Origin of the sequence: Sediminicola luteus, from assembly GCF_040566555.1 — a bacterium.
Classification (GTDB): domain Bacteria; phylum Bacteroidota; class Bacteroidia; order Flavobacteriales; family Flavobacteriaceae; genus Sediminicola.
In genome coordinates, this window is sequence record NZ_JBEWYP010000002.1 from 519,043 (window position 1) to 576,713 (window position 57,671).

The 57,671-nt window shown below is 39.4% G+C and carries 53 protein-coding genes (2 of these 53 only partly in view); 25 read left to right on the plus strand and 28 right to left on the minus strand.

Annotated elements, in window-relative coordinates:
• The 4 genes in view from ABXZ32_RS05935 to ABXZ32_RS05950 are tightly spaced (at most 24 nt apart) and all read left to right on the plus strand, a layout consistent with a single transcriptional unit that may run on beyond the window.
• Window positions 1-467, plus strand: the final stretch of a protein-coding gene (locus ABXZ32_RS05935; RefSeq protein WP_354617750.1) for a sugar phosphate isomerase/epimerase family protein. Its footprint begins 535 nt before the window's first position; the window shows 467 of its 1,002 coding nt (coding positions 536-1,002); its start codon lies off the left edge, out of view; the stop codon is at window positions 465-467.
• A 14-nt stretch (window positions 468-481) separates the two neighbouring features.
• Window positions 482-925, plus strand: coding sequence for a DinB family protein (locus ABXZ32_RS05940; protein WP_354617751.1), 444 nt, complete (start codon window positions 482-484; stop codon window positions 923-925).
• Between the two features lie 16 nt (window positions 926-941).
• Window positions 942-2,171 (plus strand): nucleoside permease, encoded by a 1,230-nt coding sequence (locus ABXZ32_RS05945; protein WP_354617752.1) that lies wholly within the window; start codon window positions 942-944, stop codon window positions 2,169-2,171.
• Between the two features lie 24 nt (window positions 2,172-2,195).
• Complete coding sequence (locus tag ABXZ32_RS05950) at window positions 2,196-3,332, plus strand: Gfo/Idh/MocA family protein (protein ID WP_354617753.1); 1,137 nt, start codon at window positions 2,196-2,198, stop codon at window positions 3,330-3,332.
• A 58-nt stretch (window positions 3,333-3,390) separates the two neighbouring features.
• Here the strand turns inward: ABXZ32_RS05950 and ABXZ32_RS05955 are convergent, their stop codons facing one another.
• On the minus strand, window positions 3,391-3,849 hold the full coding sequence (locus ABXZ32_RS05955) for an ASCH domain-containing protein (RefSeq protein WP_354617754.1): 459 nt from the start codon (window positions 3,847-3,849) through the stop codon (window positions 3,391-3,393).
• 366 nt (window positions 3,850-4,215) lie between these two features.
• On the opposite strand from ABXZ32_RS05955, the gene ABXZ32_RS05960 reads away from it, so the two are divergent.
• Genes ABXZ32_RS05960 through nadD form a run of 7 tightly spaced genes read left to right on the plus strand, consistent with a single transcriptional unit; the run spans window position 4,216 to window position 9,304 of the window.
• Window positions 4,216-5,268, plus strand: coding sequence for a sugar phosphate isomerase/epimerase family protein (locus tag ABXZ32_RS05960; RefSeq protein WP_354617755.1), 1,053 nt, complete (start codon window positions 4,216-4,218; stop codon window positions 5,266-5,268).
• Window positions 5,269-5,282: 14 nt separating this feature from the next.
• Window positions 5,283-6,041, plus strand: a complete 759-nt coding sequence (locus tag ABXZ32_RS05965) for a 3-keto-disaccharide hydrolase (protein ID WP_354617756.1) — start codon at window positions 5,283-5,285, stop codon at window positions 6,039-6,041.
• Window position 6,042: 1 nt separating this feature from the next.
• Window positions 6,043-6,855: a 3-keto-disaccharide hydrolase gene (locus ABXZ32_RS05970; protein WP_354617757.1), complete on the plus strand. Its 813-nt coding sequence runs from the start codon at window positions 6,043-6,045 to the stop codon at window positions 6,853-6,855.
• Window positions 6,856-6,905: 50 nt separating this feature from the next.
• Window positions 6,906-7,211, plus strand: coding sequence for an SdpI family protein (locus ABXZ32_RS05975; RefSeq protein WP_354617758.1), 306 nt, complete (start codon window positions 6,906-6,908; stop codon window positions 7,209-7,211).
• 45 nt (window positions 7,212-7,256) lie between these two features.
• On the plus strand, window positions 7,257-8,114 hold the full coding sequence (locus tag ABXZ32_RS05980) for a YicC/YloC family endoribonuclease (RefSeq protein WP_354617759.1): 858 nt from the start codon (window positions 7,257-7,259) through the stop codon (window positions 8,112-8,114).
• Entirely contained in the window at window positions 8,114-8,698 is a 585-nt protein-coding gene (gene gmk, locus ABXZ32_RS05985; RefSeq protein ID WP_354617760.1) for a guanylate kinase, read from the plus strand. Before ABXZ32_RS05980 ends, gmk begins: the two co-directional genes overlap by 1 nt.
• 21 nt (window positions 8,699-8,719) lie before the next feature.
• Window positions 8,720-9,304, plus strand: coding sequence for a nicotinate (nicotinamide) nucleotide adenylyltransferase (gene nadD / locus ABXZ32_RS05990; protein ID WP_354617761.1), 585 nt, complete (start codon window positions 8,720-8,722; stop codon window positions 9,302-9,304).
• On the opposite strand, the gene ABXZ32_RS05995 is transcribed toward nadD, so the two are convergent.
• Entirely contained in the window at window positions 9,295-9,801 is a 507-nt protein-coding gene (locus ABXZ32_RS05995; protein WP_354617762.1) for a nicotinate-nucleotide adenylyltransferase, read from the minus strand. The genes nadD and ABXZ32_RS05995 overlap by 10 nt on opposite strands.
• An 82-nt stretch (window positions 9,802-9,883) precedes the next feature.
• Window positions 9,884-10,594, minus strand: coding sequence for a DUF6503 family protein (locus ABXZ32_RS06000; protein ID WP_354617763.1), 711 nt, complete (start codon window positions 10,592-10,594; stop codon window positions 9,884-9,886).
• Between the two features lie 180 nt (window positions 10,595-10,774).
• Here ABXZ32_RS06000 and ABXZ32_RS06005 point away from each other — a divergent pair, with 180 nt between their 5' ends.
• Window positions 10,775-13,273, plus strand: coding sequence for a zinc-dependent metalloprotease (locus tag ABXZ32_RS06005; protein ID WP_354617764.1), 2,499 nt, complete (start codon window positions 10,775-10,777; stop codon window positions 13,271-13,273).
• 72 nt (window positions 13,274-13,345) lie between these two features.
• On the opposite strand, the gene ABXZ32_RS06010 is transcribed toward ABXZ32_RS06005, so the two are convergent.
• The 8 genes from ABXZ32_RS06010 to ABXZ32_RS06045 form a co-directional block, all read right to left on the minus strand.
• Window positions 13,346-13,852 carry a nicotinate-nucleotide adenylyltransferase gene (locus ABXZ32_RS06010; protein ID WP_354617765.1) on the minus strand — a complete coding sequence of 169 codons (507 nt, stop codon included), beginning with the start codon at window positions 13,850-13,852 and terminating at the stop codon, window positions 13,346-13,348.
• A gap of 192 nt (window positions 13,853-14,044) precedes the next feature.
• Window positions 14,045-16,318, minus strand: a complete 2,274-nt coding sequence (locus tag ABXZ32_RS06015; RefSeq protein WP_354617766.1) for an inorganic phosphate transporter — start codon at window positions 16,316-16,318, stop codon at window positions 14,045-14,047.
• Between the two features lie 127 nt (window positions 16,319-16,445).
• Window positions 16,446-17,108, minus strand: coding sequence for a phosphate signaling complex protein PhoU (phoU, locus tag ABXZ32_RS06020; RefSeq protein WP_354617767.1), 663 nt, complete (start codon window positions 17,106-17,108; stop codon window positions 16,446-16,448).
• A gap of 11 nt (window positions 17,109-17,119) precedes the next feature.
• Window positions 17,120-17,911 (minus strand): phosphate ABC transporter ATP-binding protein PstB, encoded by a 792-nt coding sequence (gene pstB, locus ABXZ32_RS06025; RefSeq protein WP_354617817.1) that lies wholly within the window; start codon window positions 17,909-17,911, stop codon window positions 17,120-17,122.
• Between the two features lie 26 nt (window positions 17,912-17,937).
• A complete protein-coding gene (gene pstA, locus ABXZ32_RS06030) occupies window positions 17,938-18,792 on the minus strand; it encodes a phosphate ABC transporter permease PstA (protein WP_354617768.1) in 855 nt (284 codons plus the stop codon).
• Window positions 18,785-19,663, minus strand: coding sequence for a phosphate ABC transporter permease subunit PstC (gene pstC / locus ABXZ32_RS06035; RefSeq protein WP_354617769.1), 879 nt, complete (start codon window positions 19,661-19,663; stop codon window positions 18,785-18,787). The genes pstA and pstC overlap by 8 nt, the downstream gene beginning before the upstream one ends.
• Window positions 19,664-19,733: 70 nt before the next feature.
• A complete protein-coding gene (locus ABXZ32_RS06040) occupies window positions 19,734-20,678 on the minus strand; it encodes a PstS family phosphate ABC transporter substrate-binding protein (protein ID WP_354617770.1) in 945 nt (314 codons plus the stop codon).
• A 111-nt stretch (window positions 20,679-20,789) separates the two neighbouring features.
• Window positions 20,790-21,995: a porin gene (locus ABXZ32_RS06045; RefSeq protein WP_354617771.1), complete on the minus strand. Its 1,206-nt coding sequence runs from the start codon at window positions 21,993-21,995 to the stop codon at window positions 20,790-20,792.
• A 372-nt stretch (window positions 21,996-22,367) separates the two neighbouring features.
• Here ABXZ32_RS06045 and dgt point away from each other — a divergent pair, with 372 nt between their 5' ends.
• Complete coding sequence (gene dgt / locus ABXZ32_RS06050; protein ID WP_354617772.1) at window positions 22,368-23,714, plus strand: dGTP triphosphohydrolase; 1,347 nt, start codon at window positions 22,368-22,370, stop codon at window positions 23,712-23,714.
• Here dgt and ABXZ32_RS06055 read toward each other — a convergent pair.
• Both ABXZ32_RS06055 and ABXZ32_RS06060 read right to left on the minus strand, forming a co-directional pair.
• Window positions 23,711-24,850, minus strand: coding sequence for a DUF3078 domain-containing protein (locus ABXZ32_RS06055; protein WP_354617773.1), 1,140 nt, complete (start codon window positions 24,848-24,850; stop codon window positions 23,711-23,713). The two genes, dgt and ABXZ32_RS06055, sit on opposite strands and share 4 nt — an antisense overlap.
• Window positions 24,837-26,600, minus strand: coding sequence for a 1-deoxy-D-xylulose-5-phosphate synthase (locus ABXZ32_RS06060; RefSeq protein WP_354617774.1), 1,764 nt, complete (start codon window positions 26,598-26,600; stop codon window positions 24,837-24,839). Before ABXZ32_RS06060 ends, ABXZ32_RS06055 begins: the two co-directional genes overlap by 14 nt.
• Window positions 26,601-26,675: 75 nt before the next feature.
• On the opposite strand from ABXZ32_RS06060, the gene ABXZ32_RS06065 reads away from it, so the two are divergent.
• The gene (locus ABXZ32_RS06065) at window positions 26,676-27,125 is read left to right on the plus strand and encodes a nucleoside deaminase (RefSeq protein ID WP_354617775.1); all 450 of its coding nucleotides are present in this window, start codon (window positions 26,676-26,678) and stop codon (window positions 27,123-27,125) included.
• A gap of 81 nt (window positions 27,126-27,206) precedes the next feature.
• Here the strand turns inward: ABXZ32_RS06065 and ABXZ32_RS06070 are convergent, their stop codons facing one another.
• The 4 genes from ABXZ32_RS06070 to aspS form a co-directional block, all read right to left on the minus strand.
• On the minus strand, window positions 27,207-27,401 hold the full coding sequence (locus ABXZ32_RS06070; RefSeq protein WP_354617776.1) for a cold-shock protein: 195 nt from the start codon (window positions 27,399-27,401) through the stop codon (window positions 27,207-27,209).
• An 84-nt stretch (window positions 27,402-27,485) separates the two neighbouring features.
• On the minus strand, window positions 27,486-27,743 hold the full coding sequence (locus ABXZ32_RS06075) for a hypothetical protein (RefSeq protein WP_354617777.1): 258 nt from the start codon (window positions 27,741-27,743) through the stop codon (window positions 27,486-27,488).
• Between the two features lie 8 nt (window positions 27,744-27,751).
• Entirely contained in the window at window positions 27,752-29,536 is a 1,785-nt protein-coding gene (locus ABXZ32_RS06080) for a chloride channel protein (RefSeq protein WP_354617778.1), read from the minus strand.
• Window positions 29,537-29,595: 59 nt separating this feature from the next.
• Window positions 29,596-31,350, minus strand: coding sequence for an aspartate--tRNA ligase (gene aspS, locus ABXZ32_RS06085; RefSeq protein ID WP_354617779.1), 1,755 nt, complete (start codon window positions 31,348-31,350; stop codon window positions 29,596-29,598).
• A 174-nt stretch (window positions 31,351-31,524) separates the two neighbouring features.
• Here aspS and ABXZ32_RS06090 point away from each other — a divergent pair, with 174 nt between their 5' ends.
• Complete coding sequence (locus ABXZ32_RS06090) at window positions 31,525-34,209, plus strand: TonB-dependent receptor (protein WP_354617780.1); 2,685 nt, start codon at window positions 31,525-31,527, stop codon at window positions 34,207-34,209.
• Window positions 34,210-34,674: 465 nt separating this feature from the next.
• Here ABXZ32_RS06090 and ABXZ32_RS06095 read toward each other — a convergent pair whose 3' ends face one another.
• From ABXZ32_RS06095 to ABXZ32_RS06110, 4 genes are read right to left on the minus strand one after another with little or no spacing between them, the layout of a single operon-like run.
• The gene (locus ABXZ32_RS06095) at window positions 34,675-38,148 is read right to left on the minus strand and encodes an efflux RND transporter permease subunit (protein WP_354617781.1); all 3,474 of its coding nucleotides are present in this window, start codon (window positions 38,146-38,148) and stop codon (window positions 34,675-34,677) included.
• A 6-nt stretch (window positions 38,149-38,154) separates the two neighbouring features.
• On the minus strand, window positions 38,155-39,324 hold the full coding sequence (locus ABXZ32_RS06100) for an efflux RND transporter periplasmic adaptor subunit (RefSeq protein ID WP_354617782.1): 1,170 nt from the start codon (window positions 39,322-39,324) through the stop codon (window positions 38,155-38,157).
• A 40-nt stretch (window positions 39,325-39,364) separates the two neighbouring features.
• Window positions 39,365-40,702: a TolC family protein gene (locus ABXZ32_RS06105; RefSeq protein ID WP_354617783.1), complete on the minus strand. Its 1,338-nt coding sequence runs from the start codon at window positions 40,700-40,702 to the stop codon at window positions 39,365-39,367.
• Entirely contained in the window at window positions 40,703-41,308 is a 606-nt protein-coding gene (locus ABXZ32_RS06110; protein WP_354617784.1) for a TetR/AcrR family transcriptional regulator, read from the minus strand.
• Window positions 41,309-41,467: 159 nt separating this feature from the next.
• Here ABXZ32_RS06110 and ABXZ32_RS06115 point away from each other — a divergent pair, with 159 nt between their 5' ends.
• On the plus strand, window positions 41,468-42,442 hold the full coding sequence (locus ABXZ32_RS06115; RefSeq protein ID WP_354617785.1) for a polyprenyl synthetase family protein: 975 nt from the start codon (window positions 41,468-41,470) through the stop codon (window positions 42,440-42,442).
• 22 nt (window positions 42,443-42,464) lie between these two features.
• On the opposite strand, the gene ABXZ32_RS06120 is transcribed toward ABXZ32_RS06115, so the two are convergent.
• The 4 genes from ABXZ32_RS06120 to ABXZ32_RS06135 form a co-directional block, all read right to left on the minus strand.
• On the minus strand, window positions 42,465-43,037 hold the full coding sequence (locus ABXZ32_RS06120) for a GNAT family acetyltransferase (protein ID WP_354617786.1): 573 nt from the start codon (window positions 43,035-43,037) through the stop codon (window positions 42,465-42,467).
• A gap of 23 nt (window positions 43,038-43,060) precedes the next feature.
• Window positions 43,061-44,224 (minus strand): lycopene cyclase family protein, encoded by a 1,164-nt coding sequence (locus ABXZ32_RS06125; protein ID WP_354617787.1) that lies wholly within the window; start codon window positions 44,222-44,224, stop codon window positions 43,061-43,063.
• A 118-nt stretch (window positions 44,225-44,342) separates the two neighbouring features.
• On the minus strand, window positions 44,343-44,825 hold the full coding sequence (locus tag ABXZ32_RS06130) for a thioredoxin family protein (RefSeq protein WP_354617788.1): 483 nt from the start codon (window positions 44,823-44,825) through the stop codon (window positions 44,343-44,345).
• Window positions 44,826-44,830: 5 nt separating this feature from the next.
• Window positions 44,831-47,134, minus strand: a complete 2,304-nt coding sequence (locus tag ABXZ32_RS06135; protein WP_354617789.1) for a TonB-dependent receptor — start codon at window positions 47,132-47,134, stop codon at window positions 44,831-44,833.
• Between the two features lie 80 nt (window positions 47,135-47,214).
• On the opposite strand from ABXZ32_RS06135, the gene ABXZ32_RS06140 reads away from it, so the two are divergent.
• From ABXZ32_RS06140 to ABXZ32_RS06180, 9 genes are all read left to right on the plus strand, one after another.
• Complete coding sequence (locus ABXZ32_RS06140) at window positions 47,215-47,868, plus strand: metal-dependent transcriptional regulator (protein WP_354617790.1); 654 nt, start codon at window positions 47,215-47,217, stop codon at window positions 47,866-47,868.
• A 5-nt stretch (window positions 47,869-47,873) separates the two neighbouring features.
• Window positions 47,874-48,677, plus strand: a complete 804-nt coding sequence (locus tag ABXZ32_RS06145) for a transporter (RefSeq protein ID WP_354617791.1) — start codon at window positions 47,874-47,876, stop codon at window positions 48,675-48,677.
• Window positions 48,678-48,687: 10 nt separating this feature from the next.
• The gene (locus ABXZ32_RS06150; RefSeq protein ID WP_354617792.1) at window positions 48,688-49,602 is read left to right on the plus strand and encodes a metal ABC transporter solute-binding protein, Zn/Mn family; all 915 of its coding nucleotides are present in this window, start codon (window positions 48,688-48,690) and stop codon (window positions 49,600-49,602) included.
• A gap of 16 nt (window positions 49,603-49,618) precedes the next feature.
• The gene (locus tag ABXZ32_RS06155) at window positions 49,619-50,362 is read left to right on the plus strand and encodes a metal ABC transporter ATP-binding protein (protein WP_062056550.1); all 744 of its coding nucleotides are present in this window, start codon (window positions 49,619-49,621) and stop codon (window positions 50,360-50,362) included.
• A gap of 15 nt (window positions 50,363-50,377) precedes the next feature.
• Window positions 50,378-51,505, plus strand: a complete 1,128-nt coding sequence (locus ABXZ32_RS06160) for a metal ABC transporter permease (RefSeq protein WP_354617793.1) — start codon at window positions 50,378-50,380, stop codon at window positions 51,503-51,505.
• Window positions 51,498-52,658, plus strand: coding sequence for a metal ABC transporter permease (locus tag ABXZ32_RS06165; RefSeq protein WP_354617794.1), 1,161 nt, complete (start codon window positions 51,498-51,500; stop codon window positions 52,656-52,658). The genes ABXZ32_RS06160 and ABXZ32_RS06165 overlap by 8 nt, the downstream gene beginning before the upstream one ends.
• A 376-nt stretch (window positions 52,659-53,034) precedes the next feature.
• Window positions 53,035-53,463: a hypothetical protein gene (locus ABXZ32_RS06170; protein WP_354617795.1), complete on the plus strand. Its 429-nt coding sequence runs from the start codon at window positions 53,035-53,037 to the stop codon at window positions 53,461-53,463.
• A 60-nt stretch (window positions 53,464-53,523) separates the two neighbouring features.
• Window positions 53,524-53,931, plus strand: coding sequence for a DUF2141 domain-containing protein (locus ABXZ32_RS06175; RefSeq protein ID WP_354617796.1), 408 nt, complete (start codon window positions 53,524-53,526; stop codon window positions 53,929-53,931).
• 113 nt (window positions 53,932-54,044) lie between these two features.
• Window positions 54,045-54,431, plus strand: a complete 387-nt coding sequence (locus tag ABXZ32_RS06180) for a DUF423 domain-containing protein (RefSeq protein WP_354617797.1) — start codon at window positions 54,045-54,047, stop codon at window positions 54,429-54,431.
• Here the strand turns inward: ABXZ32_RS06180 and ABXZ32_RS06185 are convergent.
• The 3 genes from ABXZ32_RS06185 to feoB all read right to left on the minus strand — a co-directional run.
• Window positions 54,428-55,969 carry a carboxypeptidase-like regulatory domain-containing protein gene (locus tag ABXZ32_RS06185; RefSeq protein WP_354617798.1) on the minus strand — a complete coding sequence of 514 codons (1,542 nt, stop codon included), beginning with the start codon at window positions 55,967-55,969 and terminating at the stop codon, window positions 54,428-54,430. The two genes, ABXZ32_RS06180 and ABXZ32_RS06185, sit on opposite strands and share 4 nt — an antisense overlap.
• Before the next feature lie 164 nt (window positions 55,970-56,133).
• A complete protein-coding gene (locus tag ABXZ32_RS06190) occupies window positions 56,134-56,283 on the minus strand; it encodes a hypothetical protein (RefSeq protein ID WP_354617799.1) in 150 nt (49 codons plus the stop codon).
• 1 nt (window position 56,284) lies between these two features.
• Window positions 56,285-57,671, minus strand: the 3' portion of a protein-coding gene (gene feoB, locus ABXZ32_RS06195; RefSeq protein WP_354617800.1) for a ferrous iron transport protein B. It continues 833 nt past the right edge of the window; 1,387 of the gene's 2,220 nt are visible here — the last part of the coding sequence; the start codon falls outside the window, past its right edge — the gene reads right to left on this strand; it ends in the stop codon at window positions 56,285-56,287.

Sequence of the window (57,671 nt, forward strand, 5' to 3'; positions counted from 1 at the left end):
CCAACTCTGTTGACGGATTAAAGCAATTGGCAACTTATGCCAAGGATAAAAATGTGAATATCATTGTAGAGAACCACGGAGGACTTTCTTCTAATGCCGCTAAATTGGCAGAGGTTATGAAAGCGGTAAACATGGAAAACTGTGGAACACTTCCCGATTTTGGAAACTTTTGTATAAAAAGAAAGGACGGATCCTATTACAATGGCGAATGTGAAGAGGAGTACGATATGTATCAGGGCGTAATGGAACTAATGCCTTATGCCAAAGGGGTAAGTGCAAAATCCTATAATTTTGACGAAGAAGGAAACGAAACAAAAATAGACTACTCCAAAATGCTGAAGATTGTAAAAAACTCAGGTTATACAGGTTTTATTGGGGTGGAATATGAAGGGAATGAATTAGGCGAGGAAGCCGGTATTTTGGCCACCAAGGAATTATTATTGAATGCATCCAATAATCTGGAATAATCCAATACCAAAACATGCAAAGTTTATTTAATCAATTTTTTGATTATAATTTTTATTGCAACAAGAAAATAATAGAGGAGTGCAATAAGATGGAAAAAATTCCCCAAAGGAGTTTGGAGCTGTTTAGCCATATTCTAGATGCCCATCATATATGGAACCATAGAATATTGAAAAAACCACCGGAATATGGGGTTATGCAATTGCATCCCTTAAAGGATTGGGCAGATATCCACTACGAGAACCAAAGGAGCTCTTTTGAAATTATTACCAATACTGATGATTTTGAATTGCGATTGGATTATTTAAATTCGGAAGGCCGACTTTTCACCAATAACATAAAGGATATGCTGTTTCATATCATCAACCATTCTACGCATCACCGGGCACAGATTTCTGTAGATTTTAGAACAAATGAGATTGATCCTCTCAAATTGGATTATATATTTTATAAACGATAAACACACCAAACTACTTATGAACACAAAAATTAAAATACAATTATCCGTAATGATGTTCCTGGAATTTTTTATCTGGGGCGGATGGTTTGTAACCCTTGGAACGTATTTAGGGAATAATTTAAATGCCACGGGTGCTGAATCTGCAATGGCCTTTTCTACCCAGTCATGGGGTGCAATTATAGCGCCCTTTATCATCGGGCTAATAGCCGATAGATATTTCAATGCTGAAAAGATATTGGGGATTTTGCACCTGGCCGGGGCGGTGCTAATGTATCAGATGTATTTGTCAACCGATTTTGATGGATTTTATCCATATGTTCTTGGATATATGATCCTTTACATGCCTACCTTGGCTTTGGTCAACTCCATTTCCTTTAACCAGATGAAAAATCCAGCAAAGGAATTTTCATTTGTACGCGTTTTTGGGACCATTGGGTGGATTGTTGCCGGCTTAATCATTAGTTACGTGTTCTTATGGGATTCCGTGGAAGGAAGACAGGAAGGTTTGTTGAAGAATACCTTTTTAATGGTATCCATCGCTTCAGCGTGTTTGGGTGTTTTTAGTTTTATGTTGCCCAAAACACCGCCTAAGGTTGGGAAAGATGAAAAAATTAGTATCTCCGCAATTTTGGGATTGGACGCTTTAAAATTATTGAAGGACAGGAATTTCTTGATCTTCTTTATTTCGTCCATATTAATTTGTATTCCTTTGGCATTTTACTACCAAAACGCCAATCCATTTTTATCTGAAATAGGAATGGATAACCCCACTGGAAAAATGACCATTGGGCAGGCATCGGAAGTATTGTTCATGTTGTTGCTCCCTTATTTCTTTAAGAAGTTTGGGTTTAAGAAAACACTTATTGCAGGGATGTTGGCCTGGACCGTGAGATATCTCTTGTTCGCTTACGGGAACGCGGGTGATCTTGCCTTTATGCTTATCATTGGAATTGCCCTTCATGGGATTTGCTATGATTTCTTTTTCGTATCAGGACAGATCTATACAGATAGTAAGGCAGGGATAAAATATAAAAGTGCCGCACAAGGCTTGATCACTTTGGCCACCTACGGGGTAGGGATGTTGATAGGATTTAAAATAGCAGGTGTTATAACAGATACCTATAAGGCTGCCGATGGATTTCACGCATGGGACAACATTTGGACATTCCCCGCGATATTTGCATTTGTGGTAATGATATTGTTCGTGATATTTTTTAAAAACGAAGAAGTAGAATACAAGGAATAGTTATAAATAAGTAGAAGATTGATTATGAGTAAGAAAATAAAACTTGGTATTTTAGGTGGTGGCGGAGATTCACTAATAGGTGTGTTGCACAGGATTGCCTCCTTTATGAATGATAATTATGAAATTGTTGGTGCGGTCTTTAACCCGGACCACAATGATAGTTTAACGTTTGCTAAGGAGATAGGTGTTCCTACCAATAGGATTTATAAGGACTTTGATACCTTGGTTGAAGAGGAGTTAAAACTTCCTGAAGGGGAACGCATTCAAGTATGTTCCATATTGACGCCCAATTTTTTACATTTCCCAATGGCCAAAAAACTGTTGGAAAATGGATTCAATGTCATTTGTGAAAAACCCATGACTACTACCTATGAAGAGGCCAAGATTTTACAGGCAGCCTTGGAAAAGGCAAAAACCGTGTTTGCGGTAACACATACCTATACGGGGTATCCCATGGTACGTCAAATGCGGGAAATGGTAAAGGCCGGTGACCTGGGGAAAGTTCAAAAGGTAGATGTTCAATATTATCAAGGTTGGATTAATCCTATTATACACGATAAGGAAAAACGATCCACAACATGGCGTTTGAACCCGGAAAAAGCGGGGATCAGTTGTTGTATGGGTGATATTGGAGTGCACGCTTTCAATATGGTGGAATATACAACCGGACTTCAGGTAGATACCATTTTGGCCGATCTGAATTACCTGTATGAAGACAATAAGATGGATATTGACGGTACCGTTCTGATACGTTTAAAAGGTGGTGTAAAGGGTGTCATTCGTGCCAGCCAAATTGCAACGGGAGAAGAAAATAGGTTGACAGTTGCTATTTATGGCGATAAAGGCGGACTTAGATGGGAGCAGGAAAATCCTAATCTCTTGTATGTTCTTTCTGATGATAAGCCATTGCAGGTCTTTAAACCGGGCCATGCCTACAATTCTAAATTATCATTGGACGGCACCAAGCTGCCTCCTGGGCATCCAGAAGGAATATTTGATGCCATGGCCAATATTTATTTGGGGGTCGCAAAGGCCATTCGTGGAGAAGCTTATAATTCAGGGGAATTCCCAACCATGATGGATGGGGTTAGAGGACTTAATTTTATTGAGAGCACTGTTGCTTCGCATCAACAGGGGAATACTTGGATAACTTTGAAATAGGAATCCTTTGCATTTTGAATATATCTAAAAAGAGCCGCTATTAGCGGCTCTTTTTACATTAAAAAACTTTTTCAAAATATTCACAGACCACAATCATGCTATCATTTGGTTTGCGGTCAAATACTGCCAATTCCCTTTGGAACAATTCCCAGTATTCCTTTTTCCAAGCTGTCAAACTACCATCGCCCAAACCTTCCAATTTAGCGTGTTCGGCCGTAATACTAAAGTAGGGCATCATTCTTACGGAAGTGGTTCTCACAATACATTTGCCCTTGCCGTTCCAATCTGTCAAAACAGTAAAATCACCTCTTTTTGGCAATTCCTTTTTCTGTAGTTGAAGTCCCAATAGGGAATGTGATGCTGCCTTTTTTACTCCCGCAAGAACAAGATCTACATTATGGTTGGCATCTCTTTCATTGTCGGAAAAATGATAAACCTTAGGCGTGTGTTCAAAAGCAAATTCTAGATGGGCGCTTAAAAAATCGCCCCACATATTTTCAGCAGAATGGTTCTTCATTGTCGATTTTCATTATTTAGCCTTAGACTCGAGAGCTTATTGTTGACTAATAAAAACTCCCGTCAAGGATTTCTGGTGGCATTTAGTCTATTTTTTCCATTCAATTGGCATAGGGGCATGTTAATACGCCAATGTTTTGGGCAATTAAGTGACACAAATATTAAATTCTGTGTCTATAACGTTTGCGACCCTAACCACAGTATGATTCACTATCAAATTTTCTTTTATTTCTATTGTAATCCCTATATTTATAATCTGCCTTGGAATTATAAAGCAGGATGATTTCAACACTAAATATAGGCTTTAATTCTCAAAATTTCCAAGGTCAGATAAAATAGGGATGGTAACACACATTAGATCATTAAAATGAAGACAATTAAAGGACCGGCAGTATTTCTTGCCCAGTTTGTAGATAGTAAAGCCCCATTCAATACCTTGGATGGAATGTGTAAGTGGGCAGCTGATTTGGGCTATAAAGGCATTCAGATCCCTACTTGGGAGCACTTTTTGATAGATTTGGACAAGGCGGCTGAAAGCCAGACCTATTGTGATGAACTAAAGGGAAAAATAAATTCTTATGGATTGGAAATAACCGAGTTGTCCACCCATTTACAGGGACAGCTTGTGGCCGTTAATCCTGCGTACGACCTAATGTTCGATAATTTCGCACCCGATAAGGTAAAGAATAATCCAAAAGCTAGGACTGAATGGGCCATTGACACCGTTAAAAAAGCTGCAACCGCCAGTCGAAGATTGGGCCTTAACGCGCACGCTACATTTTCAGGTGCCCTATTATGGCATACCATGCATCCTTGGCCCCAAAGACCGGCCGGCCTAGTTGAAATGGGTTTTGAGGAGCTTGCAAAAAGATGGCTGCCCATCTTAAACCATTTTGATAAGGAAGGGGTAGATGTATGTTATGAAATACATCCTGGGGAAGATTTGCACGATGGTGATACCTTTGAGCGTTTTCTCGCAGCTACAGGGAATCATAAAAGAGTGAACATCCTATACGATCCAAGTCATTTCGTTTTACAACAATTAGACTATATCACCTATATAGATCATTACCATGAATTCATAAAATCCTTTCATGTTAAGGATTCCGAATTTAATCCAACAGGAAAGAAGGGAGCCTTCGGCGGCTATAACGATTGGGGCGATAGGGCCGGTAGGTACCGATCTTTGGGCGATGGTCAAATTGATTTTAAAACAATCTTCTCCAAATTGACCCAATACGGATGTGATGTATGGGCGGTAATGGAGTGGGAGTGCTGTATCAAAAGTCCGGAACAAGGGGCTAGAGAAGGCGCAAAATTTATACAGGACCACATTATTGAGGCTACTGAGAAAACCTTTGATGATTTTGCCGGGGCAGAAATAGATAAGGGGACGCTCAAAAAAATACTGGGAATCTAACTAAAACATATACCATGAAACAACTACTTTTTACAGGCCTAATGGCCCTAATGATATTTGGCTGCAAGGAGAAAGCCAAAGAATCCAATGAAGAAATGAACGCAGATACTATGGCAGAGACACAAATGGAAGCCAATGATCAAGATGAATGGATGGTGCTTTTTGACGGCACTTCTTTTGAAGGTTGGCATGGCTATCTAAAAGAAGATATGCCCCAAGAATGGAAATTGGAGGAAGGTGCCATGGTGTTTTACCCGCCAAAAGACCGTGCGAAAGGAGCGAGTTACAATCTGGTTACCGACAAGGAATTCACAGATTTTGTGCTCTCAGTAGACTGGAAAATTTCAGAAGGCGGGAATAGTGGCATTTTCTGGGGGGTTAAAGAAGATCCAAGTTTGCCAGAAGCTTATCAATCCGGACCAGAGATCCAAGTTTTGGATAATGAGAGGCATCCTGATGCAAAAGCAGGAACTACGCATCAAGCAGGTGCCCTATATGATATGGTGGCGCCCAATCACGAAATGGCTAAACCTGCCGGGGAGTGGAATACCTGTGTGTTGACAGTGAACCATAAAACCAATGAAGGGAGCGTGGAGCTAAACGGAATGACAATAGTCACCTTTCCAGTAAATGATCCTGAATGGAGCGCCATGGTCGCTAAATCCAAATTTGCGGATTGGGAGCATTTTGGAAAATATAAAACCGGAAAAATTGGTTTACAGGATCATGGGGACATGGTTTCCTATAAGAACATAAAAATTAAACAACTATAAAATGAAATACCTTCTTACCGCAGTTTTGGCCCTAACCCTATTTTCTTGTAAGGAAAAAGTAGAAGTGGCCCCATTGGAAGAAACGGACAGTTCACCCCAAGAAATAATATATGAAGAGTATACTGGAGTAGAGCCCACAAAACCAGAGGAAACTGAAATTTATGAACCTGTGCCCCCTACGGTGAAGCCTTTTGGTCAGAACGGAGCTCCGAGTGACGCTGTTGTCCTATTTGATGGGAGCAACCTGGACCAATGGGTGAGTGCGAAGGATAGTACTGCGGCGGCATGGATTTTGAACAAAGATGGAAGCATGACGGTAAAGGATCAAACGGGCGATATACAAACGAAGCAGAACTTTGGGAGTGTACAATTACATCTTGAATGGAAATCTCCAGCAGAAGTGCAAAGGGAAGGTCAAAATAGGGCCAATAGTGGCGTTTTCCTTCAAGGGATTTATGAAGTTCAAATATTGGACAACAACGATAATGATACATACGTCAACGGCCAAGTAGGATCCATATACAAACAACATGTGCCCTTGGCGAAAGCTTCGGTTCCTTCAGGGGAGTGGAACACCTATGATATTATCTATCATGAACCTGTCTTTAATGAAAAGGGTAAGAAAATTCAATCGGGCACCATTACGGTCATGCACAATGGTGTTTTAATACAAGATCACGTAGAAATAAAAGGAACTACCCCATACATAGGTTGGCCTAAGAACGAAGCCCACGGAAAGGGACCTATAAAGCTTCAAGATCACGGAGACAACAGTAGGGTTAGTTTTAGAAACATATGGGTTAGGGAGCTTTAGTTTTGCTCTGGGAGGACTTAATATCCATTTGCATCTCTCCAATTTTACTGGTGGCATTTGGTTATTATTGGCAGTTGCGACCACCCAAGAAAATAAATTGGTTTTACGGGTATCGGACCAGGCGGAGCATGGCCAACCAACAGATTTGGGATTTTGCGAACAAGATAGGGGCGCAGATGTTTAAAAGGGTTGGATTAATTTCCCTGGCGCTGAGTGTCCTATGTTATTTTGTGTTGCCTGAATCCACAGGAATTGTTGCCTCTTTTATTATTTTCATTATTGGAATTGGAGTGGGGATGTACTGGTGCGAGACCAAGATCAATAGGTATTTCGATAAAAATTGCAACCCAAAATAGAAAAACTGAATTTTAATTACCTTTGCAAAAATTTAAAATCATTTTATGATCCAATCCATGACAGGGTTTGGGAAGTACGTAGTTCAACTTCCTTCAAAGAAAATTACCATTGAAATAAAATCATTGAACAGTAAAAGTCTCGATTTAAATGCCCGTATCCCTTCAACTTATAGGGAGAAGGAATTGGATCTGAGAAAAATAATTGCCAGTTCTTTGGAAAGAGGGAAGGTAGATTTCGGATTGTATATGGAGTCCACTGGTGATGAAACGTCTTCTGTTATAAATGAAGTGGTTGTGAAAAGCTATATGAATCAGCTTAGGGCAATTGCGGAAGGTGATGATGTTAAATTATTGGAAATGGCGGTACGCCTACCTGATGCTTTAAAGACAGAGAGGGATGATATAGATGAAATGGAATATGAGGCCATCTTAGAGGCACTTAAAAATGCGTTGAAGGAGATCAACATCTTTAGATCAGAGGAAGGCCATGTTTTAGAAAAGGACTTCTTGGAAAGAATTGCTACCCTGAACCGTTTATTGGACGAGGTTACGGCCATGGACACAGACCGACTCTCTATGGTCAGGGACCGTTTGGAAAAGGCTGTTGCCGATCTGAAAACTGATTTGGATTCAAACAGATTTGAACAGGAATTGATCTATTATCTAGAGAAATACGATATTACCGAAGAGAAAGTACGCTTGGCCAATCACTTGGATTACTTTGCAACAGCACTTAAATCTGATGATTCCAATGGTAAAAAACTTGGCTTTATTAGTCAGGAAATTGGTAGGGAAATAAACACTATTGGCTCTAAGGCCAATTATGCCCCAATGCAACAACTAGTAGTGCAAATGAAGGATGAGTTGGAAAAAATTAAAGAGCAAATGTTAAACGTACTGTAATGGAGGGAGGAAAACTTATTATTTTTTCGGCACCGTCCGGAAGTGGAAAAACTACAATTACCAAATATCTATTAGAGCAACCAGAATTAAACTTGGCCTTTTCTGTTTCAGCTACCTCAAGACCACGTAGGGGAAAGGAAAAGCATGGGGAACATTATTATTTTATGTCCATATCCGATTTTAAAAACCATATCAAGAACGATGAATTTTTAGAATGGGAAGAGGTTTACAGGGATAATTTTTACGGCACCCTTAAAAGTGAAGTAGAAAGATTATGGGCCTTGGGTAAAAATGTCATATTTGATATTGATGTTGTAGGTGGACTAAGAATAAAGAAAAAATTTCCAGAAAATACATTGGCTGTATTTGTAAAGCCACCTAGTGTCGACGAATTAAAAATAAGACTTAAAAAGCGCAGTACTGAAAGTGATGATAAGATCAACATGCGTATAGCCAAAGCTTCTGTTGAACTCGCTACTGCTCCACAATTTGACAAGATCATCAAGAATTACGAATTGGATATTGCTCTAAAAGAAGCCTATGACCTTGTTGCCGACTTTGTTGGGGTAAAACAAGAAAAGTAGGGGCAAGACTAATTATTACAAATGAAAAAGGTAGGTCTTTATTTTGGTACGTTTAATCCAATTCATATTGGCCACTTGGTGATTGCCAACCACATGGCAGAATTTTCGGATCTGGATGAGGTTTGGTTGGTGATCACGCCCCATAGCCCTTTTAAGAAAAAGAAGACCCTATTGGATAACAATCACAGGTACGAAATGGTCTATGAGGCCACAAAAGATTATCCAAAATTACGCCCAAGTAAAATAGAATTTGAGCTTCCCCAACCAAATTATACGGTAAATACGTTGTTTCATTTGACCGAAAAGTATGGGGCAGATTATGAGTTTTCTTTAATGATGGGAGAAGACAATCTTAAGGGACTGCATAAATGGAAAAACTACGAGGCTATCTTGGAACATCATAAAATTTATGTATATCCCAGAATTTCCGAAGGGGAAACGGACCATAGTTTTAAAGGGCATCCCAAAATTATCCATATCGATGCACCAATAATGGAAATTTCATCCACTTTCATTCGAAAACAACATAAAGCAGGTAAAAATATCAGACCTCTATTGCCTGAAAATGTTTGGAAGTATTTGGACGAAATGAATTTTTATAGATAGTTACCTTTTTCGTCCAATTTAACCTTAAGGGTCTTTTTTCTTTTTTGTAATTTAATTTTAAAGGTTCTATTTACCCCTTTCTGATGGTTATAGTCTATCAGGTATACATCGTCAACGATTTTCCAACCAGGATATTTTTTCTCAAGGGATTGCAATACAACTTCTGGAAGATCCAGGTTTTTAAACCTTTCTATAGTCCTTAGAATTTTGCCTTCTTCGTCATAAACGGCTACAATCTTACCCTCGGGAATGTAAAAGGAAACAGTGTAAAATGGATATTCATCTTCAAAGATATCCTCCTTTTTTATCTCATAACTCGCAACTTTGCGCTCTAGTAATTTAACCGGGGTAGGTGTCACTTTAGAATCAATACTACTTAAATATTTATAGTTGACAGCAGTTACAACAACCTCCGATAGTTCCTCGGTTTTAGGATCTTGTGCCCATAAATTGCTTGTCAGGATAATGGCAATAAGCAAGGTGATTGCAGTTTTCATGTGCATTTTTTAGTGTTTAAAAGTAACCTTATACCGTGACAAAAGTTATGAGAAATATCAGTTTATAGACAAGGATAATCCTTTAATTCTTGGATAGAATATCTGTTCCAAGGTAGGTATTGTCCTTGTTGTAATACCAGGCCCTTGTTTTTGGCATCTTAATATTTTGTATGGTTTCTTCCCCCGTTAAAAGAATGTATTCGCCATCATTTTTAGATTCATCATGAAAAAATTGATAGATCTCCATGGCATAGGTTGTCGGGTCAAAATAGAAATACCATGTATCTCCTCCAACGTCTTCTGTATAGTTGACTTTAAGAACCAAATACTCTTTGTTTTTAAATATTTTGCGATTTACCTCGGGATCTATGATTGTTCCCGGATCTTTTAATTTCATGGGGAGGCCATATAGATAAGTGTAATAATTTTTCATCATCACTGCTCTCTCACAATTGAGATTAAATGTTTTTTGTTGCGCCTCCGAAAATTCTGTATTGCCATTTAAACGTAATTTACAGTCATGGTCTTTTAAGATGTATTCAAGTGAAATTGCTTCTTGATTTACAGTTAAACTAAAGAGTTGTTCTGGGAGGTTGATCTTTACCTTGCTTTTTCTTTCGCTTTTCTTTGGGGTTTCCATGGTCACCATAAACTCCCCGTTAAAGGTTGGCCAATTATTATTTGGATCATGATAGGCAATGGCATTTCGTAACAGCTGATTCCCAGTTAAACCTTGTGATAGGCCCAAGAAAGGAAAGGAAGATATTAAAAGAAAGAAAATTATTCTCAACATAGTCGCGGTGTTTTAGAGATGTAAAAGGTAAGAATTTTTTACCTCAGACTATATTTTTGATTTATGTGGGACTGAATTATAGCCGTAATGTTTGACTTTTTTTGTTAATATTCCTTAAAAAGTCGGGAATAGCTTTTGAATAGTTTTAAATTAGGAGAAAGATAATACAATTACCCCCGCATGAAAAGATTATTACCGTTTCTAATGTTGACTTTGTTTCTTCTGTCATTAACAGCGAATGGACAAAGACCATCAAAAAATGAAGACTCATCAATTCCCACAAATTTTAATGATGCCACAAAATCAAAAGATAAAAATGGTATCAAAAATTATAGTGAAATCATCACAAAAGATGCAATTACGGACACTGGTCTTTTTTCGGTGCATAAAATTAAGGAGGAGTATTTCTATGAAATACCCTTCAATAAGTTGAAAAAAGAAATGTTATGGGTGAGTAGGATCTCCCAACTGCCCCAAGGATTGGGAGGAGGTTACTTTAATGCGGGTTCCAAGACCAACGAACAAGTGGTACAATGGACGCGCTTTCAAAATAAAATACTGCTCAAAGTCAAGTCCTATGCTAACGTCGCTGACAGCACCAAAGCTATTCATAATTCAGTGGTGGTCAATAATTACGAGCCCACTCTTTTCGCTTTTGATATAAAAGCCTTTAATACAGATTCCACCGCCGTTGTTATTAATGTGACTCCTTTGTTTAATACAGATGTGATGGCTATAAGTGGTCTTTCGGCAAGATTGCGAAAGGAGTACAAAGTAAAGAAACTGGAATCTTCCCTTAGTTTTATCAATGGGATCAAAAGTTTTCCCGAGAACATAGAGGTAAAGCAGGATCTCACCTATAGTGCCTCGGAACCACCATCATTTTCTGATATGGAATCTATCAGCTTGCAGATGAACCAATCTATGATATTGCTACCCAAAGAACCTATGAGGCCTAGAACCTATGATTCAAGAGTAGGCTTCTTTACCGTTAGTCAATACGATTATGGAAGCAAGGAATTGAAGGCCGACCAAAAAACGTACATAAGAAGATGGCGCTTGGAGCCGAAAGATTCAGTAGCATATGCCAATGGAGAATTGGTAGAGCCCATTAAGCCTATTGTTTATTATTTGGATCCAGGAACGCCCGAAAACTTGCGGGAGTATATTAAACAAGGAATAGAGGAGTGGCAAAAACCCTTTGAAACAGCAGGCTTTAAAAATGCAATTTTGGCCAAGGACGCCCCTACTGCAGAGGAAGACCCAGAATTCAGTCCAGAGGATGTGCGCTATTCTGTTGTAAGGTATGTGGCCAGTACTACAAGAAATGCAACCGGTCCCAGCGTTTCCGATCCTAGGAGTGGAGAGATTATTGAAAGCGATATCATTTGGTACCATAATCATTTGAGGAGTTATAGAAACAGGTATTTGTTGGAAACAGGTGCGGCAAATCCTTCAGCTAGGACATTAAATACCCCAGAAAGTGAAATAGGGGAGATGATGCGTATGGTAATTGCCCATGAAGTGGGACATGCTCTTGGTTTTCCTCACAATATGGCAGCAAGTTATGCGTATCCAGTTGATTCTTTGCGAAACGGGGCGTTTACACAGGAAAATGGTATTGCCGCTAGTATAATGGACTATGCGCGGTATAATTATGTGGCACAACCGGAGGATGAGAATATTAGGTTCATTCGTCAAATTGGTCCTTACGATCATTATGCCACCAATTGGGGTTACAGGGTAATTCCCAGTGCCGCGACCAAGGAAATGGAAAAAGACACCTTGAATCACTGGATTCGCAAGCACGAATTGGATCCAAAATACAAGTTTGGAAGACAATCAAGTCGATTTGATCCACAATCACAGACAGAAAGTATCGGGAATGATCCCATTATAGCAGGGGATTACGGGTTGAGCAACTTAAAGTTCGTTGCACAGAACCTTAAAAGTTGGACGTCGGATCAGACCAATGATTATGGAGATCTAGAAGAGCTATATGAAGAGTTGTTGAGTGTTTATAGTAGATACGTTGGACATGTGGTCACCAATATTGGAGGGGTTTATGAAAATCTAAAAACCCCAGATCAGGAAGGGTATGTTTTTACGCATGTATCACCAGAAGTGCAGAAGTCATCCATGGTCTGGTTACAACTAAACATATTTGCTACCCCAACTTGGCTGATTGATAAGGATATATTATTGAACATAGACCATGCTGGATATTTCGAAGGACTCAGAAAAGTTCAAGAAAGACATATTAACGGCCTACTGAGTTTTGATAGGATTGGGAGAATGTTGGATGCCGAAACTACCGAAGTGAGTTATTACAGTGCTTTGGACATGCTAAAAGATCTAAGGACGGGATTGTGGAGTGAAATGGGAAGAGGCTCTAATGTGGATATTTTCCGCAGAAACCTGCAACGCACCTATTTGGATAGGATGGCCTTTTTGATGATGGATAATGGACCAGAGAAAAGATATAATGGCTCTGACTTCGAAAGTACCTTTGTTTTTGATGTAAGTACTTCAGACGTACATACGTTGGTAAGGGGGGAGCTCAAAACCTTGAGGAGCAGATTACAGGCTGCAAAAAACAGTTCTGTCAATACAATTACCAGATATCATTATGAAGATGCCATTGCAAGAATAGATCAACTGCTGGAACCGGGAAAATAATCGAGTTTAGGGGATAAAAGCTAGGGCCCAACTTTAAAAGCTGGGCCCTATTCTATTTAATTATTGTGCTATTTATAGGAAGGTCCCAGTTTCATCAATTTTCACCCTCATACGTTCGTCTCCATTCTTTAATTTCAACTTATAGGTTTTTTTGGCTCCTTTGTCGTCCTTGTAGCTCACTAAGTATACATCGGATTCAACCGTCCATTTGGGAAATCTGTCCATTACAGATTTGGCTACGGTTTCGGGAAGTTTCACATTTTTGAACTTCTCAATGGTCCTGGTGATCTGTCCGTCTGAATTATATACAGCAACTATTTTCCCGTCCGGAATAAAAAAGGAAACGGTATAATAGTCATATTCATCACTATATAGATCAGATTCCTTTATGTTGTAGGCCGCAGCCTTGCGTTCCAACATTTTTACTGGGAGAGCTTCTTCCTCATTGGTGGTGGCATTTAGATATTTATAATTCACTGCGGTAACCACCACTTCTGATAGCTGCTCAGTTTTTATGATTTGTGAAAAACCTTGACTGGTGAGGCCAAAAACAAATAAACCAAATAATATTTTTTTCATAATAAGTGTTTTAATAGATTTTTGTTAAAATTTATTATGTCCCAAAAATATCTTTTATGAACCTGTTTTACTATGACCTGAGTCATGTACAAAGACTTGGCCGTTTGATGCTTGAATAAAGTGAAGAGGTCTAAATAATAAAGGTCTGGTGAAACACTGTTTCACCAGACCTTTATTGAAATTGAATTAATTCTATTGTTTGGTATCCAATTTAGCGGGTATCACCGAACTGTCATGCTCTTTATAATACAACTCCAATAAGTTAGTGGTAGCTGTAATAATGTCTTTTGTTTCCAAAAGTAAGGTAAAGTATAAAGTGGTGTTCTTAGGGCTGGATTCCTCCGTACGCGTCCTCTCTACTTGCTTTTCAATCTTTTGGGATACCATATCCAACAATTCTTGTTTGCTTGATAGGAGCTCTCCTATTTGCTCAAAAGAACGAGAATCAAAAACTTGCTTGGTGGTGCTAAAAAGCTCATCGAGTTTAATGTCAATTTCTTTTAGCTCCTTTAACTGATTGTATTTTAATTTCTTGTGGTTATTATGAATATGCTTATGGCTAATTTTGGTCAGGTATTCCAAGGATTGCGCTAAATCCTGTAAATAACCCAAAATGTTTATATAGAAGTTACTTGCGCCAACACTTGCCTCATCAAGGTTTTTAATGAAGTAAAAGATATGATCCCTTAATTCATCAACTTCCGCAGACAGCTTATTCACCCCTTTTTTGTTCTTTTTAAGGAGCTCCAGGTCTTGTTTTGCAAGTCCGTTGATCGTATTGGTGTAAATTTTGTTTCCTCTTTTAACCACATTGGCAATATTATTGGCACTTTCCTCAATAACGCCCTGTATAGAACTGCTCTCTGCTTTTCTAAGACTGTCCTCAGCCCTTATTTCCTTGGATTTCTGGCTATGGGAAATATAGTTCCGTACCAAAAGGAAGATAGCGATCAACAGAAGAATTGCTACCATTGAAGGCACGTGGATATTGATAAGATATACAATAACCGCAGCAGATATAAATGCGATAAAAGCGGTAAAGAACCATCCTCCAATAACATTCAAAACCCCAGCTACTCTATATACGGCACTTTCCGCTCCCCAAGCCCTATCAGCCAAAGAAGAACCCATGGCTACCATAAAGGTAACATAGGTAGTTGATAATGGTAATTTGTAGGATGTGGCGATGGAGATCAAGACCCCTGCAACCATAAGGTTTACAGCGGCACGGACCATATCAAATGCCGGCATTTCGAAAGTTTTGTCCTTGGAAAGGGCAATGACCGGTTTTTCAAAATTAGCGTCTATCCTTTTCTGAAGGGATTTAGGTAATAATGAATTTGAAAATTGAGAAGTCAACATAGCGGCCCTAACAATTCCTCTTGAAAGAAAGTTGGGCTGAAAACGTTCCTTGGATTCCCCTTCACGGGAAAGGTTGATTTCAGTTTGGGTCACGTAACGAGCCTTTTTCGAAAACCAAAGGGTCAAGACCATAACCATTCCTGCACCAAAGAGCAAGAAGGTAGGGGTAGGAACTTTTTCTGCAAGAACCTCCATGCTAAATTCCGTGGCAGGTACTCCCGAGGCTTGCCAAGCTTCAAAAGACTGCCATGCAGCAATAGGGACTCCAATGAAATTCACTAGATCATTCCCGGCAAATGCTAGGGCAAGGGCAAACGTACCTACGATTATGATTAGTTTATAGACATCAAATTTTAAAATTACCGTAATTAAATAGGAGACCATGGTCCAAAGTACAAGGCTTCCCAAAATGATAAGTATGGTATTGTTCTTAATAAATGTTAAAAGATCTTCACTCACAAAAGTGGCTCCTTTTAGACCTTTTATCAATATAAAATAGATAATTGCCGTTAAAGCGATACCCCCAAAAAGGGCAACGGTCCATTTTGCTTTTTTTCTAAAATCAAAGGACAGCAACAATCTGGATAAATACTGTACTATGGCACCTATGGAAAAAGCAATGACAACAGATAACAATATCCCTACGATAATTTCCGTTGCTTTAGAGGTGTTGATATGGGTGTACACGTCCATATAGTTCCCTGTATCCGCGGCTACCTTTATAAATGCCATGGCAACTGCAGCACCCAAAAGCTCAAATACAATGGAAACGGTCGTGGAGGTGGGCATGCCCACGGTATTAAAGAAATCCAGCAAGAGAATGTCGGTGATCATCACGGCCATAAAGATGATCATGATCTCACTGAACATAAATTCACTTGGATTAAATATACCCTTTCTCGCAACTTCCATCATCCCACTGGAGAAGATTGCTCCGATGGCAATTCCCAAACTGGCAACGATCATGATGGTCCTAAAGGATATGGCTTTTGATCCTATAGCAGAATTCAAGAAATTCACTGCATCGTTACTGACACCTACCACCAAATCGGCAACAGCCAAAAAGGCAAGTGCGATGATCATTAACAAGTAAATATTATCCATAATTAATGTGTTATAAGCGAACCTTGCAAACCTACTTAAAACTTAACAATGTATAATATTAAAACATTAAATATTTACCCAAAATCCCTAGTCCATTGGTGGTTGGAGTAGGGATTGAGTTAAAAATTTATTTTTTTCTTTTGTGTTTTAGTACTTCGGCGTCGATATAAAAAATCACTTCTTCTGCAATATTTTTCATCAAATCACCTACACGTTCCAGTTTTTTGACTACTGAGAACAAAATCAAGGACTGCCTGATCACTTTGCTGTCCTTCCTGATCTCTTCTTCAATAATAGAAAAGGACTCCCTATTAATTTGATCCAAAATCTTGTCTTTTTTAAAGACTTTTCTAGCCGCTTTTACGTCTTTCTCCTCATAGGCGGCGGTAATATGATCGAACATGGTGGAAATGGTGGTATACATTTTTTCAAACTGTAATTTTTCGAAAAGATGGGGCTCAATAGGCTCATCAAGGTCTACCACATACTTGGAGATACTATAGGCGTGATCAGCGATTCTTTCCAAATCAAAATTGATTTTTCTCACGGCCATAATGAACCTCAAGTCGATGGCCACCGGATTGTACAGGGCCAAGAATTTTTCACAATCCTCTTCTATTTTTAGATCTAGGGCATTCACCCTGTTCTCTGTATTGATGACCTCTTCGGCCAAATCACTGTCGTGCTCCCTAAATGCAACCTTGGCTTTTTCAAGTTGACTTCTACACAGCGATAGCATTTTGGAGCCTGACTGGTTTATGATTTCCCTTTGGTAAATAGCATTTGCCATATTACTATGTTTTATCCGAACCTACCTGTAATGTAGTTTTCGGTTTGTTGTTTTTCTGGGTTAGTAAAAATGTTCTTTGTCTTATTGTACTCAATAAGTTCACCAAGATAGAAAAAAGCAGTGTAATCACTGATCCTACCAGCTTGTTGCATGTTATGGGTTACAATGATAATCGTGTATTTTTCCTTTAACTGAAAAATTAGCTCTTCAATTTTTGCTGTCGAAATTGGATCAAGGGCAGAGGTAGGCTCATCCATTAAAATGATGGATGGCTCTACTGCCAATGTTCGTGCAATACAAAGTCTTTGTTGCTGTCCACCGGAAAGCGCCAGACCGGATTTTTTTAAATCATCCTTGACCTCTTCCCAAAGTCCAACTTGCTGCAAAGAGGAAACAACGCGCTCTTGTATAAATTTCTTGTCGGTGATGCCCTGTATCCTTAAACCATAGGCTACGTTGTCGAAAATAGATTTTGGGAAGGGGTTCGGTTTTTGAAATACCATGCCCACTTCCTTTCGCAGCTCCTCCACATTTACATTTTTCTTGTAAATGTTACTGCCGTTGATCTTAATTTTACCTTCCATGCTAAAACCATCCACATAATCGTTCATTCTATTGAACAAACGAAGAAATGTTGATTTTCCACAGCCCGATGGGCCAATAAATGCGGTAACCGTATTTGGCTTGATGGTCATGTCAATGCCTTTGATAGCATTGAATTCATCATACCACACTTTAATTCCCTTGGCTTCTATCTTAGGTATCTTTTTTAAAGACGGGTCTATAACGCTATCTAGTACCATATTCTCTTTTATAGGATTGTCCATTCTTATTTCCATTTCTTCTGCCATTTATTTCTAAAGTACACCGCAATACCGTTCATGATAAATGTGATGCCCAATAATATGATGATAGCCGCAGCGGCATTTTCTATAAATCCGGATTGAGGTCTTGATATCCAGTTGAATATTTGAATTGGCATTACAGAAAACTCATCCATCGGACTACTGGGGGCAAAGGGCACATATGCCAAGGCCCCAACCACGATGAGTGGTGCTGTTTCCCCGACAGCTCTGGATAGTGCCAGGATCACCCCTGTGAGGATACCACCTCCCGAAGCTGGTAAGATCTGGTGCCATATAGTTTGCCATTTGGAAGCTCCCAATGCATAGGAAGCGTCTTTAATGGATTTTGGGACCGCCTTAATGGCTTCTCTGGTAGCTACGATTACAATGGGTAGTATTAAGAGGGATAGTGTTAAACTTCCTGCCAATACACTGGCTCCTAGGTTCATGATTCGCACAAATACCTCTAGGCCCAAAAGACCATATATTATGGAAGGTACACCGGCCAAGTTGGAAATATTAATTTCTAAAAGACCTGCTAGCTTGTTGTTTTTGGCATATTCTTCCAGATATATCCCGGCAGCCACCCCAATTGGAAAGGCTATGATAGTAGTTAAAACTAAGATCCAAATACTCCCCATTAGGGCAGTATAGATACCAGAATTCTCTGCCTTTCTGGAAGGAAGGTCTGTGATAAAGCCCCAATCGATCCTAAGTATGCCATCAATAAGGATATCCCCTATAAAAATCACCAGCAATACCAATCCGATTATCGTACAGAAGATACCCCAATACTTGAAAGCCTGGTCTTTCCACCTATTTTTCTGAATATTATTCATATTTCTCCTGATATTTTTTTCTAATTCTATAGCTCAGTGTATTTAACAAAAAGGTAAATACAAACAGGGTGATACCTGCAGCAAAAATGGTTCTGTACTCCAAAGAACCATGTTGAACATCTCCAAGGCTGACCTGAACAATATAGGCCGTAATGGTTTCAACAGGAACAGTTGGATCAAAGGTCAATCTAGGTTGCTGACCTGCGGCGATGGCAACAATCATAGTTTCCCCAATGGCCCTTGAAACGGCCAGGATTATAGAAACGATTATACCAGATGATGCTGCAGGAACGATTACCTTAAATGCCGTTTGTAATTTTGTTGCCCCCATGCCGTATGATGCTTCTCTCAAGGAAGCCGGTACTGCATGTAATGCATCTTCACTGATTGAGGAGATATAGGGGATGATCATTATTCCCATAACAATTCCAGCCGAAAGAGAGTTGAAACCCGCAAGATTGGGAATGAATCCCTGTAAAAACGGGGTCACCACAATTAAGGCAAAAAATCCATAAACCACCGTTGGTATGGAGGCCAAAAGTTCCAATAAGGGCTTTACTGTTTTTCTGAAACTCCTAGGGGCATATTCACTAAGGTAGATGCTTATGGTCAGACCAATGGGCAATGCCACTGCAATGGCTATAAATGAGGTAAGCATGGTTCCAGAGAGAAGGGGGAGGATCCCAAAGTGCTTTTCAGTAAACAAAGGGGTCCATTGTGTATCCGTGAAAAAATCAAAGATAGACACCTCGCTAAAGAACTGTACTGCTTCAATGGAAAGAACCAAAATGATACCAACTGTAACGGCAATCGTAATCAAGGCGCTTGTTAGAAGCGATTTCTCAATTATAAGTTCTTTAATCTTACGCATGTATGATAAATTTAAATAGGAAAAATCAGGCACCTAAAAGGGCCTGATTTTTCGGAACCAACTTAATGGTTTATTTGTTGCCTTCTACAAAGGTTTTGAAACTTTCTTTCTGTTTTGCATAAAGGTCTGCCGGTAATGGAATATAACCAACATCAGTTGCCAGAGCACCTGCATTATCCAAATAGTAGTTCACAAATTCCACTACTTCAGGAGATTTAACAGAAGTACTGTTTACATAGATGAACAAAGGTCTTGACAATGGGGAGTAAGTTCCATTTTTTACTGTTTCCAATGTTGGTTTAACAACTTCTGTTCCGTTGTTTACACCAATAAGGGTTAACTTATCTTTATTTTCCTCATAATAGGCCAATCCAAAAAATCCTAAAGAGAATTTGTCACCGGCGATTCCTTGAACCAAAACATGGTCGTCTTCACTGGCAGTAAAATCACCTCTACTGGATCCACTCTTTCCTACAACAGCTTCGGTAAAGTAGTCATAAGTACCAGAAGCAACTCCAGGACCATATAAATGAATTTCTTCGTTTGGCCATTCTGGTCGGATCTGATTCCACTTCATAATTGTGCCTTGTGCAGCAGGCTCCCAGATTTTCTTCAACTCTTCTACGGTAAAACTATCTACCCAGGTATTTTCTGGGTGAACTAAAACAGCTAAACCATCATATGCAACTTCCAACTCAATGTAGTTGATATTGTTTTCTTCACAAATGGCTTTTTCTTTGTCTTTGATTGGTCGGGATGCATTTGAAATGTTTGTTTCACCTTTTGAAAATTTGTTGAAACCCCCACCAGTTCCTGAAACACCAATAGTAACCTTTACATCTGGTTGTTCACTTCTGAATTCTTCAGCAACAGCTTCCGTAATAGGAAATACCGTACTGGACCCATCTATTTTAATAGTTCCGGACAATAATGCGGCACCGTCTTTTTTTTCCTTTTTATCACCGCAGGCAGCCAATGTTAAGGCCAAGGATAGTAAGCATACAAGTTTTTTCATTTGAAATATACTTTTAAAAGTTGCTAAATTTATTAATTTAAAAAATACAAGAGGTTAATTCAATGTAAAGAATTATTTTGGTCAAATAACTGAAAGTCAATTTGCTGGGTACTAAAAGTGAACATCCAATTGTAAACGGTACATAACTTCATCCGTTCCTCCGTCAACATTCAGGTAACTAATATCAGTTTGTACTTTTAATTTATGGCCTACAATATATTTGGATAATCCTAAGGTGTATTGATCCTCTGGAGATTTACCTGTGATGTTTTCATCCAATTTGATGGTAGTGTAACGACCGGATACTTCCCAGTCGTTTTTTAGAAGGTATCCCATTTGCAAGTTCAGGCCGTCACCTACCTGTACTTCGTCACCTGTTAGGGTTCCATCTGAATTTTTCGCCAATGGATCGTTTGCATCCCTATGTGCATATTCCCCCATGAATGAAAATCCGTTGTATTTGAACATGGCATCCACAAACAAAGTTTTGGTAGTGGTCTCGTAGAAACCTGTGCCATTGTCAATTTCCATATAGGAACCTTGGTTACTTCTGTTTCTAACCGCATCTTGGTTGATGTCATAAGTAGCAGCTAGCATCAATTTTGGACTAGTTTCACGCTCTAAATCAGCTCCGGTGTAGTCACCTTTAAATTCTCCGAAAGGCAATAATTCCAAACGTGAGGTATACTGATAGCCTCCTAAGTTATCTCCTGTTACATTTCGTCCTTCCCCCTGTGAGATGGCAAATTTTTCACGCATTACTACATCACCAAAAAGGTTTGTTTTGTGTCTTAATTGGATACCCATATCACGGTCTATATTAAACCTGCTGTTTACAAGGGAACGATCTACCAATTGTAGGTTTGCAGAAGAAACTACACGTTCTACGTTACCGGGAAGTTTGGTCTGTCCTACCCATAGTTCAAAATTTTCGTAAAAGTTCCACATCACTACCGCATCCATAATATATCTTGGGGAACCACTAGTGAGTTCTGAACCTCCGGACATATCCCTATTGGATAATCCCAACTCTAATTTGTACTCTAACTTGGGAGAGTAAACAAAACCGTCAAATTTTAAACGGGACCTACGCACCAAATAATTGGATTCAGGGTTAATTAATCCACCACCCTCTTCTTTTTGCCATGAAGCAACACCTAAAAATTGCATCCTAGTGGCAATTTTCATGGTAAAGGTACTATCCTTTCCAACTAAATTAAACAGACCTTTGCCAAAAGCAGGTGCATCTGTTACCTGTGAGAAACTTGATGTGATTGCAAACAAGAATAAGCTTGTCGTAAGAATTCTTAATTTCATTTTTATTCGTTTTTGTCGCTGCAAATAACCGACCCCAATGTTAAGTTAATATTAAGTGGAGATTAACTTTAAAACATCTTACCGGATTCTAAAAAATAGAAAAAAAGCTACCTTGGCCAGAGGTAGCTTGTGGATTTCTCAAAATAGTTGACAAAAACTAATATGTAATGAAATCTCGAAGGTGTCTATAGACGGGACTAAAGTCCAACTTAATTCCCAATAGTAGGTAAATTTTAGATTAAGGAATTATTAAGATTATAATCGTACCCTAGGGTATGTGGCAGTAATAAAAATGTTAACATTGGTTTTAGCTTGATGCTATTTGGTTGGGAAATGCTTTAAAATGTATCTTGCGTCTTCAAATATTGCACTATGAATTGGGAACAGCTACTATCCCTTAGAAGACAGGGTGATACCCACAAAAGATTAAGGAAAGAACAAGATGAGACCCGTTTGGGATTTGAGGTAGATTATGATAGGATTATCTTTTCGGCTGCCTTTAGGAGCCTTCAGGATAAAACGCAGGTGATCCCTCTGTCAAAAACCGACTTTGTACACACCAGGCTTACCCATAGTTTGGAGGTTTCCGTAGTAGGAAGGAGTTTGGGAAGGATTGCCGGAAAAAAAATATTGGAGAAACATCCCTATTTAAAGGAGGTACATGGGTATCATTTTAATGATTTTGGTGCCATTGTTGCCGCAGCTGCACTGGCCCATGATATTGGTAACCCACCATTTGGTCATAGCGGAGAAAAGGCTATAGGGGAATATTTTAAAACTGGGAACGGACAGCAATACCGTTCAAAATTGACCGAAAAGGAATATCAGGATATTATCGATTTTGAGGGTAACGCCAATGGATTGAAACTATTGACGGAAACAAGGGAAGGTGTTCAAGGTGGATTACGACTGAGCTTTGCCACCCTAGGGGCCTTTATGAAATACCCAAAGGAGTCATTACCAAAAAAACCAACCGCACATATTGCAGACAAGAAGTTTGGGTTTTTCCAAACTGAGCGTCATTTCTTTGAAGAAGTGGCCAAAGAACTTGGGTTAAATCAAACAAGACAAGGCAAGGAAACTTCGTTCTCCAGGCACCCTCTAACTTATCTGGTAGAAGCGGCAGATGATATTTGTTATACGATTATTGATTTTGAAGATGGGATAAACCTGGGATTGATCCCAGAAGATTTTGCCCTGGAATATTTGATCAAATTAGTAAAGGATACCATCAACACCAAAAAGTACAACGAAATGGTATACATGGAAGATCGACTAAGCTATTTACGTGCTTTGGCGATCAGTACCTTAATCAGTGATGTGATCGATGTTTTTGTGGAAAATGAAGAAGCTATTCTTGATGGTACGTTTGGGGTATCATTATTGGATAAAAGCAAATACAAGGCACAGATTTCGGATATTATCCAACTAAGTGTTGAAAAAGTATATCAATCACAAGAGGTGATAGAAAAAGAAATAGCGGGGTATCGTATTATTTCGGATATATTAGACGTATATACAAGTGCTTTGGTTAAGAAAATCGAAGGGCAGGCTTCAAATTACGATAGTTTAGTGGTGAAGACTTTACCTGCTTTTTACCAGCGTACAGAAGATCTTTCTATTTATCAAATCTTATTGAACACTTGTTGTTATGTAGCCAGTCTGTCCGATGGTGCCGCGGTACATATCCATAATAAAATAATGGGAAGGCAACTTTAAAAGGTATAGGCCACACCTACCCCTAATATTTGTTTAAATTGGATTCTGGGTCCCCCAGAGTCTATTATAACGCCATCCTCGTTCTGTATCTCATCAAATGTGACATCATCATCATAGATAAGCTGGGTACCTATATTGGTTTGGATGTATTTATTGACCACAAGTTTTATGTTGAGCTCCCAATCCACATCTATGTTTCCGAACCTTTTTAGATAATCGGTATAGAGGTTTACCCTATGGTCCAAAAAGACATTTTCAAATATTTGATTTTGCCAGGTATTGGTAATGAGAAAACCAAATTCCATGAAAACATTTTTACCTGGGGTGATGATATTTCCCTCCTCGTCGAAGACGGCTTTTTTAACTCCAAAGGCTCCTTGATTTGCTAAGTTCTGATCTTGAACATAGGTTATTTTTTGGGTGATGGGCGAAATATAAAGATTGAATTTCTTTCCCTCTGGGATAAAGGAGGTTCCTGCTCCTAAAAACAGATATCCCGGGGCCATAAATCTAGAAACAGGGGTAGATCTGTCCGGGTATTTGTACCCATTTGAAAATTGGGTGTTAAAATTGGCCTTTACGGAATAATACCAATTGCTAAGGGTGTCCCTTCTATAGCCAAAGGTAGAGCTAAGTCGTATAAGATCTTCGGTTTTCCTAACCTTGCGACCCTCTTGGGCGTTGAGACCGTATCTGAATTCCAGGTCATTATCCCATTGAATGTACCTGAATTTATAATTCTTTATAAATTTTAGGTTCCCGGCTGCGGCAATAGAATTATCACCCCCGGCCTTCCAGTTCACAAAGGCGACTTCGTTGAAATTGATTTTGAGGATGTTTTCATTTTGCCAGAAGGAAGGCACTTTAAACTGATTGAATTCCTTGGTCCTTGCTTTTGTTTTTTTAAAGGAGACAATGGGGTTGGTCAGGTTTACACTACGGGGAATATTCCTGATTTTGGACTGTACGGCACGGATCACAATGGTATCTACCGTTATGGTATCTACGGCCGTAGTATCTATGGGTTGTCTTGTGGGAATAGTATCTTGTGCGGTAATTGCAGAAAAATTTAAGAAGAGCAAAAGGATAAGAGTCCATCCTCTGCCTTCCCTAAAAGGGTACTCAATAAAGCTCATTTATATAATTTTTAAGCGATAATACATCTATGTGGCACATGGCCTGTAGCTCTTCCACAGTGCCGTGTTCTATAAAGGTATCATCTATACCAAATATTTTTATCTTTTTATTGGACCCTAACCGGTTTGCAAATTCCAGCACGGCACTTCCCATTCCACCAATTTTGGAACCATCCTCAATGGTAATTATGTGTTCGTACTCTTTAAGGATCATTTCCAACATCTTTTCATCCAAGGGTTTTACAAAACGAATATTGTAATGCCCTATCTTTTTGGAACTATCAAAGTCCTTTAGTAGTTCGCTAACACTGTTTCCTATATGTCCGAGCGAAAGCACCGCAATTTTTGTGCCTTTTTGTAATTCTACGGCGGTTCCTATGGTTATTTTTTGAAAAGGTTGCTGCCAATTTAGTGACACCCCTCTTCCCCTAGGGTAGCGGATAGCTATGGGCCCTTCTAAACCTAATTGGGCGGTAAACATTATATTTCTGAGTTCTACCTCGTTCATTGGCGCAAAGATGATCATATTTGGGATACATCTCAGATAGGCGATATCGTAGACTCCGTGGTGGGTGGCACCATCTTGTCCTACCAATCCTGCCCTGTCCAAACAGAATATCACGGGCAATTTCTGCAGGGCCACATCATGTATGACCTGATCATAGGCGCGTTGTAAAAAGGTGGAATAAATATTGCAAAAAGGCACCAATCCCTCAATAGCCATCCCAGCTGCCATTGTAACTGCATGTTGCTCAGCAATACCTACATCAAACGCCCTTTCAGGGATTTGTTCCATCATGTATTTAAGGGAGCTTCCAGTTGGCATAGCAGGGGTAATGCCTATAATATTCTTATTGTTCAGTGCCAGCTCCACAATGCTGTATCCAAAAACATCTTGATATTTAGGAGGTCCTTCCCGCGTCGGTTTTGGAATTAGGTCCCCTGTTAATTTATCAAATTTCCCTGGGGCATGATACGTTACTTGATCGGTTTCGGCTTGGAGGAGTCCTTTGCCCTTGGTCGTAATAATATGTAGTAATTTAGGACCTTTAACTGTTTTTAAGCGCTCCAGCTCTGCTATTAAAACAGGTATATCATGACCATCTATAGGTCCGGAATAAGCAAAATTCAGGCATTCAAAAATATTTTCTTCTTTGGCGGTACCCTTTTTTACGTTGGTCAAGTATTTTTTTAGTGCACCAACGCTGGGATCTATACCAATGGCATTATCATTTAGTATTATCAGGACATTTGTGTCTGTGACCCCTGCATGGTTCAATCCTTCAAATGCCATGCCGCTCGCGATGGATGCATCTCCAATCACCGCAATATGTTGCCTCTCATTATTTCCTTTAATTTTTGATGCCAAGGCCATTCCTAAAATAGCGGATATGGAAGTAGAGCTATGTCCAGTTCCAAAATCATCGTATTCGCTTTCACTGCGATTGGGAAAGCCACTGATACCACCCATTTGACGGTTGGTTTCAAATAGATTTTTTCTTCCTGTAAGTATTTTGTGCACATATGCCTGATGGCCTACATCCCAAATTAATTTATCTATTGGAGTGTTGTACACATAATGAAGGGCAATGGTAAGTTCCACAACCCCTAGGCTGGCGCCCAAATGTCCTTCCTTGGCGGCAACAATATCAATAATAAATGCCCTTATTTCTTTTGCAAGCTGGGGCAGATCTGCAGTTTTTAGCTGTCTAAGATCTGCAGGAAAGGTTATTTTTTCTAGATGTTTCATGGCTTCAGGCAAATGTACATTAAATTCATTTTTTGATAGAGGTAGATAATGGGTTAAAATTGTAATTTTGAGGGTATGGATTTAGAAATGGACGATGCCTATTTTATGAAAAGAGCCCTACAAGAGGCTGAATCTGCCTTTGTGAAGGGTGAGGTTCCTGTAGGAGCCATAATTGTAATAGAAAATAGGATTATTGCCCGTGCCCATAATTTAACAGAACAGTTAAATGATGTTACGGCACACGCAGAAATGCAGGCTATAACCTCCGCTGCCAACTTCTTGGGAGGTAAATATTTACACAATTGTACGCTTTATGTGACTCTGGAGCCTTGTCAAATGTGCGCTGGGGCTTTATACTGGAGTCAAATCAGCAACATAGTGTACGGGGCAACCGATATTGAAAGAGGATGCGGTGTCATGGGATCTACCCTTCACCCCAAAACTAAAATCAGGGGAGGGCTAATGGAGAATGAAGCGTCCGACCTTTTAAAAAAGTTCTTCATCCAGAGAAGAAACCTCAATTGACAGGAAAAATGACTTGAGTTTAAAAATAAAAGAAGCCCTCCATTTGGAAGGCTTCTTTGTTTCTAATCAAAATAAAATATGCTATCCAATTACTTGCACTTGTCCTGCAACCACTCCTTTTCTGCCTTCTTCTTCTTGGTATTCTACTTTGTCGCCTTCGTTTAACTCAACTCCGTTCAATCCTGTCGCGTGAACAAAAATGTCTTGTCCGGTGTCGTCATTGGTAATGAATCCGTAGCCTTTGGAAACATTGAAAAATTTAACAGTTCCAGTCATTCAATAAAAGATTAAAAATAAACAAATAGTTTGAACTACTAAGTTATGTTTTTTTGGAGAAAGTTTGAAAAATAGAAAGCAAAATTATTGATTATCAGGCTTTTCCTCTTTTTTTCCTTGCATCTTTCTAATGTTTTCTTCAGTCAACATATAATCTTTTACTTTCTTGCCCTTACTCTCTTTTATCAGGAAAAGGGGCATAGCGATCAGAAATATACCCACGGTTCCGAAACCAATATACTTGTTGGCAATCACTGGATTCGACTCCATAATAGTAAAGCCATATATAATACTGCCCAAGGAAGCTAGTAGTATAACGATGATGATGTACTTAATTTTCATGACGATTGTTATTTTGTAAAATTGATCAATTTTCTCCTATAAGCGGTCAATAGTTTTGACTTGGATATAAAACCGTGGTATTTTCCATCCTTAATGACCGGAAGGTTCCAAGCTCCACTGTCCTGAAATTTTTTCATTACCTCCTGCATGGTATCTTTTTCGTAAAAGATGTATTCCGGAGCGCTGTGCATTATAGAACCTACCTCCGTGGTATCATAAAGCGAACTATCGAACATAATTTCCCGAATATCATCCAAAAGGATAATCCCCACCAAACGGTCTTCTTCGTCAATAACAGGGAAAATATTCCGTGTTGATTTTGATACCGATTTGTGCAGCATTTCCCCAAGGGTCATTGTTGAGGTCACCGTCTTGAAATTTTGTTCTATCACGTCGTCTAAATGCATAAGGGTAAGGACCGTTTGATCCTTGTTGTGGGTGATCAAAGCACCTTGTTGCGCCAATTCTTTGGTATAAATAGAATGGTCGATTGCATTTTTGGTGATTAGATAGGAAATGGAGGAGGTAATCATAAGGGGAACAAAAAGCTCATATCCCCCGGTAATCTCAGCAATTAAAAATATAGCTGTTAGGGGTGCATGCAAAACCCCTGCTATGAGTCCGGCCATACCTATTAGGGTGAAATTACTTTCGGAAACCACCAGACCCAATCCTGAATTATTGATGACCTTGGCAACTACATTTCCCAAGGCGCTGCCCATGACCATGGTGGGAATAAAGATTCCACCCGATCCACCCGCTGCAATGGTAGTTGTCATTGCAATCGCTTTAAAAATAGTGATTCCAAATAAAAGGGCAATTACAACCCATATGTTACTTGTATATTGATCGAAGGGTGTTTTCCCCAAGGCTTTTAAATGGTCGCCCTCCAAAAGATTGTTGATCAAGCCAAACCCTTCCCCGTATAAGGGCGGGATAAAATAAAGCATGATTCCTATGGTAATACCACCGACCAATAATTTGTATTTGGGACTCTTGAACCTTTTAAAAAAGGTAAGGATAGAAAAATACATTTTGGTGAAATAGATGGAGGCGAATGCCGTTCCAACTCCAAGCAAAACAAAGAAAAAGGTGTCTTTTATTTCAAACTTGTCCGTAATGGTAAAATTAAAAAGAACCTCATTGCCCAAAAAGAAATAAGATGTTAGGACTCCAGAAATAGAGGCCAACAACAAAGGCAGCAACGAGAGCATTGTAAGGTCCAAACTAAATACTTCCACGGCAAAAATGATGGCAGCAATTGGGGATTGAAAAATGGAGGCAATAGCTCCTGCTGAGGCACACGCAATCAATAATGATCGCGTTTTGGCATTAATGTGAAATAGTTTTCCCAGATTGGAACTTATTGCTGCTCCTGATGCTACTGCTGGACCCAACAATCCTACCGAACCCCCAAACCCTACAGTTAAAGGAGCGGTTATCAATGGAGTGTAAATTTGAATGGGTTTAATTAGCCCCTTTCTTTTGGAAAGTGTAAACAAAATGGACGAAACAGCATGCTCCAAGGGTTTTTTTAAAACAAATTTCACATAAAGAAAAACTAAAAAGAGCCCTATTACCGGTAGAATGAAGTACAATTGGTTGTTGGAAAAAATAATTCCCTGTTCCAAAAAGGCTTCAATAAAATAGGTGGTGTTCTTTAGGGTGACCGCAGCCAAACCAGCTAAAAAACCAACTATGACACTGAGGATGTGTACAAAGGTTTTATTGGAGATATGTTTGTATCTCCAAATTAAAAAGCGGGTAAAGATGTTCCTTTTTTGGATTGGCATTTCCTTGGGTGCCTAATGATTATTTAAAAAAAATCCCGCTTTACAACGGGATTTCTTAGTTATGATTGAATATCTAATTTAAGATTTAATTCTTTTAATTGTGCATCATCAATAAATGCAGGGGCGTCTATCATCACATCCCGACCGCTATTATTTTTCGGGAATGCTATAAAGTCCCTGATTGTTTCCTGTCCGCCCAAAATGGCAACCAACCTATCCAATCCAAATGCTAGTCCACCATGGGGAGGGGCACCGTATTGGAAGGCATCCATCAAAAAGCCAAATTGTGCCTTTGCCTCTTCTTCGGAGAAGCCCAAATGCTTGAACATCGTTGCTTGGGTTTCCTTATCATGGATACGAATAGATCCACCTCCAATTTCGTTTCCGTTCAATACCAAGTCATAGGCGTTGGCCTTGACAGCGCCCGGATCGCTATCCAACAATTCCATTTGACCAGGTTTCGGGGATGTAAATGGGTGGTGCATGGCGTGGTAGTGTCCAGTTTCCTCATCCAATTCCAACAATGGAAAATCTATCACCCATAAAGGTGCGAATTCATCCTTTTTTCGCAATCCTAATCGTTGCGCCAATTCCATACGTAAAGCGCTCAGCTGAGTCCTTGTCTTGAGAGTATCTCCTGAAAGTACACAGATAAGATCTCCTGGCTTGGCATTGGTCGCCGCGGCCCATTGCGCAAGATCTTGTTCATCGAAAAATTTATCAACGGAAGATTTAAAACTGCCATCCTCGTTATATTTGGCATAGACCATACCTTTGGCTCCAACTTGGGGCCTTCTTACCCAGTCTACAAGGGCATCAATTTCTTTTCTTGTGTATGCCGCTCCTCCAGGTACTGCTATCCCTACCACAAGTTCTGCATCATTGAATATGGCAAAATCCTTATGTTGGGCGATGGAGTTCAATTCACCAAACTCCATCCCAAATCGTATATCCGGCTTGTCGTTCCCATATTTTTGCATCGCATCGTCATAGGTCATACGTGGGAAATCTCCAATTTCAATCCCTTTGATTTCTTTTAGAAGATGTCTTGTCAGCCCTTCGAAGACATTTAATATATCCTCTTGTTCCACAAACGCCATCTCACAGTCGATCTGGGTAAACTCAGGCTGTCGGTCCGCCCTAAGGTCTTCGTCCCTGAAACATTTTACGATCTGGAAATATTTGTCCATTCCACCTACCATTAGCAATTGCTTAAAGGTTTGGGGAGATTGGGGAAGGGCATAAAACTGACCTTCGTTCATTCTGCTCGGCACCACAAAATCCCTAGCACCTTCAGGGGTGGATTTAATTAAATATGGGGTTTCCACTTCAATAAAGGCTTGGTCAGATAAGTATTTCCTTACCTCCATGGTCACTTTATGCCTAAAAATAAGATTGTTTTTGACTGGATTCCTGCGGATATCCAGATAACGGTATTTCATGCGAATGTCTTCACCTCCGTCTGTCTGGTCTTCAATGGTAAATGGTGGCAGCAGGGATTTGTTTAAAATAACTAGGTTGGAGACCAATATCTCGATATCCCCAGTGGGCATATTCGGATTTTTGGATGATCTTTCTATAACCTGACCCTGTACTTGGATTACAAATTCCCTTCCTAAGGATTTGGCTTGCTCCATAATTTCTTTGGAGGTACGCTCCTCATCAAATATTAACTGGGTAATACCATAACGATCCCTTAGATCGACCCAAATCATAAATCCTTTATCCCTTACTTTTTGAACCCATCCAGAGAGTACTACTTCTTTATTGATGTCTGAAGACCTTAAATGGCCACAGGTTTGACTTCTATACATTTGTAATAGCTTAATTGATTGGCAAATGTAAGAAGTATCGTGCTAAGCTGAAACATTAAGATTGTAAGTAGCCAATAATTTTTCCTAAAGGAATTGGTGATTCCTTAAATTTTTGTGAAATATTTCATAATACTTAATTATATTCGACAATGTAATTAACGAAACCTTAGAAATATGAAACAGATTTTTATTAAGAAAACAATGGTGTTATTTCTACTATGTGTTCCAACACTTATAATGGCGCAATCCGTTATAAAGGGTACAATAAAGGACGCATCTACAGGAGAAGTATTACCTGGAGCCAATGTTGTGATTAAGGGGACAACCCAGGGTACAACAGCCGATTTTGATGGTAATTTCACAATTGAAATAATGGATTTTCCTAAAACTCTTGTTATTTCATCCGTTGGATATAAAACCGTTGAGTTGAATATTACCAATGATAATTTTATACAAGTTTCATTGGAGGAAGGAGTAGCTCTGGATGAAGTAATACTTGTTGGAAATAGATCAAAACCAAGAACAATTTTGGATTCTTCAGTTCCAATTGATAATATAGGTGTTGCAGAATTGGTTAATACTGGACAGCCTACCGTAGATAAAATGTTGACCTACAAAGTACCATCATTTAACTCTACCAATCAAACAATTTCAGATGCTACAGCACATTTTGATCCAGCTGATTTAAGAGGATTAGGGCCTAGTAGGACGTTAGTTTTGGTAAACGGAAAAAGAAAAAATCAAAGTGCCTTAGTTTATATTAACGATACACCTGGAAAGGGAGAAGTTGGTGTGGATTTGAAAAGTATCCCTGCAGCTGCCATAGAACGTATCGAAGTATTAAGAGACGGTGCCTCAGCGCAATATGGATCTGATGCCATTGCGGGAGTAATCAACATGGTATTAAAAAATAATGTTGAGTTTACGACAGTTAATGTTAAATCTGGCATTACTACTGAAGGCGATGGTTTTAACCTTGGTGCTGATATAAACTCATCACTTTCTATCGGGGAAAATGGAGGTTATTTGAATTTGACCTTTGGGTATTACCAACAAGAAGAAACGAATAGAGCGGGTACACCTGGAGAGGATGTATTATTTGGAGTCGCAGCAAATGACCCCACTTGGGGAGATTGGCTTTCAAGGAATCCAGATTTAGGTATGACGGTAGGTCAGCCAGAATTAAAGAAAGGAGATGCATTTTTTAACGCAGGGGTTCCTTTTAAAAATGGAAAAGGTAAATTTTACACCTTTGGTGGAATGACTTATCGGGTCGGAAAAAGTTTTGCATTGTATAGAGCACCATATTGGGTGGGTGATCCTTTCAATTTGCTACATGAACCTGGCACTGAATACCAAGGTTTTCAACCTACTTTTGAAACTGATATCAGGGATAATAACTCTACAGTTGGGGTCGAATTTGATCTATTGGGCTTAGATGTGGATTTGAGCGGAACTTACGGTAGAAATGCGGTGGATTACGAAGTCAATAATTCGTTGAACCCAGCCTTAGGCGCATCAAGTCCCACTTCATTTGATGTTGGAGCATATACTTTTAGTAATACCTTGGCAAATTTAGATTTTTCTAAGAATTTTGGACAAGCAAGCATTGCATTTGGTGCCGAATTAAAAAATGAACGATTTACCGCTGAGGCAGGTGAGCCAGCCTCTTATGCGGGAAGCGGTGCACAATCATTTCCAGGATTACAACCAAGTAATGCTGTTGAAGCCTCTAGGGATAATTATGGGGTTTATGGAGATTTGGAATGGGAGCCAACAGATAAATTTTTGATTGGAGGCGCAATTAGATATGAGGATTTTAGTGATTTTGGCGATAATACTTCTTGGAAGGTAAGTAGTAGATATTTATTGGGGGATAAAAAGGGAGCATTAAGGGCTTCTTATAGTACAGGTTTTAGGGCTCCTTCATTACATCAGATCTATTTGAGTAACATCCAAACTTTGGTTTCGGGTGGAACTATCTCCAATCAAGGAACATTCAATAATGTTGATCCCGTAATTAGGGAAGGTTTGGGAGTACCACAATTGACAGCAGAAACCTCTAAGAATATTTCTGCAGGTATTACCTTTAAACCAGTATCAAATTTATCCTTATCTGTAGATTATTACAATGTAAAGGTTGATGATAGGGTACTGTTTACTGGGGAAATTGGGTTTGATGGTGATGATAATAGCACTAATCCTGTTGAGCAAATTCTTTTGGACAATTCTATTACAAGTCTAAAATTCTTTGTTAATGCGGTTAACACCAATACTTCCGGGGTAGATTTGGTTGCCAATTACAGAAACTTGGAAATGGGGAATGGAATGTTGTCATTGACCCTTGCAGCTAACTTTAACGAAACAACTATTGAAGGGGAAATTGACACTCCAGATTTGCTCGCAGCCAATGGTTATGAAATCTTTAATAGAAAAGAACAATCAAGAATTACGTCTGCTAGACCTAAATCAAAAGTATTGTTGGGAATTGATTATAATATAAGTGAATGGAATTTTGCTTTGAACAACACTTATTTTGGGGAAGTGTCCTGGCAGCATTCAAATAATGGTTTGAACGGAGTAGACTTTGGTAATGGGCCACTTCCATTGGATGATGCCGCTTATGACCAGACGTTTTCTGGAAAAGTTATTACTGATTTGATAATTGGATATAATTTTAGCGATAGAATATCTGGTAACATAGCGATCAATAATCTTCTAAACGTGTATCCTGATGAGATTGATACCAAAGGGGATTTTGTAACAGACTTAGGAGGAAGATTTAGATATCCATGGGAAGTGAGTCAGTTTGGGTTTAATGGAACTATCTTAAATGCAGGACTTACCTTCAAGTTTTAACCAATACTGATATTAGTTTAAAGAGTGCCGTTCATTGAACGGCACTCTTTTATTATCGTATGTATTTAGAAGTTTGCTAATGCACTCCAAGCTTCACTTAACGCAAACTAATGGTTCTCTAAATGTTGTGTGAAAAGTATTATTTTGTAAATTTAGTAGGCAATTGAGTTTGTGGTTTACTTTATATCATGCTAGGTATAAACTTTACTACAGTAGTTATGGTGAATGTTTTAGGAAATGGGAGTTAACTTAGCCTTATGCTCCAATGAAAAGGGAAGTCAGGAGTAAACTTAGTGGTGAACTAGCTAACAATACAAATACCAACCCTAACCTATTAGGCCCGATGTCCATATCGGGCCTTTTTAGTTTCTATGGAATTGTTTTAAACATTGATATAAAAAAATAGGGCAATACATCTTTCTAAGATGGTATTGCCCTATACTTTAATCCTTTAATATTTTACGGTTAATTTTTACGTATACCCCTGAGTTTTATTTTGAACCTGTAGGTTATAAAGAACAGTACGGGAACAATAATCAAAGTAAGGAAGGTGGCTACAATTAAACCATAGATCACCGTCCATGCCAAAGGTCCCCAGAAAATAACATTGTCACCACCAATATATATGTTGGGATCAAATTCCGAAAACAAGGAAAAGAAATCTATATTCAGTCCTATAGCCAATGGGATTAGTCCCAAAACCGTAGTAATGGCAGTTAGAAGTACCGGACGCAATCTTGCCTTTCCTCCTTTTATAATAGATTCCCTGGCATCATCCCTGGTTAATAGGTCTCTATCATCCATAGCTAACTTTACCTTTTTTCGATCTATAAGAATTTGGGTATAGTCCAATAACACCACTCCGTTGTTTACCACAATACCGGCCAAGGAAATAATTCCCATCATGGTCATCATAATAACAAAGGGTTTTCCGGTTATGATAAGTCCGCCAAAAACGCCAATAAAACTTAAAAAGATGGCGATCATGATAATCGATGGTTTGGAAATTCCGCCAAATTGAAATATCAAAATGAGCATAATCAGCCCCAGACCGGTAAAGAAGGCTCCGACCAAAAACTGCATTTGCTTGTTCTGTTCCTCAATCTGTCCGGTATAATCTATATGAACATCTTGTGGCAAGGTCGTATAGCTTTCCATTTCCTTCTGTATTTCAGTTACAATGGCTGCGGCATCGGTAAATCCAGGCTTTAATCCAGAATAAACGGTAACCACCCTTTCATTGTCCCTGTGTTTAATGGCACTAAAGGAAGATGTGTTTCTTTGTGAAGCCACCGCGGAAACAGGAATTTCTTTGATTTGTCCGTTTGCGGGATCCCTAAAAATAATATTTTGGTTAAAAAGGGCACTTTTGTCATATCTGTTCTGCTCATTAAAGCGAACGTTGATATTATAGTCCTCTCCATCCTTTTTGTAAATCCCTGCTTTTTCACCAAAAAGGGATCTTCTTAGCTGATTCCCAACCTGTCCTACTGCTACCCCCAATTCTCCGGCTTTCTGTCTGTCGACAACCACCTGCATGGAAGGTTTTCCTTTATTTACATCGATCTTCAATTCCTCAATCCCAGCAATATTTTTAGTATTGATGAAATTCCGCATATCCTCTGCGGTATTGATCAACTCATCATAATCTTTCCCCTGTAATTCAATGTTGATAGGGTAACCGGCTGGAGGACCAGCTGCGTCCTTCTCAATGGAAATTGCTACCCCTGGATAGATGCCCTTAAGAGATTCCTGAATATTTTTCCTGAGCTCCTCTGTGTCCAATCCATTTCTGTATTTAAACTCCCGCATAGAGACTGTAAGCTTACCTCGATGGGGCATTTCTGCTGCAGAGCCTCCATCTGTCTGTGGGTTCCCCGCACCTTCTCCTACCTGTGATACTGCCGATTCAACCAAGTAGTTGTTTTTACCTTTTGCATCGGTATATTTATCACTATTAATGATCGCATATACCCTTTTTTCAATATCATGGGTTAATTCATTGGTCTTTTCAATGGAGGTTCCTTGAGGGTATTCTATGTAAACATAAATCTCATTTGGAATGGTATCCGGGAAAAATTCTATTTTAGTTCTCTGGGTGCTAATGGATACTCCAAAAAGCATAAAGGCACCTATAAGCATCGCCACCGTTACCCCGAAATACCAATACACATTATTTCCCCTAAGGGCATGCATCAATCGTCTTTCGTACCAATTTTCAAAGCGTACCATGGTATTCTTTTGAAAATTGATGGCCCATCTTTTCAGAAAGTATTTGTAGATCCAGAACATGCCCGCTGTAAGGATTAAAACACTACCCAAACCTCGGACAGTACCGCCAAATATTAGGATAAAGATTCCAAGTCCCCCCATGATGATACTCAGTCGTATCAATTGTTTAACAGTCAGTTCCTTTTCTCCAGTATCCATAAAATTAGAGACCAACATGGAATTCATGAATATGGCCACAAAAAGTGATGAACCAAGCACCACCGAGAGGGTGATCGGGAAATAGATCATGAACTGTCCGAAGATTCCGGGCCATAATCCCAAGGGTACAAACGCAGCAACTGTAGTGGCCGTTGAAATAATAATCGGGAAGGCAATCTCTCCTATTCCTTTTTTAGCGGCTTCGATCCGTGGCATGCCTTCATCCATGAGTCGGTATACATTTTCTACCACCACAATTCCGTTATCCACAAGCATCCCCAAGCCCATGATCATTCCAAAAAGGATCATGGTATTTAAGGTATATCCCAGCCATGACAGGATCATAAAAGACATGAACATGGACATAGGAATAGCGAAACCTACAAAGAGTGCGTTTCTAAATCCTAGAAAGAACATTAGGACAGTAACCACCAAAATAATTCCAAAAATGATGTTGTTCACCAAATCATCCACTTGATTTAGGGTCCTGCCAGAAGAGTCATTTGCAATAGAAATCCCTAAATCAGTAGGGTAGTAGTTGGCTTTGGCATCTTTGACCATTGCCTTAATCTTATCCGAGGCTTCGATCATGTTCTTGCCGGCTCTTTTCTTTATGTCCAACATCACCACACTTTCACCAAACTCACGGGCAAAGGTGGTCTTTTCCTCCTCAGAAAAGGTGACTTGGGCAATATCCTTTAAATAAACGGCGTTCCCATTTTCTGATTTTACTACAAATTCATTCAATTCCTTCGGGTCTTCAATCTCACCCAATATTCTAATCGTCCGTCTCTGACCGCTGGTCTTTAAATTCCCAGCAGACATGGTAACGTTGCCATTTCTGATCGTATTCAAAACATCATCAAAACTAACCTTGGCGGCCATCATTTTATAAACGTCCACCGCAATTTCAACCTCCTTGTCCTGGGCGCCCCTTATATCCACTTGCTTTATTTCGGGCAGGTCCTCAATTTCATCCTGCATATGCTCCGCAAATTCCTTCAGCTTTTCCACTGGGTAATCCCCGGTAAAGTTGATGTTCATAATGGGGAACTGCTCCGAAAGGTTCAAATCAAAAACGTTGGGGTCTACCTTGGCATTATTGAAAATAGGCCAGTCCTCAGTAGCCTTTTCGCTATCTACTTCATCTTTTACCTTCTGTTTTGCCGCCTCAACCGTAATTTCTTCATCAAACTCTACGGTGATTATTGAATAATCTTCCTGTGAGGTAGAGGTTATCTCTACCAAATTGCTGATATTCTTTAATTTATCCTCCAGGGGATCAGTTATTAAACGCTCAATGTCCTCTGCGGTATTACCTGGGTACAGCGTACTAATGTAAATTTTGGTTTCCTTAATTTCAGGAAAATCTTCCCTGGGCATGCCAAAATAGGAAGACAGCCCTATCCAAAGGAAGAGTCCTATCATAACATAGATTACACTTGGGTTTTCAATGGCCCATGACGATAATCCAAATTCCTTATCAGCGTTTTTTTTCTGCTTGCTCATGGACACTTAGTTTATGATTTTTACTTTTTGACCATCTTTAACGCTTCTGGCTCCTTCTTTGATCACTTGGTTTCCATCTTCTATTCCGGATAGTACTTCAATGAAGGCCCCTTGGGTCTTCCCGGTTGTAATAATTGTTTTCTTTGCAGTGGCCTCATTATCCGCATTTGGTTCCATCGCTATATAAGCGTATTGCTCCCCTTCAGCATTTTCCGAAATAATGCTCTGTGGGATTAAAATGGCTTTTTCGCTGGTGTAGTCGTTGATGCGTACTTTGGCCGTTAAATTTGGTTTTATATTCCCATTTTTGTTGGGTACTGGGATCTCCACACTAAAAGATCTATTGCTGGGATTGATGAAATTTCCAGTCTGGCGGATCTTAGTGATTACACTATCCCCTAATACAGGAAAGTATACTTGCGCCTCTTTCCCTTTGGAGACACTGCCCAAATATGTTTCTGGTACTTCTACATCTATATACATATCGGAAAGGTTAACGATACGGAATACTTCAGATCCCGGTCCTGGTGAAACCACGGTGCCTTGGTCTTTGATCACATTGTCGATAATTCCTGAAAAGGGAGCTCTAATGGATGATTTTCCCAATTGACTTTGAAATTGTTTCACGGCATTTTGCTGTGCCTCGTAGTTGGATTTGGCTTGAAGGTATTGTATTTCAGAGCCTATTTTTTGATCCCATAAACGCTTTTGACGTTCGAAAGTAGTTTTTGCCAATTCTGCCTGTGTTTTTAGCTGTGCCAATTGACTGCCCATCCCGCCATCGTCGATGGTGGCCAAAAGTTGTCCTTTGCTAACCTGCTGGCCTTTTTGAACATATACCTTTTGCAACGTTCCTGCCATTTCTGGATAGATCAACACGTTTTGTTTGGTCATTACGTCGCCTTGTAATTCTAAAAAGTGGTCAAATTTTTGTTCCTCTGCCTTAACCGTGGTGACCAACGGTAATTTTTCGTCCAGGTTAAAGGTCGCGATCACAGAATCTAGAAGCTTAATTTCTTGATCCGTAATTTTTAATTGCTCCGAAAGTGCACTCTTTTTAGCTCTCATGGCTTCAACATCCCCAGCTTCAATAAGGCTGTCTACGGTCTGTTGTTCATTATTGCCACAGGCAGAAAGAATAAGGGCGGTTACAAGGATGTAATAGATATTTTTCATTTTGAATTGTATTATAAATGGCTGTTTTTTGATTGATTTATTAGTTGTTGATAATGGTTTCCAGTTCGGTTTTCTTATTAATAACCCCTACCATGGATTGCAGATATTCCTGCTGGGCTGAGTACAATTGTGTTTGGGCCTGTCTAAGTTCAAAACTTGAGGCCAACCCTTCAAAGTATTTGATCTGGTTCTTTTGTTCTATACGTTCCGCCAATGCCAAATTAGCTTTGGAAGTGTCATATTGTTCTATGGAAAAAAGGTATTCACTTTTGGCATTTTCCAATTGTAGGCGGATATTTTCTTTGGCTTCCTCTAACTGGTTTTTCGCCTTATCTAGGGCAATTTTGGCCCTTGCAGTAGTAGCACTTCTTTTAAAGGAACTGAATATAGGAATACTTAGGTCAAACCCAAGAATGGACGAATCGAACCATTGTTGATCCCCATTAAAAAAATCAAAATTCTGACTAAAAGCTGTGGAGCCGTAATTTATAAAAGCATTTAAGGTGGGCAAGGCTCTGCTTTTTGCCAGTTTCAGTTCAAAAAAGCGTTGTTCGTTGAGGTTATAGGCCAATTTGTAATCTACATTGTTTTCCATGGTCAACTCCTGATCCAATAACCTTAGGTCCATTTCTTTTTGGGTAAGTTGATCAAGATCTTCCTTTAAAAGCGTAGGTGTTGTTATGTCCAGTCCCATCACCAAATTTAACATTTGAAGGGTCAGTTTCTCTAAACGGCGAGCATTGCGTAACTGGTTCTCTACAGAAGAAAGGGTGATCTGTAATTGGTCCACGCTTTCCTCATCTCCCAGTCCATTTTCAAATATTTTTTTGGTTTCGTAGAGGTTTTTGTCAAGGGTTTCCCTGTTTTTCTCGAAGATTGCAACGCTTTCTTTGGCAAGAAGTACATTACCGTAGGCTTCTACCACGGCCTTGCGGACTTCAAGATCTGTTTTTTCTTTATTGTTGGCACTGTAACTGATAAACGCTTTTGAAGCCTGTACCCCAACTATATAAGACCCGTCAAAAATTTGTTGTTTTAACGTTGCCGTGGCACTTGCCGTTTGTTGTTGTCCAAAGATAATGGGAGTGAATGTACCGGGTTCACCACCAAAAAACTCCGCAGGAATAAGGGATACCGGTTGCTTCAATTGATTTTGGTAGCTCACTGCACCTTCAATTTGAGGAAGTCCCCCAGCAATGGTCTCCCACTTTTGTTTTTGTGCATCTATAATATCCTTGTTCGCATTAATCGCCTTATAATTATTTTCTAAAGCATAGGCCACTGCTTCCTCAAGTGAAAAACTTGGTGCTGCCTGCTCTTGTGCAAAGGCGGTGAAGCTTAGGATTATTGCTAAGGAGGTTAGTATAAACTGTTTCATTTATTCGTAATTTGAATTGATTAAAGCATTTAGTATTTTTCTTCCCTTTGGGGTGACAATTCCGCGAAGATGGTATTCCAAAAAATCGTCCATTAGAAGGTTGATTGGAAATTGGTCTGACGGGAATATTTCCTGGTCTTTTAGACTGGTTACACCAGAGAAGTATATCCTACCAATAAAGTCAACGTTGATATTTTCACGGTAAATTCCTTCTCCAACTCCTTTTTTTATATTGTCAACTATGCATTCTTCCATGATCTGGAATTGCTTTTTTCTTAGGGCTATAAAAATTTTCGGATAGTACTTCTGTAATTGATATTCCGTGGAGCCCCTTTCGTCATGCAAATGTACCATGACCATTTTTTTGATCTCGTAAAGTTCTTCAATGGGATTTTTTTTAAGAACTCTAATGCAGTTGATGTTTTCTGCTATTTTATGGAAGACGTACATGGTACATTCCTCAACCAAATCGGTCTTGTTGTTAAAATGAATGTAAATAGTCTTTTTTGAAATCCCCATTTCATGGGCGATATCATCCATGGTTACACTCTTGAATCCCAGTTTCAAGAACAATTCGGACGATTTTTCTAAGATTGTTTCTCTCATAATTGGCTGCAAATATAGTTATGGAAACTTTAAAAACAAAAAAAGTTTCCAAAGTTTCACATGGAATAAAGCAAAACGAAGGAAAGGCACTCTTCTTAATCGCCTTTAAGTATGTGTCAATTTATTGTTTTGGCGTATTTTTGGACAAAAATTGCTTTAATGCTCACCATAGATCAATACCGTTCAGAATTCATCAATTATTTAGAGGCCAAAACTACTACTAGGGAACCTGAAAATTTATATGCTCCTATCAGCTATATATTAGGCTTGGGTGGTAAGCGTTTGCGACCTGTTTTAACATTGATGACTGCAGATATCTTTGGGAAAGATTACAAGGAAGCCATGGATGCAGCGTTGGCGGTGGAGGTTTTTCATAATTTTTCATTGGTTCATGACGATATCATGGACGATGCCCCGTTGCGAAGGGGAAAAGTTACGGTGCATGAAAAGTGGGACATAAATACGGGGATCCTTTCTGGGGATGCTATGCTCATCAGTGCCATTCAATATTTTGAACGTTACGAGGGACAGGTTTATAAGGAACTTTTAAAATTATTCAGTAAAACGGCTTTGGAGGTTTGTGAGGGACAACAGTATGATGTAGATTTTGAGGACAGGGAAGATGTGACAATCCCTGAATATATTAAAATGATTGAATATAAAACGGCAGTACTTGTTGCCGCTGCCATGAAAATGGGAGCCATTATTGCCGGAGCTTCCTTGGAATCCCAGCATGCCATATATGAATTCGGCAGGTATTTGGGAATAGCATTTCAGTTACAAGATGATTATTTGGACGCTTTTGGTGATCCTAAGGCATTTGGCAAACAGGTAGGTGGAGATATTATAGAAAATAAAAAAACATTTTTATACCTAAAGTCGTTGGAAATGGCAACGCCCCAACAAGCACAAGAGTTGGCTCATTTGTTTTCGATTAAGCCTATGGATGCCACAGCAAAGATCAATACGGTAAAAGATGTATTTTTGGAAAGTACTGCTGCCCAACAGACCAAGGATGAAATTGAAAAATACACCAATAATGCATTTGCTGTTTTGGAAAAATTGGATATTTCTCCAGAAAAAAAAGAAATTCTGCGCCTTTTTGGGGAAAGCCTCATGAAGCGTAAAGTATAGTAGTATCTGTGCTTTAATCACATCAGCTCTTTTTAAGGACACTTTTGGTCATATCAAAAGCTAGGGCGATATAGGTATTATTGTTGTATTCAAATTCATCTACTATCTGCCATCCTAATTTTTGGGTATGTGCCCGTTCTGAAATCACGTTTATTTTATTGATGAATGTTATGCTGATAGGATATTTCTCAACAAAGACGAGCCGCATGGCTTCAAAAATCCGATTGATAATTCCTTGGCCACGATAGTCTTTATGGATGCATATAGGGCCGTATTGAAAACTGTTTTCAGTGGTAACAGGAACATTGCCAAAGCAAAGTTGGGGAAATCTGGAGGTCATTATTTTGAATATTTCCCACTGTGAAAAATAGTCCCAACTCCCTGCAAAGACATAGGCTATCACTCTTCCTTGTTCATTAAGGCTTACAAATAGCCCTTTCTGTTCAATGATTTTCTCAACTTGATCATTGGTAAAAGGAGTGGTCACAAATCCATTTTTTAATTCTTCTTCAGACAGATTTTTGAACAGATTCTGTCCTTGAAGCTCAAGGACCCCGGAAATATGAGAGGAATTCCCTAATCGTGTTTGTGTCATAGGTTGAATTTTATTGGCCGACCTTAAAATAACCTTCTTAAAAGCGCTTTTGTAAAGTCTGCAATAGGGCAGGCGGTAATAATTTTTAGGTCCTCCCAAATGGTAGTCTCTTCATCAAGAAATTTAAAAATTAGTTGCGGTGACCTATTTTTAAAAAGCTGTCCAAAAATTATTTCTCCTTTGCTATTGTCTTTAGCTAGAATGTCTAATAAAAGCAGGTCATAGTACCAAAATCGGTCTTTTTTGGAGAAATAGTGCAATGGTTTGTCCTCTTTTAGAAAAGAAACCAAGAGCTTCGTCTTTTTCCAAGCGTATCTAAAAGTGTACCCAGAACTGGGTTTTGCCCATCCGCCTGCCATGCCAATATGGAGTATGTTCTTGCTGTTAAAGACATTAAAATCGAAACAGGTCATTGGTATGTTCCCCTTTTCTTTTTCTAAGATCGAATACGATCCACATTGTAATTTTTCCAGTAAATAGGAGGCTATGGCCTCTTCGTATTCTGCTTCAGGAAGCAAGTTTTCGGAAAATAGGGTGTATTCCACCAAGGCTTCGGTTTCTGAAAACGGTAAAACGTACATAAAGCGGGTATTCCCTTTTTGGGGAATGGAGAAATCCATAAATGTAGCTTGGTCCAAATCAAAAACGGGTTTTTCCGTTTTAACGAACCATCCAATAAAGTGCTGCTGTAATAACGGGTACTTGGTCTGCGTCTTCAACACCTGGTAATCCAAGATACTATTAAACACCTTTTTGGCAGAATAAGTGCTACTCTCTGTCTTAACCAAAACGTCCCGATCTAGGTCTTCAATTTGCAGTACCTTATCCGTTTTGAACGTAATACTTGGATAAGCAGCTATTTTGGTTTTATAGGACGAATAAAAATCAATGCCCCGGATCATTTTATAGGAATATGGGGCAATGTTCAATTTTGCGTCATAGGTTGGACCGCCAAAATAGATTTTGCTCCATGTTTTATGCAGGATGGAATCAAAATCTCCTGTGCTGTTCTCCCAAAAGCACCAAGTCCTATCATTATTGTTCTTGGAGTCTTTGTCCAACAATAAGATGGATTTATCTTTAAAAAAAGGATCCTTCCCCAATGCTTCGGCAAGCATTAATCCGCCTGCTCCGGCCCCAATAATAATATAATCATATGTTGCCATGGATGGGGTTGCTATTGACACGGTATTAGCTAGGTTTTGTATTGATCGAATATCCTTATACGGGTTACCCTCAAAAGTACAAATTCTAACGGTAGAAGTTGCATTTCCTTGTTTTGCAAAATTTATGAACCCCCTAGGGCTATTTTTCTAGGATAGACAACAATTGTTCTGCATCCAGATATTGAAAATAGCGAGCCTGTGCAGTAAATGACGAGTCCATCAATACTAGGGCAGGCAGGGAAAAGGGGGCGTCTTTTCTGCTGGCCAAAAGAAGCGGAATGTCGTGTATGGGATTGCGCCTCTTTGCTCTTTTGTTGGTAAAGTGCTGTTTGCCAAAAACAATGGTATCCGTGGTTTCCACATCCATCTTTACGGCGTAGTAGTCCTTGTTAAGTTTGTGAATGACCCTTTGGTCCTTAAATGTCACCTTATCCATTTTTAAGCAAGGGGCACACCAATCTGCATAAAAATCGATGAACACTTTTTTTGGGTGTACCCTTAGTGAATCATACAATTGCTCAAAGCTGATCCATTGAACTTCTTCTTTGTTTTGTGCAATGGTGCAGCCCGACTTTAGTGCGAAAAGCACTAAAAAGACCAAGAATGTAGTTCGCTTTCCCATGATTATTATAATGATTTAAGTCTGACTCCAAGGAACACGGTCCTAGGCGCCCCGGGGCCATAGACGTAATTACTGTCCCTATTTTTTCCGATATCGAAATCGTCCTGATAGGCATTGGTCAAATTTTTCACCCCACCAAATACTTCTATGCCTGTCTTGGTTTTTTCGAATTCAAAATTGTAGCCCAGTCTTAGGCTCAATTCCGTAAAAGAGGGGGACGTGCTGTATTCATCAATGGTTTGTCCTGTTCCTTCCCCTCCAAAATGGATTAATTCCATGGGTCCGGTATACACTATATTGGCGCTAGCGCTCAATGCTTTTGTTGGGGTATAGGTAAAAGTGGCGTAACCGTAATTATTAGGGGTCCTCAAGAACTCCCTCTTTGCTTCCAAACCTTCAATGTTCTCTACCGCATCGTTAAACCTACTCGATTGTAGGGTAAGGCCCGTTTCAACCTGAAACAAATAATCGAAATTAGCCCTTGTTTCCAAAGTAATACCTTTTACCGTCGCACCGCTTCCATTTCTTTTTTCGAATCGTTCCCCAAATTGATCTTCGCCAAGAGGAAATAAATAAAAAGCATCTCTTAAATGGGTGTAGAATCCTTCAAGTGTAAAACCAACAATAAAATGTTCATTGGCCTTATCGTAATTGGCGGATGCCGTATAGCTATTGGACCGTTCCTCTTTTAGGCTCTCGGCAAGGGATATTCGAGAAATGCCACCCCCAGCAAAGGCAATGTGCAAATCTGTGTCAAATGCCTGCGGTGCCCTAAAGCCGGTGCCCCATCCCAATCTAAATTGGGTTTCCTTGTTCCATTTGTACAACAATGAGAGTCTTGGACTTATAATGGCCTTATCAACTAGGTTGTGCTGGTCTATTCTAAATCCGGAGAGAAAATTCAATTCTGGTGTAACTTCCCAATCATTCTGGACAAAACCACTAAGGTTTCTTGTAGTCTGGTCTATTTTGTAATTATAGGCTTCAATAACATCCAGGACATCATCGTAGACAAACTCGCTCCCCATGGTAACTACGGTCGTTCCCCCAAGAAATTCATTGAATCTATGGTTAAATTGGGCACCACCCTGGTGGGTGGTTACGTCGGAAATACCATATGGTGGATCAGCCATAAATTGGCTCAACTCGGGTTCGTCATCCGGAATTATGCCGGTATAATGATCCCTGTTTGTGTGTTGCCCACCATAGTATAATATAAGGGCACTTTTCTCTTGGTTAAAATTAATTTGATAATCAAGACTTCCCATAATTACATTATGGGTCCTTTCTTCTGACTGTTGCGCCAAATGGGCTGCCTTGTCTACCATTTCCCCTCCGTATCTATATTCATTAATACTGCTGATACTGGCTTCTAGTTTCTGGTTTTCCTGAGGAAGGAAATAAAAGTTGGCCCCAAAAGAATTGTTCTTAAGCTGTGGTAATTCTGAATAATTATCACCGTTATGATCATAGGTGTCGCGGTCCCTTTTACTGATGAAAAAGGTGGCGCCGGCATTTCTTTCCGAGTTCACGACCGTTGTATTCCCAACAAGAAGGTGGTCATTGGAATAATTGCCCATATTTTGATGGGTGTATGTGATAGCATAATCGTTTTGCCTTGGTATCTTGGTAATTACGTTAACGGTTCCACCAATAGCACTGGACCCATAAAGCGCTGAGACACCGCCACGGACTATTTCAATGCGTTCTATCATATTGGTAGGGATTTGCTCCATGCCGTATAAACCGGTTAAAGGACTAAAGATGGGCCGCCCATTGATAAGTATTTGGGAATAACCTCCTTGGAGTCCATTGATACGGAGCTGTGTATAATTGCAGGTTTGGCAATCGGTTTCTACCCGAAGTCCAGGCTGAAAACGAAGGCCTTCTGAGAGATTGGTCGCCACAACGTTATCCAACGTTTTGCTATTGATCAAATTTACGATAACAGGGGAGTCTGTCCTTCTTTTATCTGTTTTAGTGCCGGTAACTACAACCTGTTCCAGGCCCATTACATCTTCCTTTAATTGAAAGTTCAAGGTCAATGTCATGGGATTCGTAATGGTTACCTCTTTTGATATAGACTTGTATCCTATACTTTGGCATACCACTGAATATGTGCCATATGGCACTTTTAGGCTAAATCTGCCCAATTCATCTGAAGTAGTTCCAATTTGGGAGTTCTTGAGTTGTATAGTTGCCCATGGCAATGCCTCTCCATCCGACATCACCTTGCCCTCCAAAGTTCCAGTTTGAGCAAAAAGGGAATAAAGTGGCAGCAAAAGACAGGTAATAAAAATATTTTTCATTTAAAATAAATATAAATTTAGGCAAATCTAAAAATTTGTTTTTATTAATAAAAATGTATTTTTGTTTAAATTAATATTTGATGACGCATTCGGAAGAAAACCATATTAAGGCCATTTTTCATTTGGGGAATAAGGGCACAGTTGCTGTATCTACCAACGCTATAGCCGAACTGATGGAAACCAAGCCTTCCTCGGTCACTGACATGGTAAAGAAATTGGCCGAAAAGGACTTGGTGCACTATAAGAAATATCAAGGAGTCACCTTATCGGAATTTGGTGTAAAAGTGGCATTGGGAATAATCCGAAAACATAGGCTATGGGAGGTGTTCTTGGTTGAAAAACTTGACTTTTCATGGGATGAGGTGCATGAGATTGCCGAGCAATTAGAACATATAAAAAGTGAAAAGCTTATTGATAAGCTGGATACGTTCCTTGATCATCCAAAATTTGATCCACACGGTGATCCTATTCCAGACAAAAACGGAATTTTTAAAACAGCAGATCGAAAATTGCTCAGTGAAGTGCCCGTTAATTCAAATGGGATTTGTGTTGGGGTGAAAGATTCCTCATCGGCTTTTTTAAAATTTTTGGACAAAAACAAAATTGCCTTGGGAGATGTAATCACGGTATTGGAAAAAGAAGAGTTCGACAATTCATTTTATATTAAGATAGGGGATCGAAGGGAACACATATCAAATCAAATAGCTTCTAATTTATTCATTAAAATATCGTAATGATAATGAATCGTCATCTAGGGACATCAATTATTTTTCTAATGCTCATGTTGGGTTCCACCATAGTTTTGCGTGGACAACAAGAGAATGTGGGGCCTGGTACTATAGTGACGGATCGGCCAGATGCAACGGAAGCACCAACTTTGGTGCCCAAAGGTTTCTTGCAAGTAGAAACTGGAGGTTTGTACGAATCCTTGGACAATAACGATGTTAAACGGGAAAGGACGGTTTACAACACTTCCTTGCTGCGATACGGTCTTCTGGATAATATGGAGCTTCGTGTTGGTTGGAACCTGGAGACAAGGCAAACAACAATCGGCGGTTTCGGTACTGTAAGAGAGCTCAATGGATTTTCTCCCCTCTTATTGGGGGTTAAAGTGGGTATTGCAGAAGAGAAAAACGGGGCCCCGGAAATTGGCCTGATAGGGCATTTGTTCTTGCCCTTTACCGCAAGTGACGATTTTAAGCCACAAACAACTGGGGCCGACTTTAGGTTCGCATTTTCGCATACCCTATCAGATAAATCCAATCTGTCCTACAATGTAGGTGCCCAATGGGGTAATGATTCGCCCGAATTGGCTTATATCTATACTATTGCCTTCGGACATAGTATTACGGAAAAATTCGGGTTTTACGTTGAACTTTATGGGAATTTTCCCGAAAATAGCACCGCTAACCATTTCTTTGATACGGGGGTGACATATCTGTTGCAGCCGAATATACAATTGGATGCTACCATAGGGAAAGGAATAACGGATGATCAAGATATTTTATTAAGCGCAGGTATCAGCTTTAGGGTGCCCAATTAAAAAATAGAAAATGAAAAAATATTTAATATTAGTTGCCTTGTTGGCTATAGTGGCCTGCAAAAATAAATCGGAAAAGGACCCCAACGGTAAACTTAAAGTGGTAACCACTACGACCATGATTACCGATATGGTACAAAATATAGGAGGAGACGTCGTGGAAATCCAAGGACTCATGGGAAGTGGGGTAGATCCTCACTTGTATAAGGCGAGTGAAGGGGATGTCAGCAAACTGTTTAATGCAGATTTGGTCATTTACGGAGGTCTGCACCTAGAGGGAAAATTGGTGGAGATATTTGAAAAAATGGAAAGTCGAGGTAAAAAAACCATCGCAGTCGCAGATGCCATAGACACAAGTGAGTTAATTGGTTCGGAATATTTTGCTTCCAATTATGATCCCCACATTTGGTTTAATATTGGTTTTTGGAAGAAAATTACCCAATACACCACGGAAAAATTGAAGGAACAGGATCCAGAGAATGCAGATCTTTTTGATAAGAACAGCGCGGCCTATATTCAAAAATTGGAAGCCTTGGAAAAGGAAATAAAGCAAATTATTGAAACTTTGCCTCCAGAAAAGAGAATCTTGGTAACCGCCCATGACGCGTTCAATTATTTTGGGAATGCCTATGGGTTTGAGGTTGTTGGATTACAAGGGATTTCAACCGCTACCGAGGCAGGGGTTCAGGATGTTCAGGAACTCTCCAATTTTATTATCGATAAAAAGATTAAAGCCATTTTTGTTGAAACTTCTGTTCCAAGAAGAACAATTGAAGCCTTACAGTCTTCGGTTAAATCCAAGGGGCATGATGTGGCCATTGGTGGGAGTTTGTACTCAGATGCCCTTGGTAACAAAGGCACTGTGGAGGGAACGTATATAGGTATGTTCCTATTTAATGTGAATACCATCGTAAATGCTCTTAAATAGGGTAAAATAGAAAACCATGGAAAAGAACAATAAAATTGCCATCCAAATAGATGACCTTACCGTTGCTTATAATTATAAGCCGGTATTGTGGGATATTGATCTTGCCATTCCCGAAGGGGTGCTCATGGCGATTGTTGGTCCAAATGGTGCTGGCAAATCAACTTTGATAAAGGCTGTCTTAGGTATTATCAAACCTATCGCTGGAACAGTCACTGTATTCGGAGAGCCTTATAAAAAACAATATCAATTGGTGGCCTATGTGCCCCAAAAAGGGAGTGTGGACTGGGATTTCCCTACCACAGCTTTGGATGTAGTTTTGATGGGCACCTATGGCAGCCTGGGTTGGATAAAAAGACCTGGACAGAAACAAAAGAAGGAAGCCTTGGAAGCTTTGGAGAAAGTGGGAATGCTGGAATTTAAAAATAGACAGATTAGCCAATTGAGCGGGGGCCAACAACAACGTATTTTCTTGGCCAGGGCCTTGGTGCAAAATGCCAGTATTTATCTTATGGACGAACCTTTCCAAGGGGTCGATGCCACTACTGAACGCGCCATTGTGAACATCCTTAAAGAATTGCGTAAATCGGGCAAAACTGTGGTTGTAGTCCACCATGATCTACAGACCGTTCCGGAATATTTTGATTGGGTCACCTTTTTGAATGTTAAAAAAATTGCTACCGGTTCCGTCAAGGATATTTTTAACGATGATAACCTTACAAAAACATACGGGATCAATTATAAGGTTAGCGTTCTAAATTAATTTTAAAGAAAACAAATGTCACTACAAGAGTATTTTTCACTGGTAGTTAGCGATTACACCTTGCGGACCATAACCTTGGGGACCGCAGTACTAGGTTTAGTCTGTGGCCTGCTGGGTAGTTTTGCTGTTTTGAGGAAGCAAAGCTTATTGGGAGATGCCATATCACATGCCGCCTTGCCTGGAATTGTTATAGCATTTCTCATTACTGGGGCAAAAACAAGTAATACCCTCCTAATAGGGGCTTTGATCAGTGGCTTGATAGGAACTTTTTGGATCCGGGGAATTGTAAAAAAGACCCACTTGAAATCAGATACGGCATTGGGATTGATCCTATCCCTGTTTTTTGGTTTTGGAATGCTTTTGCTCACTTTTGTACAGAAAATGCCCAATGCACAGCAGGCAGGCTTGGATAAATATCTTTTTGGACAGGCAGCCACTTTGGTAGAGAGTGATGTTTGGTTGATGACCATCGTTATGATAATTAGCCTTTTGGTCTTGGCGGTTTTTTGGAAGGAATTTAAGGTGCTTCATTTTGATGCTGATTATACTAAATCCTTGGGTTTTAATACCCAGATTTTGGATATGCTCATCACTTCCCTCATTGTTCTTGCTATTGTCATCGGTCTGCAAACAGTGGGTGTTGTCCTAATGAGCGCCATGTTACTGGCACCGGCAGCTGCTGCTAGGCAATGGACAAATAAATTGGGAGTGATGGTATTCTTGGCCGCCATGTTCGGGGCGTTCTCTGGGATTCTGGGAACTGCGGTAAGCGCTAGCTCCAACAATCTTTCAACGGGACCAGTTATTGTGTTGATAGCTGCCGGGTTTGTGGTAGTGTCCTTTATCTTTTCCCCAGGTCGTGGACTACTGTTCAAGGAAATCAGACATTGGAAAAATAGGAACGATCTACAATTGCACAAAACCCTTGCATTTATGTACGATATTGCCAAAACCCATGAAAACGTATCACATCCACACGAAGTGAGAATCCTAAATAATTTTCAGGGGTACACTAAGAGTTCCCTTAAAAAATTGGCCGATAGGGAGTACATAACCATAGACGGATCTACATGGTCCCTGACCTTAAAAGGATTTGATAAGGCCATCAATTTATATAACCGACAAGAAAATTTGTATGAGTAGCGCACAATTGGAAATACAGTTAATTGCATGTATTGTGGCCATAGCCTGTGCCATCCCTGGCACTTTTCTGGTCTTAAGGAAAATGGCCATGATCAGTGATGCCATAAGCCATTCCATCCTTCCCGGAATTGTCGTGGGCTTTTTTCTTACGGAGGACCTAAATTCTCCATGGCTGATTTTGTTAGCAGCTTTCAGTGGTATTCTTACTGTAGTTTTAGTGGAGTATATTCAAAAAACTGGATTGGTAAAGGAGGATACGGCCATTGGTCTTGTTTTTCCGGCCCTTTTCAGTATTGGAGTCATCCTTATTGCCAAAAATGCGGGGGATGTCCATTTGGATATTGATGCCGTTCTCTTGGGGGAATTGGCTTTTGCCCCTTTTGATCGTTTGATGATCAATGGAACGGATATGGGTCCAAAATCTCTTTACGTTATTGGCACCATCTTACTGATTACCTTGGGCTTATTGATTGCCTTTTTCAAAGAGCTTAAATTGAGCACATTTGATACCCAATTGGCGGCTACTTTAGGTTTTTCCCCTGTAATAATGCACTATGGGCTTATGACCGTGGCCTCTGTAACTACCGTAGGGGCTTTTGATGCCGTTGGCGCTATTTTGGTAGTAGCCCTAATGATAGCTCCTGCCGCTATGGCCTATTTATTGACCAAGGATTTAAAGAAGATGTTATGGTTGTCCGTTTTATTTGGGATGATAGCCGCAATTCTTGGGTATTGGGTGGCACATTGGTTGGATGCATCCATTGCAGGCTCCATTACGACGGTTTTGGGAGTCTTGTTTCTTGCGGTTTATCTGTTTGCACCGAATACTGGATTGATATCTGTACTCTATCGTCAAAAACGCCAACAGGTAGAAGTTCACCTTCTAACCTTTTTGTTGCACTTACAGAATCACGAGGACATTGCAGAGCGACATATCAAGCATCTAAACGAGCACATCAATTGGCATGAGGTCACGGCCAAGTCGGTCTTGGACTTGGCCGTTAAAAACAATATGATAGTCATTGAGGATCAAATTATTTCCCTTACACCAAAAGGAGAAGTGTTTACTGCTGAAGCCATCAATTACATTATCACCAATAAAAGTGCGGCCATTGAGGAGATGAAAGATCGATTCTTCCTTTTTAGGGGATAGGGGGTTTATGTCCCTTGTGTTAGTGTTAAGGATTGATTAAGTTTAATCACTTATAAAATCTTGGACCATGCATAAAAAGTTCCGCTATTCTTCACCTTTTTTAACTCTTTTACAAATTCCCGAAGCTACTTTTTCCAATGAGGATATCCTTGATTTGGAATATATTTCCGATCATTAAATAACCGCCATTGGTGATGGTTGGGAAGCAACCCAGTTCGGTATTGTAGTTGTATCATGTATTGAAGTTAAAGAAAAAAGAAACTATTTTAGTGGAAATTCCAAAAGCTGTAAATAGGATTGCTAATAAGTCAAGTAAATATTAAATAGCACAGTCCTTGGCCTGTTTGGATAAACATAAAATAAAAAAAGACGAATAATGGGAAGAAAGAACAATAAACGACCTTGGATGCTCAACATGTTGATTGTGGTGACCATAATTGTGGTATTCCTTGTGTTTGCAGCTCATTATAAAAACTGGATCAGAACCGAAAATGATTCCATGGAAATCTTATCGGGTATCTATTACAAGGAATTGCGGTATGCCGAGATTGATAGTGTGGTAATGGTTCAAAAGATTCCTTCTTTGGAGAGGATCAATGGATTTTCTGCTATGGAGAGGGAAAAGGGGCTTTTTAAGGATAGTATCCATAAAACTGAGGTGTATATGTACGTGGATAGGCTATCACAACCCAAAATAAGGGTGGTCTACCAAGATTCGTTAAAGTTGTTCCTAAACCTTACCGATAGTACCGAAACCCAACAGATGTTTCAATTTTTAACGGATAAAATAAAACCAAATCAATAATAATATACTTTTAAAAAATACCGTTTACATTTGTGCCAACTTTTAGATCCAAATACAACTGTGAGATACTTTCTACTTACTATGCTTTTCCCGATCATAGCCTTTTCCCAAAATAATCTTTCAATAGATGTGGAAGGTGTGGCCTCTTCAGAGGGGCGCATCAGTGTTGCTGTTTACAATAATTCAACTGGATTTTTAAAGTTCGAAACTGTATACAGGAGTGATAGTACGGCGGCTAAAAAAAAGAAAACCAATTTGGTTATAACCAACCTGCCAAATGGAACCTATGCCTTGGCCGTTTTTCATGATAAAAATGGTAATGATAAGTTGGATACGAACTGGTTGGGGATACCCAAAGAGGCAATTGGATTTTCCAACGCCAAAATGAAAACATTCGGGCCTCCGAGCTTTGAGGACTGTGCTTTTAACCTTGAAGGTGATGCACAAATACGTTTAGAACTCAATTAAATTCTTCTGAACTATTGTGACCCCAATTATAGGGGAAGCAAAAATATAGTATTAGCCATAATTTTCATTTTAGAAATTATGCTATAGAATTTCTATCTTTAAAAAAAACAAAAATGATTTTACTGGTACCGTTTATTGGGGCTTTATATGGGATGTTGGCTGTAATTTTTGGTGCATTTGGTGCCCATGCCTTAAAAAAGACATTTTCAGAAGAACAACTAAAGAGTTTTGAAACAGGGGTTAAGTATCAGATGTATCACGCTATACTATTGGTCGTGCTAGGCTTTAACTTTGGTTTTAATTCTTCTTTGGAAACCTATATTGTTTATTGCTTTATCATAGGGACTTTTTTGTTTTCCTTTAGTATCTATGGCCTGTGTCTAAGCGCTGCCAAAGGAAAAAAATTACGGTTTTTAGGTCCAATTACTCCTATTGGTGGTTTGATACTGGTAATAGGTTGGGGCCTTTTATTGTATTCGTTTGTTGCCGAGGTTATTTAGTCATTACCTGAAACTTCATCCTTGGAGGTGAATTCCTTAATCGCCCTATTGGGTTCTATAATGGCATACCCCTTCCAAAACTCAGGATCGTATTTTGGCATATAGGTAGGCAATACTGAATTGTTTTCGCTAATAGCTTCGAATTGTGCCCTAGTGGTATTTTGGGTATCGAACACTACAATTTCAAATTTATTGGTACTGGAAATTCCCAGATCCATGTCCAACGAAAGTTCGTTTTGTTTTCGCCTGCCCTTTACATTTTTATTTTTTTCAATTATTTTTAATGGGCGTTTGATACCTGCAACACTCCCATTCTCCTTTTCTAAATAACGAAGGTTGTATCTATTGTCGTCTCCCTTATAAAAGATCATTTTTCCTTTGGAAAGGTGCTGATTCAAAGAAACCCCTAACAATTTAAAAGTGCGAACGGGCTTTACATTTTCATAATCTACCCTTGCTATTGCAAAGTCATCTGCATTGATATAAAGCGTTCCTCTATAATCCTCGGAACCTTTTGGTTCAAAATTAATGACGTAAACAGGGTCACTCCCCAAATAGGTGAAATCATCGAGTTTAAAATTGTATCTGCGCTGCTTCCAAAGGAAATTAAGATTGGAATCCTCCATAAAAAAGAGCTGTTCCATAAGCTTGGAAATAGTGATCTTCCTGTATTTGGCAAAATTTTCCTTTCGTTCTGCAGTGTTCTTTTTTTCTTCTTCCAATTTCTTGTTCAAAGCTGCTACATCACTGGAGTCCACTTCGGTTGCAAATAGTTCATCAGCATCCATTTTTGTGCCGAAAAAGCCTGATTTGATCTTAAAATAAGAATCGGTCTTTACATTTTTCTTTATGATGTTATTGAACTTGTTTTCCAATGCCTCAAGGTCTAGAGCACTGTTTTTGTCATAAAGTTCAGAAGCTTTAATGAGATCAATCTTTTGTTTTTTATTGTCAAAATTGCCATAAAAATCACAGAGCACTTCAGTGTAACGGGCATCAACTTTTGGCACCGTTTGTATCACACTGTCCAAAAAGGATTTGTTAAAGGCGTCTATGGTGGATTCTAGGTCGGAATACTTTGATCTGTACAGGTGCTGGTAGTAATATTCCCTAAAAAACAATCGTCTTTTGGTTAGGTCTCGATTGTAATTTCTATCGAGATTAGATTTTACCAGATCAAGGATGTCATCTGCACTGTATTGTTTGTTGGAAACAATGACGGAGTTAAGGGCTATGGGTTTAGGTGTCAAATAAACCAAACTGTCTTTAAATTGACCAATGGACCTTCCCAACGATTCATATCCCATACAGGAAATGAACAAGGAGTCGGTACTCTTGGAGGTGTTGTCCAGCATAAGGGCAAACTGGCCTTCCTCATTGGAGATAACACCACGGTTATTTCCCATTTGAATTGTAGCATAAGGAATTGCCTGTAGGGTGGACGAGTCCAATAGTTTGCCAGAAACAACCTGTGCTTGAAGGCATATAATCCCCAAGAGAAACAATAGGGATGGGAAAAAGAAATGCTTTAAGGTCATGGACTAATTTCAGTTGGAGTTTTACAAATCAATGAATAGAAATTTAGGTAACCTTGGTATTTGGCATTTTGTTATGACCTATTTATGGTTTTTTAACATAAAAGGAAAATATAGTAAGAGTGTGCTTTATAAAGACAAGAGTGGCAATAATAGGATATAGGTGATTAATGGCAACCACAATTCCCGTCGCCACAATTTTTGACCCCTCTTTTTTTAGAGGCAAATACGGTACTGGGCAAGAAGAATTTTTTGACGATATAACCTACTGCCAAGATCAAAGTGACGTATACTAATATGTTTTGAAACAGTTCCATTTTACTTTAAGATTTGATAGGCGATCAATGCTACAATATACGCAAAAATGCTCATAAACACAAGCTGTGCGGCTGGCCACTTCCACGTATTGGTCTCCCTTTTTACTACGGCCAGGGTGCTCATGCATTGCATGGCAAAGGCATAAAATAACAAGAGGGAGATTCCAGATGCCATGTTGAACAATGGCTTCTTGGTGAATGTGTTAACTTCTGCGGACATCCTATTTTTAATGGTCTCCTCCTCGTCACTTCCAACGCTATAGATTGTGGCCAAGGTGCCAACAAAAACTTCCCTGGCGGCAAAGGATGTCAATACAGCTATTCCAATCTTCCAATCATACCCCAAGGGTTTCACTATCGGTTCAATTGCTTTCCCCATATAGCCCATGTAAGAATTCTCCAATTTATAGCTGGAAATCTCTTGGTTTAAAGCTCTTTCATTTAAAAGTTGTCTTTTCCGTACAACAGAATCCTGTAAGGCATTGGGTGAAAGTTGATTTTCCTGCAATGCTACCTGGTACGAAGCTAAGGTGTTATCCATGTTGGACGTATTGTAATCGGTAAAACCTTCCTTTGCAATGCGCTCTTTAACAAGTTTTTCTGCATTTTCGAATTCGTCTGAAAAACCATTGGAACCTAAAAACCATAGAATAATTGAAATCGCCAAAATGATTTTACCGGCACCGAAGACAAAACTTTTTGTTTTTTCCAAAACCGTATAGGCCACATTTTTTAAAAGTGGGAGCTTGTAGTTGGGCATTTCAACCACAAAAAAGGATTTAGTCTTGATCTTTAAGATCTTATTGAGGATCATGGCAGAAATAATTGCCGCTCCAAAGCCTATCAGGTATAGCAACATTAAGGTCAGGGCTTGGTAACTTAGCCCTAGAAAACGGCCTTCTGGAATCACCAAGGCAATGATAATAAGATAAACAGGCAATCTTGCCGAACAGGTCGTAAATGGGGTGACCAAAATGGTAATCAACCGTTCCTTCCAATTTTCTATAGTCCTGGTCGCCATAACGGCGGGGATGGCGCAGGCTGTTCCTGAAATTAAGGGGACAATGCTTTTTCCACTTAATCCAAACGGTCTCATTAGTCGATCCATCAAAAAGACCACCCTGCTCATATAACCGGTTTCTTCCAATAAGGAGATGAACAAGAACAAAAAGGCAATTTGGGGGATAAAAATGACAATGCCTCCAATACCGGTAAGAATACCTTCCGCAATAAGATTGGTGAACTGGCCGGGGGGAAGGGTAGCTTTTACCCACTCACTTCCAAAGACAAAAAGTTCATCAATAAAATCCATTGGGTAGCTGCTCCAATCATAGATCGCCTGAAAGATGGTCAAGAGAATCAAAAAGAATATTAGATACCCAAAAACT

Coding starts and splice junctions, on each gene's coding strand:
- ABXZ32_RS06010 (WP_354617765.1), bottom strand. CDS start 13,852: ATGAAAAAAATATTATTTGGTTTATTTGTTTTTGGCCTCACCAGTCAA.
- ABXZ32_RS05955 (WP_354617754.1), bottom strand. CDS start 3,849: ATGAAGAACCATTCTGCTGAAAATATGTGGGGCGATTTTTTAAGCGCC.
- ABXZ32_RS06190 (WP_354617799.1), bottom strand. CDS start 56,283: ATGGAACTGTTTCAAAACATATTAGTATACGTCACTTTGATCTTGGCA.
- ABXZ32_RS06185 (WP_354617798.1), bottom strand. CDS start 55,969: ATGACCTTAAAGCATTTCTTTTTCCCATCCCTATTGTTTCTCTTGGGG.
- ABXZ32_RS06130 (WP_354617788.1), bottom strand. CDS start 44,825: ATGGGAAAGCGAACTACATTCTTGGTCTTTTTAGTGCTTTTCGCACTA.
- ABXZ32_RS06165 (WP_354617794.1), top strand. CDS start 51,498: ATGAGTAGCGCACAATTGGAAATACAGTTAATTGCATGTATTGTGGCC.
- ABXZ32_RS06040 (WP_354617770.1), bottom strand. CDS start 20,678: ATGAAAAAACTTGTATGCTTACTATCCTTGGCCTTAACATTGGCTGCC.
- ABXZ32_RS06100 (WP_354617782.1), bottom strand. CDS start 39,324: ATGAAAAATATCTATTACATCCTTGTAACCGCCCTTATTCTTTCTGCC.
- ABXZ32_RS06075 (WP_354617777.1), bottom strand. CDS start 27,743: ATGAAAATTAAGTACATCATCATCGTTATACTACTAGCTTCCTTGGGC.
- ABXZ32_RS06070 (WP_354617776.1), bottom strand. CDS start 27,401: ATGACTGGAACTGTTAAATTTTTCAATGTTTCCAAAGGCTACGGATTC.
- ABXZ32_RS06155 (WP_062056550.1), top strand. CDS start 49,619: ATGGAAAAGAACAATAAAATTGCCATCCAAATAGATGACCTTACCGTT.
- ABXZ32_RS06060 (WP_354617774.1), bottom strand. CDS start 26,600: ATGAAACATCTAGAAAAAATAACCTTTCCTGCAGATCTTAGACAGCTA.
- ABXZ32_RS06170 (WP_354617795.1), top strand. CDS start 53,035: ATGGGAAGAAAGAACAATAAACGACCTTGGATGCTCAACATGTTGATT.
- ABXZ32_RS05965 (WP_354617756.1), top strand. CDS start 5,283: ATGAAACAACTACTTTTTACAGGCCTAATGGCCCTAATGATATTTGGC.
- ABXZ32_RS06080 (WP_354617778.1), bottom strand. CDS start 29,536: ATGCCAATCCAAAAAAGGAACATCTTTACCCGCTTTTTAATTTGGAGA.
- ABXZ32_RS06180 (WP_354617797.1), top strand. CDS start 54,045: ATGATTTTACTGGTACCGTTTATTGGGGCTTTATATGGGATGTTGGCT.
- gmk (WP_354617760.1), top strand. CDS start 8,114: ATGGAGGGAGGAAAACTTATTATTTTTTCGGCACCGTCCGGAAGTGGA.
- ABXZ32_RS06145 (WP_354617791.1), top strand. CDS start 47,874: ATGAATCGTCATCTAGGGACATCAATTATTTTTCTAATGCTCATGTTG.
- ABXZ32_RS06065 (WP_354617775.1), top strand. CDS start 26,676: ATGGATTTAGAAATGGACGATGCCTATTTTATGAAAAGAGCCCTACAA.
- ABXZ32_RS05945 (WP_354617752.1), top strand. CDS start 942: ATGAACACAAAAATTAAAATACAATTATCCGTAATGATGTTCCTGGAA.
- ABXZ32_RS06055 (WP_354617773.1), bottom strand. CDS start 24,850: ATGAGCTTTATTGAGTACCCTTTTAGGGAAGGCAGAGGATGGACTCTT.
- pstC (WP_354617769.1), bottom strand. CDS start 19,663: ATGCGTAAGATTAAAGAACTTATAATTGAGAAATCGCTTCTAACAAGC.
- ABXZ32_RS06000 (WP_354617763.1), bottom strand. CDS start 10,594: ATGTTGAGAATAATTTTCTTTCTTTTAATATCTTCCTTTCCTTTCTTG.
- ABXZ32_RS06140 (WP_354617790.1), top strand. CDS start 47,215: ATGACGCATTCGGAAGAAAACCATATTAAGGCCATTTTTCATTTGGGG.
- ABXZ32_RS06115 (WP_354617785.1), top strand. CDS start 41,468: ATGCTCACCATAGATCAATACCGTTCAGAATTCATCAATTATTTAGAG.
- ABXZ32_RS06160 (WP_354617793.1), top strand. CDS start 50,378: ATGTCACTACAAGAGTATTTTTCACTGGTAGTTAGCGATTACACCTTG.
- ABXZ32_RS06120 (WP_354617786.1), bottom strand. CDS start 43,037: ATGACACAAACACGATTAGGGAATTCCTCTCATATTTCCGGGGTCCTT.
- ABXZ32_RS06095 (WP_354617781.1), bottom strand. CDS start 38,148: ATGAGCAAGCAGAAAAAAAACGCTGATAAGGAATTTGGATTATCGTCA.
- nadD (WP_354617761.1), top strand. CDS start 8,720: ATGAAAAAGGTAGGTCTTTATTTTGGTACGTTTAATCCAATTCATATT.
- ABXZ32_RS05950 (WP_354617753.1), top strand. CDS start 2,196: ATGAGTAAGAAAATAAAACTTGGTATTTTAGGTGGTGGCGGAGATTCA.
- pstB (WP_354617817.1), bottom strand. CDS start 17,911: ATGGTACTAGATAGCGTTATAGACCCGTCTTTAAAAAAGATACCTAAG.
- dgt (WP_354617772.1), top strand. CDS start 22,368: ATGAATTGGGAACAGCTACTATCCCTTAGAAGACAGGGTGATACCCAC.
- ABXZ32_RS06150 (WP_354617792.1), top strand. CDS start 48,688: ATGAAAAAATATTTAATATTAGTTGCCTTGTTGGCTATAGTGGCCTGC.
- ABXZ32_RS06015 (WP_354617766.1), bottom strand. CDS start 16,318: ATGGATAATATTTACTTGTTAATGATCATCGCACTTGCCTTTTTGGCT.
- ABXZ32_RS05970 (WP_354617757.1), top strand. CDS start 6,043: ATGAAATACCTTCTTACCGCAGTTTTGGCCCTAACCCTATTTTCTTGT.
- ABXZ32_RS05940 (WP_354617751.1), top strand. CDS start 482: ATGCAAAGTTTATTTAATCAATTTTTTGATTATAATTTTTATTGCAAC.
- ABXZ32_RS05995 (WP_354617762.1), bottom strand. CDS start 9,801: ATGAAAACTGCAATCACCTTGCTTATTGCCATTATCCTGACAAGCAAT.
- phoU (WP_354617767.1), bottom strand. CDS start 17,108: ATGGCAAATGCTATTTACCAAAGGGAAATCATAAACCAGTCAGGCTCC.
- ABXZ32_RS05960 (WP_354617755.1), top strand. CDS start 4,216: ATGAAGACAATTAAAGGACCGGCAGTATTTCTTGCCCAGTTTGTAGAT.
- ABXZ32_RS06090 (WP_354617780.1), top strand. CDS start 31,525: ATGAAACAGATTTTTATTAAGAAAACAATGGTGTTATTTCTACTATGT.
- aspS (WP_354617779.1), bottom strand. CDS start 31,350: ATGTATAGAAGTCAAACCTGTGGCCATTTAAGGTCTTCAGACATCAAT.
- ABXZ32_RS05980 (WP_354617759.1), top strand. CDS start 7,257: ATGATCCAATCCATGACAGGGTTTGGGAAGTACGTAGTTCAACTTCCT.
- ABXZ32_RS06005 (WP_354617764.1), top strand. CDS start 10,775: ATGAAAAGATTATTACCGTTTCTAATGTTGACTTTGTTTCTTCTGTCA.
- ABXZ32_RS06045 (WP_354617771.1), bottom strand. CDS start 21,995: ATGAAATTAAGAATTCTTACGACAAGCTTATTCTTGTTTGCAATCACA.
- ABXZ32_RS06135 (WP_354617789.1), bottom strand. CDS start 47,134: ATGAAAAATATTTTTATTACCTGTCTTTTGCTGCCACTTTATTCCCTT.
- pstA (WP_354617768.1), bottom strand. CDS start 18,792: ATGAATAATATTCAGAAAAATAGGTGGAAAGACCAGGCTTTCAAGTAT.
- ABXZ32_RS06110 (WP_354617784.1), bottom strand. CDS start 41,308: ATGAGAGAAACAATCTTAGAAAAATCGTCCGAATTGTTCTTGAAACTG.
- ABXZ32_RS06105 (WP_354617783.1), bottom strand. CDS start 40,702: ATGAAACAGTTTATACTAACCTCCTTAGCAATAATCCTAAGCTTCACC.